The 57,671-nt window shown below is 42.3% G+C and carries 54 protein-coding genes and 1 tRNA gene (2 of these 55 only partly in view); 24 read left to right on the top strand and 31 right to left on the bottom strand.

Annotation, left to right across the window (positions count from 1 at the left end; genetic code table 11):
* Nucleotides 1-614, top strand: the final stretch of a protein-coding gene (locus CIT02_RS05790) for a PAS domain S-box protein (RefSeq protein WP_363124160.1). It extends 829 nt beyond the left edge of the window; the window shows 614 of its 1,443 coding nt (coding positions 830-1,443); its start codon lies off the left edge, out of view; the stop codon is at nt 612-614.
* Between the two features lie 30 nt (nt 615-644).
* Here CIT02_RS05790 and CIT02_RS05785 read toward each other — a convergent pair whose 3' ends face one another.
* A complete protein-coding gene (locus CIT02_RS05785; protein WP_292614875.1) occupies nt 645-1,853 on the bottom strand; it encodes a histidine kinase dimerization/phosphoacceptor domain -containing protein in 1,209 nt (402 codons plus the stop codon).
* A gap of 69 nt (nt 1,854-1,922) precedes the next feature.
* On the bottom strand, nt 1,923-3,275 hold the full coding sequence (locus CIT02_RS05780) for a DASS family sodium-coupled anion symporter (protein ID WP_292614873.1): 1,353 nt from the start codon (nt 3,273-3,275) through the stop codon (nt 1,923-1,925).
* A gap of 298 nt (nt 3,276-3,573) precedes the next feature.
* Between CIT02_RS05780 and CIT02_RS05775 the strand changes: the two genes are divergently transcribed.
* A complete protein-coding gene (locus CIT02_RS05775; protein ID WP_292614871.1) occupies nt 3,574-3,738 on the top strand; it encodes a hypothetical protein in 165 nt (54 codons plus the stop codon).
* A gap of 85 nt (nt 3,739-3,823) precedes the next feature.
* Here the strand turns inward: CIT02_RS05775 and CIT02_RS05770 are convergent, their stop codons facing one another.
* Nucleotides 3,824-4,150, bottom strand: coding sequence for a hypothetical protein (locus CIT02_RS05770; protein WP_292614869.1), 327 nt, complete (start codon nt 4,148-4,150; stop codon nt 3,824-3,826).
* Between the two features lie 433 nt (nt 4,151-4,583).
* On the opposite strand from CIT02_RS05770, the gene CIT02_RS05765 reads away from it, so the two are divergent.
* The 8 genes from CIT02_RS05765 (at nt 4,584) to CIT02_RS05730 (ending at nt 12,868) form a co-directional block, all read left to right on the top strand.
* A complete protein-coding gene (locus CIT02_RS05765) occupies nt 4,584-4,916 on the top strand; it encodes a hypothetical protein (protein ID WP_292614868.1) in 333 nt (110 codons plus the stop codon).
* The gene (locus tag CIT02_RS05760; protein ID WP_292614866.1) at nt 4,913-5,797 is read left to right on the top strand and encodes a hypothetical protein; all 885 of its coding nucleotides are present in this window, start codon (nt 4,913-4,915) and stop codon (nt 5,795-5,797) included. The genes CIT02_RS05765 and CIT02_RS05760 overlap by 4 nt, the downstream gene beginning before the upstream one ends.
* Before the next feature lie 393 nt (nt 5,798-6,190).
* Nucleotides 6,191-8,632 carry an anti-sigma factor antagonist gene (locus CIT02_RS05755; protein ID WP_292614864.1) on the top strand — a complete coding sequence of 814 codons (2,442 nt, stop codon included), beginning with the start codon at nt 6,191-6,193 and terminating at the stop codon, nt 8,630-8,632.
* Nucleotides 8,633-8,739: 107 nt separating this feature from the next.
* Complete coding sequence (locus tag CIT02_RS05750) at nt 8,740-9,438, top strand: MBL fold metallo-hydrolase (protein ID WP_292614862.1); 699 nt, start codon at nt 8,740-8,742, stop codon at nt 9,436-9,438.
* Between the two features lie 124 nt (nt 9,439-9,562).
* Complete coding sequence (gene arsM, locus CIT02_RS05745; protein ID WP_292614860.1) at nt 9,563-11,305, top strand: arsenite methyltransferase; 1,743 nt, start codon at nt 9,563-9,565, stop codon at nt 11,303-11,305.
* Between the two features lie 34 nt (nt 11,306-11,339).
* Nucleotides 11,340-11,738, top strand: a complete 399-nt coding sequence (locus CIT02_RS05740) for a putative zinc-binding protein (protein WP_292614857.1) — start codon at nt 11,340-11,342, stop codon at nt 11,736-11,738.
* A gap of 100 nt (nt 11,739-11,838) precedes the next feature.
* Nucleotides 11,839-12,375 (top strand): DUF2115 family protein, encoded by a 537-nt coding sequence (locus CIT02_RS05735; protein WP_292614855.1) that lies wholly within the window; start codon nt 11,839-11,841, stop codon nt 12,373-12,375.
* A gap of 127 nt (nt 12,376-12,502) precedes the next feature.
* A complete protein-coding gene (locus tag CIT02_RS05730) occupies nt 12,503-12,868 on the top strand; it encodes a metalloregulator ArsR/SmtB family transcription factor (protein WP_292614854.1) in 366 nt (121 codons plus the stop codon).
* Nucleotides 12,869-12,918: 50 nt separating this feature from the next.
* Here the strand turns inward: CIT02_RS05730 and CIT02_RS05725 are convergent, their stop codons facing one another.
* The 3 genes from CIT02_RS05725 to CIT02_RS05715 all read right to left on the bottom strand — a co-directional run bounded on the left by CIT02_RS05725 (nt 12,919) and on the right by CIT02_RS05715 (nt 15,429).
* On the bottom strand, nt 12,919-13,569 hold the full coding sequence (locus tag CIT02_RS05725; RefSeq protein WP_048085669.1) for a TrkA family potassium uptake protein: 651 nt from the start codon (nt 13,567-13,569) through the stop codon (nt 12,919-12,921).
* Between the two features lie 527 nt (nt 13,570-14,096).
* Nucleotides 14,097-14,585 carry a TIGR00288 family NYN domain-containing protein gene (locus tag CIT02_RS05720; protein ID WP_048071910.1) on the bottom strand — a complete coding sequence of 163 codons (489 nt, stop codon included), beginning with the start codon at nt 14,583-14,585 and terminating at the stop codon, nt 14,097-14,099.
* A 382-nt stretch (nt 14,586-14,967) separates the two neighbouring features.
* Nucleotides 14,968-15,429, bottom strand: a complete 462-nt coding sequence (locus CIT02_RS05715; protein ID WP_292614849.1) for a GyrI-like domain-containing protein — start codon at nt 15,427-15,429, stop codon at nt 14,968-14,970.
* A gap of 180 nt (nt 15,430-15,609) precedes the next feature.
* Between CIT02_RS05715 and CIT02_RS05710 the strand changes: the two genes are divergently transcribed.
* Nucleotides 15,610-16,218 (top strand): TMEM175 family protein, encoded by a 609-nt coding sequence (locus CIT02_RS05710; protein ID WP_292614847.1) that lies wholly within the window; start codon nt 15,610-15,612, stop codon nt 16,216-16,218.
* An 82-nt stretch (nt 16,219-16,300) separates the two neighbouring features.
* Here the strand turns inward: CIT02_RS05710 and CIT02_RS05705 are convergent, their stop codons facing one another.
* The 6 genes from CIT02_RS05705 to CIT02_RS05680 all read right to left on the bottom strand — a co-directional run bounded on the left by CIT02_RS05705 (nt 16,301) and on the right by CIT02_RS05680 (nt 19,373).
* Nucleotides 16,301-16,765 (bottom strand): GyrI-like domain-containing protein, encoded by a 465-nt coding sequence (locus CIT02_RS05705; protein ID WP_292614845.1) that lies wholly within the window; start codon nt 16,763-16,765, stop codon nt 16,301-16,303.
* A gap of 187 nt (nt 16,766-16,952) precedes the next feature.
* Nucleotides 16,953-17,657, bottom strand: coding sequence for a class I SAM-dependent methyltransferase (locus CIT02_RS05700; protein ID WP_292614843.1), 705 nt, complete (start codon nt 17,655-17,657; stop codon nt 16,953-16,955).
* Between the two features lie 87 nt (nt 17,658-17,744).
* Nucleotides 17,745-18,245: a CDP-alcohol phosphatidyltransferase family protein gene (locus tag CIT02_RS05695; RefSeq protein ID WP_292614841.1), complete on the bottom strand. Its 501-nt coding sequence runs from the start codon at nt 18,243-18,245 to the stop codon at nt 17,745-17,747.
* A 72-nt stretch (nt 18,246-18,317) separates the two neighbouring features.
* Nucleotides 18,318-18,500, bottom strand: a complete 183-nt coding sequence (locus tag CIT02_RS05690) for a hypothetical protein (protein ID WP_292614839.1) — start codon at nt 18,498-18,500, stop codon at nt 18,318-18,320.
* Nucleotides 18,478-18,852, bottom strand: a complete 375-nt coding sequence (locus CIT02_RS05685) for a flavodoxin domain-containing protein (RefSeq protein WP_292614837.1) — start codon at nt 18,850-18,852, stop codon at nt 18,478-18,480. Before CIT02_RS05685 ends, CIT02_RS05690 begins: the two co-directional genes overlap by 23 nt.
* 26 nt (nt 18,853-18,878) lie before the next feature.
* Entirely contained in the window at nt 18,879-19,373 is a 495-nt protein-coding gene (locus tag CIT02_RS05680) for a MarR family winged helix-turn-helix transcriptional regulator (RefSeq protein ID WP_292614835.1), read from the bottom strand.
* 231 nt (nt 19,374-19,604) lie between these two features.
* Here CIT02_RS05680 and CIT02_RS05675 point away from each other — a divergent pair, with 231 nt between their 5' ends.
* Nucleotides 19,605-21,614 (top strand): copper-translocating P-type ATPase, encoded by a 2,010-nt coding sequence (locus CIT02_RS05675; protein ID WP_292614833.1) that lies wholly within the window; start codon nt 19,605-19,607, stop codon nt 21,612-21,614.
* 69 nt (nt 21,615-21,683) lie between these two features.
* On the opposite strand, the gene CIT02_RS05670 is transcribed toward CIT02_RS05675, so the two are convergent.
* Both CIT02_RS05670 and CIT02_RS05665 read right to left on the bottom strand, forming a co-directional pair.
* Nucleotides 21,684-23,114: an RDD family protein gene (locus tag CIT02_RS05670; protein ID WP_292614832.1), complete on the bottom strand. Its 1,431-nt coding sequence runs from the start codon at nt 23,112-23,114 to the stop codon at nt 21,684-21,686.
* A 275-nt stretch (nt 23,115-23,389) separates the two neighbouring features.
* Nucleotides 23,390-23,473, bottom strand: a tRNA-Ser gene (locus CIT02_RS05665).
* A 214-nt stretch (nt 23,474-23,687) separates the two neighbouring features.
* Here CIT02_RS05665 and CIT02_RS05660 point away from each other — a divergent pair.
* Nucleotides 23,688-25,673: a cation-translocating P-type ATPase gene (locus tag CIT02_RS05660; RefSeq protein ID WP_292614830.1), complete on the top strand. Its 1,986-nt coding sequence runs from the start codon at nt 23,688-23,690 to the stop codon at nt 25,671-25,673.
* A gap of 46 nt (nt 25,674-25,719) precedes the next feature.
* On the opposite strand, the gene trpD is transcribed toward CIT02_RS05660, so the two are convergent.
* Genes trpD through trpE form a run of 7 tightly spaced genes read right to left on the bottom strand, consistent with a single transcriptional unit; the run spans nt 25,720 to nt 32,271 of the window.
* Complete coding sequence (trpD, locus tag CIT02_RS05655) at nt 25,720-26,769, bottom strand: anthranilate phosphoribosyltransferase (protein WP_292614828.1); 1,050 nt, start codon at nt 26,767-26,769, stop codon at nt 25,720-25,722.
* A gap of 4 nt (nt 26,770-26,773) precedes the next feature.
* Nucleotides 26,774-27,604, bottom strand: coding sequence for a tryptophan synthase subunit alpha (trpA, locus tag CIT02_RS05650; RefSeq protein WP_292614826.1), 831 nt, complete (start codon nt 27,602-27,604; stop codon nt 26,774-26,776).
* On the bottom strand, nt 27,601-28,782 hold the full coding sequence (trpB, locus tag CIT02_RS05645) for a tryptophan synthase subunit beta (RefSeq protein ID WP_292614825.1): 1,182 nt from the start codon (nt 28,780-28,782) through the stop codon (nt 27,601-27,603). Before trpB ends, trpA begins: the two co-directional genes overlap by 4 nt.
* On the bottom strand, nt 28,782-29,492 hold the full coding sequence (locus CIT02_RS05640; RefSeq protein WP_292614823.1) for a phosphoribosylanthranilate isomerase: 711 nt from the start codon (nt 29,490-29,492) through the stop codon (nt 28,782-28,784). Before CIT02_RS05640 ends, trpB begins: the two co-directional genes overlap by 1 nt.
* Before the next feature lie 15 nt (nt 29,493-29,507).
* A complete protein-coding gene (gene trpC / locus CIT02_RS05635; protein ID WP_292614821.1) occupies nt 29,508-30,329 on the bottom strand; it encodes an indole-3-glycerol phosphate synthase TrpC in 822 nt (273 codons plus the stop codon).
* The gene (locus tag CIT02_RS05630) at nt 30,326-30,904 is read right to left on the bottom strand and encodes an aminodeoxychorismate/anthranilate synthase component II (RefSeq protein WP_292614819.1); all 579 of its coding nucleotides are present in this window, start codon (nt 30,902-30,904) and stop codon (nt 30,326-30,328) included. The genes trpC and CIT02_RS05630 overlap by 4 nt, the downstream gene beginning before the upstream one ends.
* Nucleotides 30,901-32,271 (bottom strand): anthranilate synthase component I family protein, encoded by a 1,371-nt coding sequence (gene trpE / locus CIT02_RS05625; protein WP_394340422.1) that lies wholly within the window; start codon nt 32,269-32,271, stop codon nt 30,901-30,903. The genes CIT02_RS05630 and trpE overlap by 4 nt, the downstream gene beginning before the upstream one ends.
* Before the next feature lie 225 nt (nt 32,272-32,496).
* On the opposite strand from trpE, the gene CIT02_RS05620 reads away from it, so the two are divergent.
* The gene (locus tag CIT02_RS05620; protein ID WP_292614815.1) at nt 32,497-33,000 is read left to right on the top strand and encodes an amino acid-binding protein; all 504 of its coding nucleotides are present in this window, start codon (nt 32,497-32,499) and stop codon (nt 32,998-33,000) included.
* A 127-nt stretch (nt 33,001-33,127) separates the two neighbouring features.
* Here the strand turns inward: CIT02_RS05620 and CIT02_RS05615 are convergent, their stop codons facing one another.
* On the bottom strand, nt 33,128-33,379 hold the full coding sequence (locus CIT02_RS05615; RefSeq protein WP_292614813.1) for a HypC/HybG/HupF family hydrogenase formation chaperone: 252 nt from the start codon (nt 33,377-33,379) through the stop codon (nt 33,128-33,130).
* A gap of 205 nt (nt 33,380-33,584) precedes the next feature.
* Here CIT02_RS05615 and CIT02_RS05610 point away from each other — a divergent pair, with 205 nt between their 5' ends.
* Nucleotides 33,585-34,883: an NAD(P)/FAD-dependent oxidoreductase gene (locus CIT02_RS05610; RefSeq protein WP_292614811.1), complete on the top strand. Its 1,299-nt coding sequence runs from the start codon at nt 33,585-33,587 to the stop codon at nt 34,881-34,883.
* A gap of 21 nt (nt 34,884-34,904) precedes the next feature.
* On the opposite strand, the gene CIT02_RS05605 is transcribed toward CIT02_RS05610, so the two are convergent.
* Both CIT02_RS05605 and CIT02_RS05600 read right to left on the bottom strand, forming a co-directional pair.
* The gene (locus tag CIT02_RS05605; RefSeq protein WP_292614809.1) at nt 34,905-35,954 is read right to left on the bottom strand and encodes a glycosyltransferase; all 1,050 of its coding nucleotides are present in this window, start codon (nt 35,952-35,954) and stop codon (nt 34,905-34,907) included.
* Between the two features lie 153 nt (nt 35,955-36,107).
* The gene (locus CIT02_RS05600) at nt 36,108-36,920 is read right to left on the bottom strand and encodes a TrmB family transcriptional regulator (RefSeq protein ID WP_292614807.1); all 813 of its coding nucleotides are present in this window, start codon (nt 36,918-36,920) and stop codon (nt 36,108-36,110) included.
* A 171-nt stretch (nt 36,921-37,091) separates the two neighbouring features.
* Here CIT02_RS05600 and CIT02_RS05595 point away from each other — a divergent pair, with 171 nt between their 5' ends.
* Nucleotides 37,092-37,850, top strand: coding sequence for an ABC transporter ATP-binding protein (locus CIT02_RS05595; RefSeq protein WP_292614805.1), 759 nt, complete (start codon nt 37,092-37,094; stop codon nt 37,848-37,850).
* Nucleotides 37,847-38,986, top strand: a complete 1,140-nt coding sequence (locus CIT02_RS05590) for an ABC transporter permease (RefSeq protein WP_292614803.1) — start codon at nt 37,847-37,849, stop codon at nt 38,984-38,986. The genes CIT02_RS05595 and CIT02_RS05590 overlap by 4 nt, the downstream gene beginning before the upstream one ends.
* A gap of 188 nt (nt 38,987-39,174) precedes the next feature.
* Here CIT02_RS05590 and CIT02_RS05585 read toward each other — a convergent pair whose 3' ends face one another.
* The 3 genes from CIT02_RS05585 to CIT02_RS05575 form a co-directional block, all read right to left on the bottom strand.
* The gene (locus CIT02_RS05585) at nt 39,175-42,501 is read right to left on the bottom strand and encodes a DUF11 domain-containing protein (protein ID WP_292614801.1); all 3,327 of its coding nucleotides are present in this window, start codon (nt 42,499-42,501) and stop codon (nt 39,175-39,177) included.
* A 410-nt stretch (nt 42,502-42,911) separates the two neighbouring features.
* Nucleotides 42,912-43,832 carry a cell wall biosynthesis protein gene (locus CIT02_RS05580; RefSeq protein ID WP_292614799.1) on the bottom strand — a complete coding sequence of 307 codons (921 nt, stop codon included), beginning with the start codon at nt 43,830-43,832 and terminating at the stop codon, nt 42,912-42,914.
* A gap of 28 nt (nt 43,833-43,860) precedes the next feature.
* Nucleotides 43,861-44,922: an mRNA surveillance protein pelota gene (locus CIT02_RS05575; RefSeq protein WP_292614797.1), complete on the bottom strand. Its 1,062-nt coding sequence runs from the start codon at nt 44,920-44,922 to the stop codon at nt 43,861-43,863.
* Between the two features lie 211 nt (nt 44,923-45,133).
* Between CIT02_RS05575 and CIT02_RS05570 the strand changes: the two genes are divergently transcribed.
* From CIT02_RS05570 to CIT02_RS05540, 7 genes are all read left to right on the top strand, one after another.
* A complete protein-coding gene (locus CIT02_RS05570; RefSeq protein WP_048085656.1) occupies nt 45,134-45,454 on the top strand; it encodes a hypothetical protein in 321 nt (106 codons plus the stop codon).
* An 82-nt stretch (nt 45,455-45,536) separates the two neighbouring features.
* Nucleotides 45,537-46,841 carry a prephenate dehydrogenase gene (locus CIT02_RS05565; protein ID WP_292614793.1) on the top strand — a complete coding sequence of 435 codons (1,305 nt, stop codon included), beginning with the start codon at nt 45,537-45,539 and terminating at the stop codon, nt 46,839-46,841.
* Nucleotides 46,842-46,985: 144 nt separating this feature from the next.
* Nucleotides 46,986-48,089, top strand: coding sequence for a hypothetical protein (locus CIT02_RS05560; RefSeq protein WP_292614791.1), 1,104 nt, complete (start codon nt 46,986-46,988; stop codon nt 48,087-48,089).
* Nucleotides 48,090-48,292: 203 nt separating this feature from the next.
* Complete coding sequence (locus CIT02_RS05555; RefSeq protein ID WP_292614915.1) at nt 48,293-50,488, top strand: CDC48 family AAA ATPase; 2,196 nt, start codon at nt 48,293-48,295, stop codon at nt 50,486-50,488.
* A gap of 311 nt (nt 50,489-50,799) precedes the next feature.
* Entirely contained in the window at nt 50,800-52,053 is a 1,254-nt protein-coding gene (gene ahcY, locus CIT02_RS05550) for an adenosylhomocysteinase (RefSeq protein WP_292614789.1), read from the top strand.
* A gap of 86 nt (nt 52,054-52,139) precedes the next feature.
* Nucleotides 52,140-52,943, top strand: a complete 804-nt coding sequence (locus CIT02_RS05545; protein ID WP_292614787.1) for a DUF2119 domain-containing protein — start codon at nt 52,140-52,142, stop codon at nt 52,941-52,943.
* A gap of 44 nt (nt 52,944-52,987) precedes the next feature.
* Entirely contained in the window at nt 52,988-53,596 is a 609-nt protein-coding gene (locus tag CIT02_RS05540) for a DUF2119 domain-containing protein (protein ID WP_292614785.1), read from the top strand.
* A 132-nt stretch (nt 53,597-53,728) separates the two neighbouring features.
* Here CIT02_RS05540 and fen read toward each other — a convergent pair whose 3' ends face one another.
* The 4 genes from fen to CIT02_RS05520 form a co-directional block, all read right to left on the bottom strand.
* Nucleotides 53,729-54,715 (bottom strand): flap endonuclease-1, encoded by a 987-nt coding sequence (gene fen, locus CIT02_RS05535; protein ID WP_292614783.1) that lies wholly within the window; start codon nt 54,713-54,715, stop codon nt 53,729-53,731.
* 169 nt (nt 54,716-54,884) lie between these two features.
* Nucleotides 54,885-55,418 (bottom strand): chorismate lyase, encoded by a 534-nt coding sequence (locus CIT02_RS05530; RefSeq protein WP_292614781.1) that lies wholly within the window; start codon nt 55,416-55,418, stop codon nt 54,885-54,887.
* A 2-nt stretch (nt 55,419-55,420) separates the two neighbouring features.
* Nucleotides 55,421-56,665 (bottom strand): homoaconitase large subunit, encoded by a 1,245-nt coding sequence (hacA, locus tag CIT02_RS05525; RefSeq protein ID WP_292614779.1) that lies wholly within the window; start codon nt 56,663-56,665, stop codon nt 55,421-55,423.
* A 77-nt stretch (nt 56,666-56,742) separates the two neighbouring features.
* Nucleotides 56,743-57,671, bottom strand: partial view of a homocitrate synthase family protein gene (locus CIT02_RS05520; RefSeq protein WP_292614777.1) — the 3' portion only. The gene runs 247 nt beyond the window's last position; only the last 929 of its 1,176 coding nucleotides appear in the window; its start codon lies beyond the right edge, outside the window; the stop codon is at nt 56,743-56,745.

Below are 57,671 nucleotides of genomic sequence, written 5' to 3'. Positions count from 1 at the left end.
GTAACCCTGCTTTTGCCGAGATTTACGGGTTTAGCACAGTTGAAGATGCACTGAAATGGAATATATCTCATTCAAACCCATTTGATTGGCCTTACATGGTCACTCGCCTTAAAAACGAAGGTAAAATTTTGGGATTTCAAAGCTGGCAGCGAAGATCCGATGTTATGAGGATCCATGTGGTGGCTAACATGGTGGGTATATTCAATGACTCTGGAGATCTCATCCAGGTCAAGGGTTACATATTCAATGATACTGAACGTAAACAGGCTGAAGATAGACTGGAAAGTGGTAAAAAGCAGATTACTCATATTTTAGATAGTATTCAGGATGGGTTCATGGCTCTGGATAATCTGTGGAATTTCATATACGTGAATCGTTGTGCTGCAGATTACCTGGGAATTGATGCCGATGATCTTTTGGGCAGAAACATATGGGACCGATTGCCTGATTTTGTGGGAACCATCTATGAGACTTCATTCCGTGAGGCCATGAATCAACAAAAAGTTCTTCATTTTAAAGCCCCCGGAATTCACAAAATGAGTAGTTGCTTTGATTTTAGTGTTTATCCTTCATCAGAGGGAATTTCTATTTATTGGAGAGATATTAATAGGTAAAACCGGTTCTTACAGCCGGGTCCGTGTATTTTAAAATTCTTCTTCAAATTTCATTTCCCTAAAGGTAATGTTAAATAATGTTCCATTGTCCTGTTTTAAATCAACTAAACCCCCTAGTTGGGCGGCTAATTTATTAACGAACCACATACTCAGGGTCTTGTCCTGAAGGTTAAAACTTTCTAGGAGAACTGGTGCGTTATCATGAACTGTCAGTAAAAAAGATTCACCTTGGGGGATGATTTTAACGGTGATCTTATCCATTTCCCTAAAACTTTCCCCATCAATGTCTTCAGAGGAAGTTGATTGCAGGTTGCGCTTTATGGAACTGCTTACCAGTTCATTGATCATCAGTCCACAGGGAATGGCGGTGTTGATATTAAGCATAACCTTGGCGTTTACTTCCACATTAACCCGGTTGTTATCCACTCCATGTATTCTAAACAGATCTATTACTAAACTTTTAATGAAATTTTCCATGTTAATGTTGGTTAAATCCTTTGATCGGTACAATTTTTCATGTATTCGTGTCATGGAATTGACATGATTCTGGATCTCCTTAAATAACTCCAGTGAGGGGTCGTGATCAATGTAATATGATTGGAAGTGTATCATGGCACGTATTATCTGCAAATCATTCTTGATTCGGTGTTGAATTTCCCTGAGGAGTACTTCCTTTTCTTCCAGGGTTTCCAACAATTGTTTCTGTAATTTCATCTCTTTGGTGACATCTTCAAAGGACTGCACTGCACCGATTACATCACCTTTAAAATCTTTAATGGCCATGGCTGTGAAATGCAACCATTTTCCCTTCTTTCCCATCCTGGGGAAAAAGGCCACTGCTTCACAGGAATTACCCAAACCCTTGGATTCACTCTTTCCATGATATTTCAGCATGAATTTGGAACCATCTTCAGTTCCGTACCATTTGGGGATATCCTCTAAGCGTCCATTAACTATAAAATCAGCCATACATGGTCTTTGAGTATTGTAAAATACTTTCCATTGCTTATTTGTGCCTAAAATATGGTCAGCCATGATATTACTCAGTTCTTCCAGTGCCCGGTTCCAGTAAACGATTTTATGGTCCTGGTTTATAATGAACTGGGGAGCAGACGAAGTACTGATTATATCGTTTAAATTTACCCTACTTTTTGCCAGTAATGCCTTCAATCCGGCTTTATCTATGTTTTCACCTAACTCTGTATTTGAGTTTGTGGGCGCTGACTTCTTTTTTAACATATTGAACATCCCTTTATCCGCTGATTAAAAAAATAAAATAGGTAGAACTTTATTCTACCTTAAATGGGGTTATCCGATCACTGGACTTGCCAGGGGAGTCAATAGTAGTATAATGGTTATTATTATTCCAATCACAACTAATGGCACTCCTGCTTTTAATATCTCCTTAATTTTCACGTATCCTGTTCCGTAAGCCATGGCCACTGTTGGATCAGCCATTGGGAGCATGAATGATAGTGAACAGGCTATTGCTACGGGTACGGCGTATTGTCCTACAGGTAGTCCTTGGGTTTGTGCCAGGGTGACTGACAGTGGAACCAGTATTGCGGCCAGGGCGATATTGGACATTACCTGGGTTATACAGACGGCAATTATCATCAGAACCACCATGATCAGGATGGTGGATGGATTGCTTCCTAAAACACTTACAATATCCGTTATGAGCCATTCTGCTGCTCCAGTATTCAGTAATGCTGCTCCAAGGCTTAATGCTCCTCCGAAGAAGACAATTAATCCCCAGTCAACACCGTTCTGTGCATCTCTCCAGTCAAGCACTTTGAAAACAAAGAAAAGTACAGCACCGATTAAAGCAACTGAATAACTGTTAAGTCCAGTCCAACTGGCAGTGACCCATAGGGCGATGGTAAATAGGAGTATACCTAAGGAAATTTTTTCCACACGTTTCATGGGTCCTAATGATTCCAATTTATTGGAGATGGTCTTATTTCCACCTACTATTCCGCTTACTTCTGGTTTGAATACTCTGCTTAAGAGTTTCCAGATAATAAGCATCATAATAATGGCCAGTGGGAATCCAAATACCATCCAGTTGGCAAAGGGGATGTGGGTGTAGGCTGCGGCCATCAGGTTGGGGGCCGTACCTATTTCCGTTCCAAATCCGCCGGCCAGTGAACCGTAGGATGCACCAAGTACCATGGCCTTTGCAAAGTTACTTTTACCATTTTCCGGGTCGTCAACACCCATTAAGGGGATGATTTCCTTGATAATAGGGAGTAACATGGCAAAAGCCACCACATTTTCGATCCAGGCAGATAAAATACCAGTGGAGAATACCGCCACAAAGATACTTCTATCTGGGCTGGTACCGAACTTGTTTAACATGCTATAGGTTAAACGTGTGGCTAAACCGCTTTTACGGATAGCCTCGGCAATGATAAAACCACCAATCATTAAGAAAATGATGGGATTGGCAAAACCAATTACAGCACTATCAAAACTTTCAACACCGATTATGGGCTGTATAAAGAGTATTATTAAGGAAGTAACAGCGAGATGCACTGTTTCAGTGGCCCACATTATCACGGCAAAAACAAGTAAGGCAATTGCGGCATGTCCAGGATAGCTTAAACCTTGCATGGGAATTAACATTATCACTATAAAAGCAATGATGGCCAGGGGCATTCCCATAACTTTTAAGTTTATATTCGTTTTTAAGCCTCCCTTTATTTTATTTTAACAGGTAACCTAAAATCTTAACCTAATATATACTTATTTTATAATGTTTAATCATTATTAATACTTTTTGGCTGGCTAACATTAATATTAAGGATATAGTAATACTTATTTTAAACAAGCAGGCTAAAGATATTCAGTAATTCTCATAGGAAAATAGTGGATATTGGATCGAGATAAACTGGTTTATGGGTAGTGATGAATAAAGTAAAGATACATTTTCATGATAGAATGGAAGGTGATAAGAATGAACTGGAATTTATGGGCAGTTATTTTATCAATACTAGTAGTGCTTATTGGTTTGTACGAGATTTTCGCTTTGGGAGAATACACTTGGACTAACTATCTCAGCACATTTCTGTTTGCCGTGGTAGTGGTGTTAATTTTAAATAGCATGAATAAAACACCGTAATTTTTGATTTAAATTGAAATATTTTATTTTTATGCTAAAATAAGTGTTATTACTAAAATAAGATGAAGGTAGTTTAACCCTCATCTTAGGTATTTGGACAGTTGGTACCGTCGCAGTTTCCAGTGCCGGCGTTACCATTTCCCTGACCATGCTGGTACTGGTGGCTTTGATCACAGTTTCCAGTTCCTGCTTGACAGTTCTTCTGACCATACTGGTATTGATGCTGATTTCCATCACCAGCAGAGTCACAGGATCCCTGGCACTGATTCTGGTTGCCATTACAGTTCTGGCCCTGACTCTGGTCGGTGGTCGTGGTGCTGTTGTCAGTATCATTCAATGCAAAGGCAGGGACCATACTGACCATCATCACCAGTGCACAGATCAGTGCTGCTTTTTTTGGAATTTTCACCATATTTTTCACCTCCATTGGTGTTGTGCATTAGATTATCTCGCGGTAAGATAAATGATTATTCCAAGTTAATGCCCAGATCTTACCCATTTTACACTATATAAATGCCCATATTTTAATATCAAACATTGATGATCCTTTTATTTTATAAATAAATAATTGGGCATCATTATGGAAAGATTTGGGTATAATCTTGGAATAATTACTTTTATATAGTTGATCTATTTAGTAGTGTAATGGATAATTAGGGCTTTAAACTAATATTCATTAATTATTTTGAGATACTGGTGATTTTAAATGGTAACCACTATCTTAAATAATTTTAAAACGTTGAATAATATTCAATCCATTCAAAAAGCCTTTAAAATCTATTAAAATAAAAATTTAATCGAAAAATCAGATTTTGGAAATGGAAATAATTAAGGGGGCACAATTCATGGTTTACGATATGATATTACCAGCCTTACCTTTTATAGGTGGCTATTTATTTACTTACAGCATTTACCGGATGAATATAATCAAAAAAGCAATACACATCAATGTATGGAATTTTATAATTGGAATAGCCTTTTTGATATCTGCAGGAGCTGGTTTCCTGTTGCTTTTATTAATGGAGTTGGGGATCAAGTTATCAATAAATCCTCAGTTACTGTACTGGCACGTAGAACTGGGTGTAACTCTGGCTCTGGTAACGGTATTCCACTTTCATACCTACTGGAAATCAGCTAAGACCATGTTTGCCCCAGCAAAGAGGAGGGTGAAAACATGAAGAAAGAATCTCCCTGCCAAATGAAAAAGGGCTCAAAATCTAGTTTAGGCAGTAAACTAAATCTATCCAACCATAAAATCCAATCAAAATTATCAGGGAGCAGGATAAAATCAGCATTGGAAAGCACCTCCTTAAAAGAAAGACTCCTGATGGTGGCTTCTACCATTCCTTTCATAGCAGCCAGTACCATGTCTTCTTCATGTGCCACCTCCTGTCCCTACGGAATACTGAATGATCCCTACCCGGGTCAGTGTCCTAGATATGTGGACCTGGATGGGAATGGAATATGCGATCTATCCCAAACCACCACTACCACTGTCGATGACACTTCTACCACCAGTACTACGAGTGATGATCCTTCCACCACCGATGGCGCCACTAGTACCGACACTGGGCATGGAAACGGGGCAAATGTTGATGATGGTAACCTTTCTAACCAGGCCGATGCAAACTCTACCGTCCCCCAAGATTCCCCAAGTTTAGATAGTGGAAACCTTGACGGAGATGCAACCAATTACCATGTGGTACCGGTAACCATGATCATTATAGGAAGTTACCTGATAACCTATTTCCTATTTAAAAAAGGCATATTAAACCGCACCAAGCATCGAAGGATTTGGAATTTACTGGTAACTATGGGATACATCGGAAGTGGTGGTACGGGGATCATATTGGCGGTTTTAATAAATCTTGGTATAAGAACTGCTTTAAATCCCTCTTTAACTTTCTGGCACGTGGAATTATCCATTCTCATGGTGGTGGGGACCTTAATCCATCTCCACATCTATAAAAAACCCTTCAAAAACATGTTCAGAGTCCTTTTTGGTTTTAAAACAGGTTCTGGAAAGAATTTTGATGCGTTGAGAGGGAAATCCAAATAATTTCCCTTTTACGGTTTTTAAGAAAACTAAATTAATTCTACAGAAGAACATTTTTTTTATCTTAAGCCTTCTTTTATTTTTATCAACTTCTAATCTTATCTTGAGTTTGGTAGTAGAATATTCATGGTCTAAAATGGCTGAAAATTTGCGGGGGGAATGGAATTCCACATTTAAATCTACAGTAGAAATAATTGAGGGGGAAAATCCTCGAATTTTCTGTTAACTTCTTTTTTTGGTGAATTTATTCACAAAAAACTATAAATGCCGGTGATGTTTTGTTATAGTAAACTTCACAAGCCCTCAGGAAATGTTTTAGTAATTATCTTAAATTTATATGGCCGGTGAACAAAGTTTTAGGTAAACAAATGAAGTTCATAACGGGGGAGTGAATTCATGAATATATCCTCACACAGGGATGGCGGCGTGCTGATAATATCAATTCAAGGTAGACTGGATGCTTATGGTGCATTGGAATTAAATGAATCCCTGGAAAGCCTGATTACCCCTAATGATACGGTAGTTATTTTTAACATGGGCCCGGTCAGTTATCTCAGCAGTGGAGGTATCCGCAGTTTACTGGGAGCTGAAAGAACCCTCAAGGAAAAGGGAGGATGCATACATCTTTGCAATTTGAAGTCTTACCCGCTGGATGTACTAAAAATGGCTGGCTTTGACCAGATATTCTCCATAAAGCCCACGGTAGAAGATGCCCTGCAATCAGGATCAACAGTCTCCGACTTGGAAAGGGTGAACTGGATAAAAGTCCCTCCTTATGTTAATGAAACGATTTCATTAACCATTTTAGAATCATCTGCCAGTGATTCTAAATTAAATGTTGTGGGTGATATCTCCAAAGTACTCAAGGCCACCCTGGGAGAAGAGGATATTTATTCCCGGAAATTCTCCAATACAGAATACTCCATTGGATTGGGAGGATTAGGGGAGAAGATGAAAGACTTCTTGGAGATAATGGGGGAAATGATCACCATTGGGGGGACCATGGTCTGGCTCCCTACTGACGGCCATGACACTCCGGATTTCCTTATACCAGCAACAGACACTGGGATGGTAACCATACACACTGGATTTAACGTTGCTCTTGGTGGAAATTTTAATAATGTTCTATTTGCCGAATCCCAACATGATGAAGGGTTTACCATGGATGAACTCTACGCATCACTTTTTGCCCTGGCCCGGGAAAGGGAACCTAACTTCAAAGGTATCATTAGCGTGGCTATGCAGGCAGACGTTGAAGAATTTTACAGATCAGGAATTAAAATAGCTCCCATTAAGAAATTCACTCCTAAAAATCATGAGATGATTATGCATCCGGATAATATTAAGTTATGGATGAATATAGGTACTGATCCTATGTTCAAAGGTGAAACAATGATTAGTTTTGGGGTGGGTGTTGATTTAACCACAGATCTATCTGGTTTTGATGAAGAAGTACTGGGGGCCCTGTTTTACATGCATCCCGCCAACACCGTAAATAAACAGATGTTGCTCCACAACCATGCCGTGGTTTTCAAACATGTTCCCCTGGAGAAAAAGGGTGACCTAGATGGTGGCATAAAGAGCATTGTTCAAAATGGAGAATTCCTGGATATGAGTCATATCTTGGATAACTCCAAAATGAAACGTGCTCTTTTAGGTGTTTCTTATATATCAAGTATTGTTTTTGAGAAAAATCAGGAAATAACACTGCGTGGGGATTGTGAAGGATGGAACGACACCTACCATGAAATAACCAGTAAAATGTTTCCGGATTCAACTGAAATTCAACTGACCCCCATAACCGGAGGGTACAGTGGTTCAGCGGTGTTTAAGGTAGATGCCTGGGATCGCTCGGGTAGAAAAGAAATGCCCTTTGTGATGAAATTGGGGCCCTGGTTCGAGTTAGGAAGTGAACTTAAGGGATATGAAGAGCACGTAAAACGTTACATACAGAACAATGCCACCCACGTCATCGATCACTGTAAAATTGACGCATGTGGGGGGTTGTTGTACAATTTTGCAGGTATAAATGGAAGAGAAAGCACCATAAAAACCATGGAAGATTACTATGCTTCCCATGACACCGGAGAAGTTTTAAATGCCCTGGACAAACTCTTTAGAAATGTGCTCCGTAGCTGGTACGGGCAACCCAAACTTAAGGAACTATACCTATATGAGGAATATGATTCTTTCTTCCAGTACGATATGATAAAAAATTTCACTTTAGATAAGTTCGACCTCACATCCAGTGAAAAATACGTTAAACTCCCCTATAATTTGGGAACATCCGTAAACCCACTTTACTTTGTGGAAAATGTAATGCCTGAACGCCGGTCCCAGGCGGTCAGTAGCTACGAAGCCTCCACCCACGGGGATCTGAACTTGAGGAATGTACTCCTGGATGATGATCTAAATATCTGGCTCATAGACTTCGCTGCTACCCACTATTCTCATATCTTGCGGGATGTGGCCAAACTGGAAACTGCCTTTAAACTAGAATGTGTGGATATCAATTCCCCTGAAAAACTAAGGTACATGTTGAAACTGGAAGAAAGGTTCCTTAATGCTAGAAATCTTAGTGACATACCTCATTTACCACTTGATTCTCCCGATACTCAACTAAATTTTGATAATAGGGACATAATCAAGGCATTTCAGTGTATAAGGAGGGTAAGAAAATATGGTAACATGATTACCCTTTTGGATGAAGATATATCCCAATATCTCCTGGGATTGTTGTCCTACCACTTATCATCTATTTCATTTAGGAGTCTCAACGATTATGAGCGGGAATATGCCTGGATTTCTGCTTCTCTAATTTGTAACCGGTTGATGTAGGACATAAATTTTTTAAATCCTTAATTAAATTGTATAATTAATCCCCGGCATGTTCGAGTGTACTGAAATATCAAATAATTCATGATTCTAATATAGGGGTTTTTTTAATGGAAAGATGGTTAACTCCGGGTGGATGTAAAGTTTACCCCATCACAAAGGGCAGAAGTAATACTTACCTGGTTTTTGACGGTGATGATTCAATTTTAGTGGATACCAGTCACCGGGGGGCACTGAAAGGTCTCACCGATAAGTTGGATGATTTACTGGATGGAAAGAAGTTGTCCTGGCTGGTTTTAACCCATAGCCATTATGATCACGCAGAAAACGCCGCAGTAGTAAAGGAACGGTACAATACCAGGGTGATTGTCCATAAATCAGAATTATATGACTTAAAACAAGGTTTTTCTTCGTTACCCACAGGCACTAATCTCATTACCTGCATTGTGTCTAATTTGGGTGGGAAAATTAGTAGTTTCAGTCATTATGAGTCAGTAGAACCGGATATTACAGTGGACGATGCCTACCAGGTAACCCCACGAACCTATCTTATCCACACTCCGGGCCACACAGAAGGGTCAATGAGCTTGATTGTGGATAATGAAATTGCTTTGGTGGGCGATGCCATGTTCGGAGTGTTCAACTGGTCAGTATTCCCTCCCTTTGCGGATGATGTTCCTGCTCTCGAAAAAAGCTGGGGAAAACTTGCAAAAACTGGTTGTAAAATGTATTTGCCTGGCCATGGAACTGGAAACAGTAGAGAATTACTTTTGAAACAGTGCAACAAGTATGGTGTTGAATTAGATTAAAAAAATTCCTCACAACTTTCAGCTCATGCTAAGGGGGCATTTATTAGTTAACTTTATAAGGGGGATAGGCAATTTATTTATATATCGATATATTTGAATATATGAAACTAACAGGTGGTTGGAGTTGACGGAAAAAGAAATCAAAGACTTTGTAAAGGAAAGATATTCAAAAATTGCAGCTAAAGAAAACTCTTCGTCATGTTCCTGTTGTTCCGAAACAGGAGTGGACAGAATAATCCAACAAGCCAAAGCCGTCGGCTATTCTGAGGAAGAAATAAAAAGCATCCCTGCCGAGGCCATATTTGGATTGGGATGTGGCAACCCTACTGCCCTGGCTGAGATAAAAAAGGGTGAAACAGTTCTGGATCTGGGGTCTGGTGGGGGAATAGATGTATTTCTGGCAGCCAACAAGGTGGGTGAAAGTGGAAAGGTCATAGGGGTAGATATGACGGAAAAAATGGTAGAAACTGCCCTTGAAAATGCTAAAGCCGGAGGATACCATAATGTGGAGTTTAAACTGGGGGAAATAGAGAATTTGCCCCTTGAAGATAATTCCGTTGATCTGGTAATTAGTAACTGTGTCATAAATCTCACCCCAGACAAATCTGTAGCCTATAGGGAGGTTTACAGGGTTTTAAAAGAAGGAGGCAGAATATTAATTTCGGATATAGTCACTGAAGGCCATCTCCCTGATGAAATCCGGAAAAGCTTCCAAGCATGGTCAGAATGCACAGCAGGAGCCATGGAAAAAGAAGAATACATGGAAACCATAAAGAATGCAGGATTTGGTAAAGTAGAAGTCATTGGTGCCCACTTCTTTACAGAGACTGACCTGGATGAACGCCTGAAAGGAAAATTAATCAGTATACAAATAAAGGCAATTAAAACTCCCCTGGAAGTGGGGTCCCTAATTAAACCAGAGAACAAGCGGTGCGGATGTGAGGGGCCCGCTTTGAAATCATCTAAGACTAGTGAAACAAGTGAAAGTTGTGGATGTTCTGGTGAAACAGTTCCCGAAACATCTAAAATTGGAGAAAGTGAAGTTTGCGGATGTGAGGGGATGTCACCGGAAACAACCTCACAAATCGAGGAGAATAATGAATGCTCCTGTGGATGTGGGGGAGAATTCCCTGATGAATCTCTGGTGGAAAATCCAAAGGAACCTGTAAATACCGTAAACAATAGCTTTTTAGAGGATTTTGAGAAATTTGCCCAGGCAATGGGCATTGTAGATATTGGATACACCCGGATAAATCCGGAATTAGTCAACACTGAGGAACCCACCTACACCAATGCCATTGTTTTGACCTTAGAAATGGGTGAAGATATCATAGAAACACCCCCTGGTTCAAAAGCCCAGGAATTAAATGATGCAACCTATAAAAAAATGGGGAACATAACTTACGCCCTCTCTGATTTTATCCGGTCACAGGGTTTTGCTACCCAGGTAGCCCATCCCTACGGGAGCATGTTAAATTTCTCACCCCTGGGTCAAGAGGCCGGTTTAGGATGGATAGGGCAAAGTGGTCTGTTAATAACACCGGAACTGGGGCCTCGACAGAAAATTTCAGCAATACTGACCAATATAGAAAATTTACCGGTTAAGAATCATAATGAGCACTCCTGGATACTGGAATACTGTGCAAAATGTGGTAAATGCATTAGAGCCTGTCCAGAAAAAGCATTGATAGAACAAAAAACATGCTGCGGTAACAAGGAAATAGAATTTATTCAAGCTCGTTGTATAGGTTGCACACAAGGCTGTACTTACTGTATAGAATCATGTCCCTTCGATGAAAAGGGATATGCTCATGTTAAAGATATATTTGACCGAATAAATGCCAAGTTGAAGGATAAAAAAAATTAATATACTTAGGCTGAATATTCCCGGAGATGGAAAAATGAATTCTGAGAAAATAGCATTAGCTGCCTGCAGTGGAATGAGTCCCTATGGTCTGGTGGCCCGTGTAACCTCTGCAGACACGGTAAATGAGACTGAAAACACGATTTCTATTTGTATGGGTGCCACTGCTGCCGATAGGGAAGGTTTTAGAAATTTAATTAAAAAATATCCCATTATTGCCATAAATGGCTGTGATGGTAACTGCACTACCAAAATACTTAATCAAAAGGGAGTTACTCCTGCTAAAACTCTTAATGTACTGGAAGAACTCAAAGAGGAAAATTTTAAACCTTCTGATGTTTCCAGATTGGATGAAGAAGGAGAAATTTGTGTTGAATTCATGAAAAAGAAGGTAAAAAAGGACATGGATGATTTAAGAGAGGAAGATAAAGGATAGGATCAATTAGTCCATACCATCAGGGTTTAACCTTCCACAGAAATTTTATATGAGTAATTGAAATGAGTAGGTGAATTATTAACCCGGATTAGTGAAATAAATGGAAACTATAGATGATATTCCCTCTTATCAAAAAATCGGCACGAAGAAGTTTTTCACTATTTTAAGGAGTGAAACCAATTTAATTGGCCTTCAGGACATAATACGGGCCAGTTTATTCCTTGTAGATGATGCTAAATATGTGCAGGGCAACTACCGAAAGGAATACCTGGAGTCTTACACTAAGGCTTTTATAATGCGAATCCAGGAGGTTAAAGTCCATCACGTAGAGAGTGATGAGCTTCTGGATATAGCAGAAGTTCAAGATGCAGTCCAGTTATTACAGGAACAGGAAAAACTGGCAGCAGAGGGGGGAGGATTTGATCCGGCCTTTTTTAAGATCTACAAGATCATCTCTCTTTACACTACCTTTATCCTGGCAGAATCGGTTCATCCGGTGGGTACACCATTCCCTGGGGGCCTGCAGGTGAAATATGATGGGGAAAAATTTCTCTGCCCGGTGAAAGAAAGACAAAAAGATAATCCTGGTGCAGTTTGTGGATTCTGCATTGCAGAACAGGATCCAGAGACTATGTAAATGCAAAATCTCCTGCTAGGGGGATATTGTCCGGTGGTTACAAAACATAGACATTTTCGGTATTCCATTTTCACCTTCCCACTAAATATCCATATATTTAAATATATCACAGGTTATAACCAAGTCCATGAAAGCATGTGAAATTGGTGGGGATAAGCCCGGTGAAGACCAGATTAAGAGGTTGAAAAAGATCATGGCCACCCTCCCTGATGATGAAGTCCTGTACGAAAATGCCGATACACTAAAGGCCCTTGCGGATCCCACCCGCTTAAAGATCCTCCACCTGTTGAAACACGGTGAGTTATGTGTTTGTGAAATTATCACCGCTATGGAAAAACCTCAACCTACTATTTCACACCATTTAAACATTTTAAAAAAAGCAGGCTACTTAAAATGGCGTAAAGAAGGGGTATGGGTTCATTATAGTTTGTCTAATCCAAAAATTATAGATATCATTAACCAAATTTGGGATAATCAGGGAGAATTGGTTTAAGCACGAATTATTCCTTAAAAATCATTGAGACCGAAAAAATAACCTTAACCTTATTTAGTGAATCTTTTCATAACTGCACGTGCGGCTTTGGTTTTAACCAGTATAGAAACTTTCATACCTTTTTTTAACACTATCTCTGGTTTAGGAATGGTTATATCCCCATTCTCGTAGACCGCGACAATTATAAAATCATCGGTGGGGCTGATATCCCCTATTTTTTTACCTACTACCTTTTCATTTTCCAGGTTAAAATCAAGTAATTCTGCATCCCCCTTTCCCATAACCACTAAATCAGCAATTTTGGGCCGTATGATTAATTTTTCCACGTAACTGGCTGCAGTGATTTCCGGACTGATAACCGAGTCAATACCCACCTTGCGGAAGGCTTCACCGTGGCTGGGCTCGCTTACCCTGGCAATGATCTTGGGAATATTAAATTCTCGTACCAGTATACAGGCCAGCAGGTTAGCTTCGTCATTTCCAGTTGCCGCCACAAAAACATCGGCACTGGACACGTTGGCCTCTTCCAGGGTTTTGGTGTCAGTACCATTGCCACAGATCACCAGTGCATCCAGCTCTGCTGCAGCATTGGTGCATAGATTTTCATCATTTTCAATTAAGGTCACATCATGACCATCTGCAATTAAAAAAGAAGCCAGGTTCAGCCCGACTCTTCCACCACCCATTACAACCACGTACATATTGACACCTTAAGTACAGAAATGATAATTTTGATTTTAATGTATTTTCATACCCAATCTATTTCATACCTTATTTTCGTACAAACATAATGCTTAGTACACTATGAATGTTTCCATCACACTTGCAGGACTATGATTATTTTGGGGATACAACAAGGGTTATGTTGACAGCCCTAGATCAGTAGGATTTAAAGATAAAATCCACCTCCCATATAAATTTTTCCTGAATAGAGTGTGAATGTAGTTTAGAAGGCTGTAAAATGCATCAATAATAATTAGAGTTGTTTAAAATTAGAAATTATTCATTTAACCTATTAATTAGCTAAATGGTTTAATGACAGTTCTTAAAAATTTATAAAAAAAATGAGGTAAAGGGAATAATACTAAATTATTAGAAAATACTTCAGAGGAATAAATTTATGAAGAAGGGAATAAAATAGCAAGAATTGCACTAATTGATTTAATTTTAAAAATAAGGATAATAGGGAGTAAAAATAAAAAATAGGGCAATTTAATAGTTAATCTATTTAAACTGCTCCATGGGGTTGGCGCTGTTTTTTCAGAACTATGGTGCTATCTGCCGAGTTCTTGAGGGCAATACTGAAACCAGGTTCAGCACCAATTACCAGAGTTTCCTTCCCATTTTCTTTGGCAATGTTGATCAGTGGTAAAAAATCGGTGTTACGGGTCATTAATGCCACAACATCAATGTTGGGGTTGTGTATGGCTTCAAAGGCTTCAACTGCCATTTGAACATCTATATCTCCAGCAACAATAATGGGGGATAATCCCTGGTTAACTATGGCTTCAATAAGTTTATCCGAAGCGTACTGGTTCAAAAATACTTTTCCTACCCTTATTTTCCCGTAATCAGTAAGTAATTCTTGTACTACTTCAAGATCGAAGTCGAATTCTTTCCGTAGCATGTTAGGTCCATCAATTAATAAAGCAACACTTTTTACGTTAGGTTCTCCCATTCGGGGGATGTATTCTTTAAATTTTTCGAGGTTACGCATTTTTCCTCCTGGTTCTATTCAAGATAAACACGAGCCAGGTGCTTTAAATGTATCATCTTTATATTTTTAAATAATTTATACTTTGTTATTATTACTATCATTAATAGTTTGTGGTTTTTTCACTTTTCCTAAGCAGTATAACCCATGTGATTCTGGATATGGTTCTTTTAATTCTTTTAGAATTAATTAAGAACTAGTCTATTTTATTGATTCCAAATAATAAATAGCTATGCCCAAATTACACCCAATTATTCCGCACATCTAAAGAAGTTTAGGTGGCCCTAAATATCTTTAGTGGGGACAAATTCATCTATTTTTTTTTAAAAATCTGGAATAGGGTTCTTAATTTAAAAAAAAGAGTTAAAGAAAGATTGAAAAATGATCATTTAATTTTTATCACGGGAAGCTGTACCTCAGTCAAGAGTTCCCCTTCGGGAACTTGGGCGGGATCATTGAGGTATACTTCAGTTATTGGTCCCACAACATCATAACCATTTTCAACTGCATATTCGGCTAAACCGTGTATAATTGGCCCTACTTTGGTATAAGGTCCTTGGTGTAGGGCAGTTAGAACAGTATGTTCGGGCATTTCTTTAATACCTATTTTGCCTTCGGGCATAGCATTACCTTCAAAGGAGAATCCAATTTCATATTGCAGATCTTCTTCAGCCACATCTTCTGGGCTGTTAAGGTAGGTTCCATAGGCCTGGCCATTAGTTTTAAGGCCTTTTTCATTTATCCATTGTTTGATTTCTTCAATATACTCTGGAATCTTATCATAACTTCCGTGGTGTGGGATGTAGGCCACGTAGGTTTCTTTAATCCTTTTCTCTTTTACTTCCATGGTTACACCATAACTACCTTGGTGTTCTATTTTAAACTAGTTTTGCCCTTTACTTCATCACATTATTTTAGCTTGATTGGTTGGAATAACCCGATACTGCTGCATTAAAAAGGCAAAACATATTTTTTCATCTATCTCATCCCATAATTATATCCGGAAGTGTAAATAAACCATATTGTAATGAGAACTCATTCGGATTCAATAAATAACTGGGTTACCACCAGTCGTATTGAAACACTGGTGGATGGTATATTTGCCATTGCCATGACCTTACTGGTTTTAAGCATAGGAGTACCCGACATGTCTTCTGCATTGACTGAAGGGGCATTCCTACACCAATTATGGCTGTTATGGCCTAAGTTGTTAAGTTATGCACTCAGTTTCTGGATACTGGCGGGGTTCTGGCGAGTTAACCACCAGCAGTTTTTCTTTATTAAACGTTCCGACACCAATTTGATCACTATAAACGTTTTTTGGTTACTTTTTATAGCCATGGTGCCCTTTTCCACCGAGATAATAGGAACATTCGGCCAATATTTCAGTGCCAGTGTGATATTCCAGTTGAACCTGTTTTTTGCCGGAGTTCTGTATTGTGTAAACTGGATTTATGCCGTCCGTAAAGGATTGGTGGATGAAAACATGGATGAATCATCCAAAAAGCAGATTACCCGGATCAGCATGATTTTACCGGTTTTATCAATAATAGCTCTTCTTTTATCTTACTATTTCTTTGCCTGGGCTAACCTGGTCTATTTAGCCAGTCCCCTGGCCAAGAAATTGATCCAGTAAAAAAAAAAACTCTCACTAAGAAATTGTAACGGGGAGATTGTATATAGTGAGATTTTTGGTTATTTTTTTTGAAAACCCTTGCTTATTGTATTTTCACCACTGGAAACTGGATTTCAGTTAACAGTTCACTTTCTGCTACCTCATCTGGGCTGTTTAAATAACTTTCCAGGGGAGCACCCGCAATCTGGTATCCTTCTTTCTGGGTGTATTCGATTAAATCCATGTAAACTGATGATGCCTCACCATAAGGGCCCTGGAAAACAGTGGAAACAGCTTGGTGTTCGGGGATGGTTTTAATATGAATATTCTCTGTTCCTTCTTTTAATTTACCGGTAAATGCAGCTCCAACCTCCCAGTCCAGTTCTTCTTCGCTAACTTCGTGGGGACTGTTGTAGTAGGTACCGTAAATGGGCATCTGTATTTCCACGTCCTGGGTCATGAGCCAGCCCACCACCTTCCCCAGAACCTCGGGGATCTGGGTATAGCTACCTTTCTGGTGTATGAATGCTACTTGGTACTGGGGTATTGTTTTTATTTCAATTGCCATAGTTAAACAACTCCATTTTTTTTCATTGTGAATTAATATAAATTATGAAATAGAGATTAATATGTAATTTTGCCAAGGGCAGTTGAAAAGTATTTTTGGGCACCTACCTCTTTTTGCTATTATTATTCTAAAAAAATTAGCGAACTCCTATGGAGTAATCAAATGTTTTCACCTAATTTAACTCCCATCAGAGTTTAGAGCACACATATCCCACGAAATTACCTGAATCCACATTTTTTTGGTCAATTGAAAATCCTGATCCTTCCAGTAAACCTTCCATAATCCAATCATAGGTGCTGAATTCGTCTTTGATATGTATCTCTGTTTCACGGGCCATGGAATCCCCGGCAACACTTCCCATATCAGTTATAAATTTATCCAAAGCCTTTTCATGCTCATGAACAGGGAAGGTAAACACCACATCAAAAAGATAGAGCTTACCACCAGGTTTTAAGATGTCCGCCATTTGAAGTAGTGCCACTGACTTCCAGAAGTCAGGGAGGTGGTGGAGAGCAGCCATGGTTATGATCTTATCTACAGCATCATCCTCATGTTCATAACTTAAGAATCCGGCACAATGAGTTTCAACATTATTAATACCCTGTTTCCTGGCATTTTCCTCCAGAACATCCATCATTTTCTGGGATATATCAACACCAATGACTTTCCGACAATATTTAGCTAGATTCAGGGCAATTCCTCCAGTACCACAGCCAAAATCTAGTACAGTGTCTTGGGGTGTAATCCCCAACATCCGAACAATCTCCTGAGCTTCTTCCGGGAAGTTTCTGAACTTCTGATGCTCTTCATTGTATCCCTGGGCTATTTTCGGATCTAAATAATCCACTCCTGCCTGTTTTTCAGCGTAGTACCATTTTGGATTGCTTTTCATGTTACACTCTCTTTTATCTGAATAATGGTTAATTAGTCCTATTATTTTTCTTACCTAAATTATTTATTTATCCAAAAGCTTTTAACCTTAATTTTTCGCTATGAACACAGAAAAACGGCTGATTACAGAAACCAGGCAGAGGATAAGTAACAGGATAAGTAGAATTTGTCTTACCAGTATTTCCGGGGATAGAATTGATAAAAAAATCATCACCATTAAATATGCTCCTAAGTACTTTCCCACCGGGTCGTAAACAGGTTTTTTAAGCCCGGAGGTCCCAATGAACATACAGAACATGATAATGATCAGCAGGAGAACCAGGGGATCGTACCAGTCATTGATGGTGTATGCCAGGAAACAGGCCAGAATAAAGATGAAATCTGATATCACATCAAGGTAGGCACCAATATCTGAGGTTGCACCGATTTTACGGGCAATATAGCCATCCATAGCATCTGTTACGCCGGTGAAGATAATTATCATCAGGGAAACCAGGTACAAACCGCTGGTGAATGTGTAAATAAAGATTGGGGCAACTATAATCCGGATTGCACTTAAAAAATTGGGAATATGGGATTTTAAAGTCATTTTAATCCCTTCTTATGGATTTAATCTAAACTAATAAGTGTATGATCTTTTTGTGGAGTACACTCAATCTATTTAATCCCGGGATAACCCTCGTGCCCAATCCCTTATCTCATCCCAATCGCGGTAATCGTGGCGTTTGCTACTATCTATTCCCTTTTTTTCCAGATCCTTTTTAATAAAACTCGTGGTAAGTTTGTACATTAATCCGTGTTTGGCTTCAGGGTCGTAAACACTACCAAAGAGTCCAGTGGCCACTGGGGGGGTTCACCAGGTTATTTGCTGCCACGGCATCCAGGTACTTTTCCTGACCCTCGGGTCTGCTTTTTTCTTCATTTGCCGCACCACAACTGACAAAGAGGGCAACTTTCTGGGTGGCCAGGGTTTCTTTGTTATTTTGTAGGAATTTAAGTGCCTTATTGGTCCATTTGCCCATTTTTATACCACTTCCCACCACTACCAGATCGTAGGTGGAGACATCAATGTCTTTAATACTCCGGGCATTTACCAGATCAGTTTCATTCCCCTCTTCTTTTATAACACGAGCTATTTCCTCAGCTATTTCCTCAGCTGTCCCATATCTTGTTCCGTATACAACCAATGCCTTCATTTTTATCCTTCCTTTAACTTATTTAATCATTTTTTAGTATTTTCATACAGATTTGCCGATATTTTTTCCAGTTTACTCACAATTTCAAACAGATCTTTGATTTCATCATCATCCACACCGGCAAATAGTGAAGTAATATCTTTCACATCTTGGGGCCCTCTTTTCTCCCAGAAATCATGGCATTCTTCTGTAGCATTCAAACGCAGTATACGTCGGTTATGGGGGTCACGTTCGATTTTTAAGAATCCTCTATCTTCAAGACGTGTGGCCAGCTGTTTGACATTCTGGTGGGTGGTGCTCAGGGCATTGGCTACTTCCTGCATGGAAGGAGGACTCTCGAAGGCCGTTACCATGATGATCATCATCAGCCACTGCTTGGTAGTTATCTGGTCCGGGGCCAGTAATCTGCCAATAACATAGCTCCACCTCTGCTGTACCAGGAATAAAACCAACAGGATATATTTTTCCATTTCCAGTCTTTCTGCATTATATTCTGCCTTAATAAGTTCTGAATCTCTCATTATTCTCAGCTCAAGGGGATAGGGTGACCTATACTTGCAAGACTATGCCATTGAATTATAACTATTATTTTTTTTACTTATTTTTTTACTACCTACTGGTAATATATTACATATTTAGGTAATATATTACCTAATATGGGATGTACTTTATCAAGTTTGCGGTTTACAAACAAAAAAACCATAAGATCTGCTGATCATAAAATTTACCTAAGACATATAGGGGGTGCGTCAATGGAACATTCTCATTCAGACCATGAAATGGAACATGAAATGAAGAGTAAACACGACGGTCATGATCATCACCATATGATCGCTGATTTTAAACGGCGTTTTTGGGTATGTCTGGTTTTAACTATTCCTATTATATTTTTAACACCGCACATACAGCATATTCTGGGTATCAAAGGCTTCCTTGCCTTTTATGGAGATAATTATGTTTTGTTCTTTTTATCCTCAGTGGTGTACTTTTACGGTGGTTATCCCTTCTTTAAAGGCATGTACCGCGAATTAAAGTCACGAATGCCGGGGATGATGACCCTGGTGGCGGTGGCCATTACCACGGCTTATATCTACAGTAGTGCTGTGGTCTTGGGACTTAAAGGTGAAATCTTTTTCCTGGAACTGGTTACCCTGATTGATATCATGCTCCTGGGCCACTGGCTGGAAATGCGTTCGGTTAGGGGTGCATCCCGGGCACTGGAGGAACTGGTAAAACTCTTACCTTCCTCCGCCCATAAAATAATGCCTGATGGGGAGACCATGGACATTCCCCGGGACCAGCTGGAGGTGGGTGATCAGATTCTGGTTAAACCCGGGGAGAAAATCCCGGCAGATGGTCAGATCATCCAGGGTGAGACCAGTATCAATGAATCCATGCTCACCGGTGAATCACAGCCAGTCTATAAACAGGTGGGGGATGAGGTTATTGGGGGTTCCATAAACGGGGATGGCTCTCTTGAATTGGAGATAATGAAAACCGGGAAGGATTCATTTTTATCCCAGGTTATAAACCTGGTGGAAGAGGCCCAGTCCAGTCAATCCAGAACACAGAATCTGGCGGACCGCTTTGCCATGTACCTGACACTGATAGCACTTACCGGAGGTTTCATAACCCTGGTCACCTGGATGGTACTAACTGGGCAGGATCTGGCCTTTTCCCTGGAAAGAGCAGTGACGGTGATGGTAACCACCTGTCCCCATGCACTGGGGCTGGCCATACCTCTGGTAGTGGCTGTTTCCACGGCATTATCTGCCAGTAACGGATTGTTAATTAGAAACAGGACCGCTTTTGAAAAAGCCCGTAACATAGATGCCATAATCTTCGATAAAACCGGTACCCTGACCCAGGGAGAGTTTGGAGTTACCCGGATCATAGCCCTGGATGATGATTTTAATCAGGAGGAAATTATGAAGTACGCTGCATCCTTGGAGTCCCATTCAGAACATCCCATTGCCCGGGGAGTGGCTGCAGAGTTAACTGACCACTTACCGGTAAAAAACTTCAGATCAATCCCTGGAAAAGGTGTAGAAGGGATGATCCAGGGGAAAATAGTGAAAATTGTAAGTTCTGGATATTTAACTGAGTTAGGTTTTAGACTGGATGATACTCAGGTTGATGAATTATTATCTCAGGGTAAAACCACAGTTTTTGTAATTATCAATGGACAGCTCAAGGGGGTAATTGCTCTGGCTGACATCATCCGTCCGGAATCCAAGGAAACTGTTTCCAGGTTCAAAAAAATGGGTGTTAAGTGCCTCATGATAACCGGGGATAAACAGGAAGTAGCAGAATGGGTTTCCACAGAACTGGGCCTTGATCAATACTTTGCCGAGGTTTTACCGGAAGATAAAGCCAGGAAAGTTAAAGAAATACAGAAAGAAGGTTTTACCGTGGCCATGACTGGTGATGGTATCAACGATGCCCCTGCCCTGGCCCAAGCTGACGTGGGAATAGCTATTGGAGCAGGGACGGATGTGGCGGTGGAAACTGCAGACATAGTACTGGTGCGCAGCGACCCCCTGGATGCCCTCTACATAATTCAACTGGCCCGTTCCACCTACCGGAAGATGGTGGAAAACCTGGTTTGGGGTGCCGGTTACAACATATTCGCCATTCCCCTGGCTGCAGGAGTCCTATCCGCCTATGGTATTATTCTAACTCCAGCCATGGGGGCAGTGTTAATGTCGGCCAGTACCATCATTGTGGCGGTCAACTCCCGGTTTTTGAAGGTGGAAAAATGATCATTCTAATTTAGGTTATTAAAACTTTTTCAAGATATTCTTTTCAAGATTTAATACCTATTCTCAAAGTTAACCCCATATTACTATGGTTTCGGCGGCCATATCTCCCATTCTCTGTTTTTCATCTGATTTTGCACTTACTATTAAACCCATTAAACCCGGTAAAATAAAGGGAAACAGGTCAGCAATCAACATAACATTCCTTAAAATACTCTGACGGTAACTAATTGGTTTTAGAGTGTATTCATCAACAACCCTCAACCCGGTTATCATTTTTCCCACGGTTTTCCCGGTTTTTTCCATTAAAACCAGGTAAACAAAAAATATTAGTGTAGAAAGGATGATCCAGACACCGGAGGCTAATCCTGGGCTGAAAGAATAGGGGTTTAGGTAAACCATTAGGAAAATCACCGCCATTAACACCAGGGACACTATGGTTAGGAGAGTAAGATCAATTAGAAAAGCCAAAACCTTGCGGGGAGTGGAAGCATACTCTATAAGTAAGGGTTCTCCGCATTCCCGGCAGTAGTTGGCTATTTCTGGGTTGATGGTTTTACAGTTAACACATTGGATTTCCATTGCCACTGGATAAGGATCACTCAACCGCCAGTGGGTTTTAAATATTAACGACAGTTTGTCTTTTTTTCTCCAGAATACTAAGGCTAAGAGGATGAAGGGTAGGATGAAGTAGGGTACACCCAGTGATGTTCCAGTTCCAGAGGTTAACAGGGAGGGATAGTCACCTAAAAAGCTCAGACCGTTTCCTAAAGAAGTAATAAGTATGTTGTTAGCTATGTGGGCGCCAATGGCAGTTTCCAGTCCGTTTTCTCCCAGGGTGATGATGCCCAGCACCATTCCCAATATGAACATGTTAAATACTGATGATAATCCACTGGCAAAAGTCTGTCCATTCCCTAAATGGCCTATTGCAAACAGAACTGAAGTTGCAAAAATTGCTATTAATGGTTTGCGTGTTAAAAGTCCAATTCCCTGTAGGAGATATCCTCTGAAGAATATCTCTTCAAAGGAGGCCTGTATGGGGAATATAATCAGGCTCAATAGAAGTAATATAAAAAATGACCAGTTAAATGTCAGATTAACGGGTGTGGGACTTAACAGAACATCCACCATCAGGGAAAATCCTAAAATAATCGACCATAAGCTGGCACCCTTTAACATCCTCTTCCAGTTGAACTGGGAATTCGTGGTAATCATGTCCAGAAGCTTTTTTCCCTGGATTAGGCGGGAACAAGCGTAAAAAAGTGCAAAGGCCAGGGCATAATAAATCCCTAAAAATACCAGAATAACCAGTGGATTATCTCTTATCCAGGTTTCGGCATTAATTTTTGTATCAAATGGATAACTGAAGATAAGCACGGGGATTAGCATTATTAAAAGGAGCAGTATAGGGCCTATCCAGGTAATGATAAGATTCAGAAGATATCTCCACCACTGGTTTTTACCCAGATAGGCGTTGTCTAAAAAGGTTATTCTTTCCATGATACCATAAACCAATTCATCTTTACGGGATATAACTGTTTAATAAGGGATTTAAGGACTTATTAATATGTTATTAAATTGAATCCAGCACAGCGTGTCCTAAGTATATGTCTCATAATATAGAACACATTGTAATATTCATTTAATATATATTAATATTTTGATAGTGTGGATCAGTATTTTTAGGGGATACTCTTGGGGAGAAATGTGAAAAAATAGGCATATATCCTTAAATTCATTTTTAAAAATTAGAACTGGACTTAATTAAATTGTAGCGCCGGGACTGGGATTTGAACCCAGGGTGAGCACTGCTCATAGGATTTCGAATCCTACGCCTTACCTGACTAGACTATCCCGGCAATTGCACTACTTAAGTTGAACCCGCTCCCCATTAATATTTTTGGTTCTGGCAAACTTTTGGTTCTGGTAAATCCCAAAATTATATATACTCAATTGAACAGCTATTCATATGAACATATATTGTAGAATCTTCGTGTTCCCTCAACTTGATTCCAACACAAAAATGGATTCAAAAAAAATCACCAAGTTAACCAGTATATAGGGGAATTTTCTATGTCCAAAGATCAAGATAATCAACAGTGTAAAGCGGATCAAAACTCGTCTGAAATGTGTACCTGCTGCGGGGGAGATGTTTTCCAAGAAAAAGAACCATTATGGAAACAAAAATCCCTAAAAATCATCGTAACCTCGGCCATAATTTTTGCCCTGGGGATAGTGCTGGAGAATCTACTGGGCCAGGGGATACTGGCCGAGGTTGCCTTCCTGGCTGTGGTGGCCATTGCTGGATTTGAAATAATTCAAAGCGCGTTTAAAGGATTGTTAAAGCTCAGATTCAACATGAGTTTCTTAATAACCATTGCTGCTGCCGGGGCATTCCTCATTGGTCATGGTGAAGAGGGTGCGGCAGTTATGTTTCTGTTCTATGTGGCCGAGTTTTTAGAGGACTATGCCAGTGAAAGAGCACGTAGCTCAATAGCAGCCCTGCTTAAATTGGCACCTGAAACCGCCCATGTTGTTAGAAATGGCCGAGAAATTGAAATACATACTCATGCCGTGGACCTGGAGGAGAAAGTGGTAGTTCGTGCTGGTGACAAGATACCTCTAGATGGATTGGTGGTCAAAGGACAATCCGCAGTGGATCAGTCTCCCCTAACTGGGGAGAGCATGCCCGTCACCAAAAAAGATGGTGACGAAGTTTTTGCCGGCACCATCAACCGTGAGGGCTACCTGGAAATTAAGGTGTCCCGTAAATCAGATGAAACTGTTATATCCCGAATAATAGAACTGGTTCGCCAGTCCAAAGATAAAAAATCCAAAACAGAAGCCTTTATTGATAGATTCGCCACTTACTACACTCCCAGCGTTATTCTGGTTGCGGTAACCGTGGCGGTGGTACCACCGTTTTTCCTGGGAATGTCCTTTGAGGAATGGTTCTACCGTGCCCTGGTTTTACTGGTGGTGTCCTGTCCCTGTGCTCTGGCCATTTCTACCCCCGTTTCCATGGTTTCCGGGATAACTGCAGCTACAAGAAAGGGTGTTCTCATAAAAGGTGGAGAATATGTGGAGGAAATGAAAAATGTGAAGGCCATGGTCTTTGACAAAACCGGGACATTAACGGAGGGACTCCTGGAAGTAGCAGAGATAGTTCCCTTCAATGGTAATTCCCAACATGATATCTTGCAACTGGCGGCTTCCCTGGAACTACATTCCAAGCATCCCCTGGCCAAAGCCATAGTCAAAAAGGCAGAAGATGAAAATATCCAACTGAAAGACGTTACCAACTTTAAATCCACGGCTGGTGCTGGATTAAAGGGCGAAATTCATGGAGAAATATTTTATTTAGGGAATATGACATTTATTAAGCAGTTAAATCCTTTAAAGGGCGAAGATATTCTGGGTAAAGAGGTCCGGGAAAAATTAAAAGAATATGATTCAGAGGGTAAAACCACGGTTCTCCTGGGAAAAGGACAGGAAATTATGGGATTAATAGTTCTCATGGATCGCATCAGGGATAGTGCCCTGGAGACAGTTACCTTCCTTAAAAAGAATGGAATTAAGACCATCATGCTCACTGGAGATAACGAGGGTACTGCCTGCCGGGTGGCCACCCAGTTAGGTCTGGATGAATACCACCATAGCTTACTACCGGAAGATAAGGTGAATAAGATTAATGAACTGGCACAACAACATGGAAATGTGGCCATGGTGGGAGACGGAGTTAATGATGCTCCTGCACTGGCAAAAGCCAATATAGGAATTGCTATGGGTGCAGTTGGTTCAGATGTGGCCATTGAAACCGCAGATGTGGCACTGATGCACGATGATCTATCCCAACTGGAATATCTGGTGAAACTGAGCAGAAAAACCATGGGGGTGGTCCAGCAGAATGTGGCCCTCTCCATTATGGTTAAAAGTTCCTTTGCCCTTTTTGCAGTTCTGGGGGTGATTACCCTGTGGATGGCAGTGGGTATTGGGGATATGGGCCTCAGCCTGGCAGTTATACTGAATGCTCTTAGAATTGGTGTGGCTAAGGTATAGTAATCTTATTTAGCACTTCAAATCATAAAAAAAATGAAATTTCAGTTTAACTGCTGTTGCTGGCCTGGATAAATTCCTGAAGTTTTGCTTTAGCCCTTCCATTCATCACCATTTCCCGGGCAATTTTCATTCCCTCTTTAAAATCACCTGTTTTTCCTGCCAGGAAAAGAATTGCACTGGCATTGGCCAGACATATGTTCATTCTGGCCTTTTCACCAGGAGTGTTATCTTTTCCATCCAGAACATCCCCAGCAATCTGCAGGTTTTCTTCCAGGGTATCCCGAGCCATAATCAGTTGTTTGTCAACGGGTTCCAGACCGAAATCTTCTGGATAAAGATCAAAAACATTAATCTGCCCTTCCTCCAGGATAGCCACATGGGTTCGGCCAATAATAGATATTTCATCCAGTGCCGGTTGGTTATCTTCATCAAAGCCATGCACTACCATGGCTCGTTTAACCCCTAAATTTTTAAGAACATTGGCCACGGTTTCCACGTATTCTGGGTCGAAAACACCCATAAGGTGAATTTCTGGATTTGCAGGAGAAGTTAATGGTCCCAAAAGGTTGAAAACAGTTCTTATCCCCAGTTTTCTGCGTACGCTCATCACGTGTTTGGTTGCTGGGTGGAAGTTGGGGGCGAACATGAAGCCCATACCTGATTTTTCCAGGCAGCTTTCCACGCTGGAGGCATCACCATTGATATTAACTCCCATTGCTTCCAGAATATCCGCACCACCACATTTGCTACTTATAGCACGGTTTCCATGTTTGGCAATGGGTACTCCAGCAGCAGCGGCAATTAGTGTGGCTATGGTACTCACATTAAAGGTCTTGAACCGGTCTCCTCCTGTACCACAGGTATCCACCATGGCATCATCTAAATTAGGGTGGACTTTGATGGAAACTTCACGCATGGCCTTGACAAAACCGGTTATTTCGACAGGATCCTCACCTTTGGTGGTTAGTGCCGCCAGAAATGCTGCCATATCCACATCACTGGCATCGCCACTCACCATTTCCATCATACAATTGTAGGCCTCATCTTCACTCAGATTATGCCCGGAAACTACTTTATTCAAACACTCGGCAATCATTTAACTAAAACCTCAATCTATTTTTTTTAGTTGCTTCCTTGAGTTTTTGGCAGAATTCTGCGATTTTCCTCTTCATAGTCTCCTTATCCTGGAGATTTTCAGTTATTATGTCCAGTATGGCGCTGGCCACAATAGCTCCATCTGCCCCGGCACTGATCACGTTAGTAACATGTTCTGGTTTGGAAATACCAAAACCAACACTTAACGGCAGGTCAGTGTGGCTTCTCACTCGCTTTATGAGGTCCACGGTACTGGTCTGTAGATCTCCCCGGGCGCCGGTGACACCCATAACGGCCACCACATACAAAAATCCCTCACAAAGATTGGAAATTTTTTCTAAGCGTTCATTACTGGTGGTTTGGGCAGCCATGAACACCTGTTGAACTCCATACTTTTTAGAGGCAGTAATTGCGTCTTTAGATTCTTCAAGGGGTAAATCTGCTGCTAAAATAGCGTTAACTCCACTTTCGTAGGCAGTTTTATAGAACTGGTCAACACCCATCTGGTAAATCAGGTTGTAGTACACCAGCAGGCCAATGGGTATGGAAGTGAATTCTCTGATCTTTCGGATGAATTCAAATCCCTTCTGGGTGGTCATGCCTGCCTGAAGTGCCCTTAAATCTGCTTCCTGGACGGTGGGACCGTCAGCAACCGGGTCACTGAAGGCAAATCCTATCTCCAGGGCATCGGCACCATTTTCCACAAAGGTTCTCACGATCTCCAGGGAGGTATCAAAGTCCGGGTCTCCAGCCACGATAAAAGGAATGAATCCTCCCTCATTTTTGGATTTAACCCGTATGAACATCTCCTGATAACTTTCAGGTTTAAAACTCATACTTCCACCCCCATTTCACTGGCAACCAGGAACATATCCTTGTCCCCTCGTCCGGAAAGGTTAACCACAATGGTTTTACCCTTATTTTCAGGCATTTTAGCATATTTCTCAGCATAAGCCACGGCGTGGGAGCTTTCAAGAGCGGGAATAATGCCTTCATATCGGGATAATAGTTCAAAACCACGAAGTGCCTCTTTATCAGTCACCGCTACATAGTTTGCCCTTCCACTGCTGTGGAGGTAGGCGTGTTCTGGACCCACTCCAGGGTAATCCAGGCCAGCCGATACTGAATGGGCTTCGGATATCTGTCCATCGTTATTTTGAAGAACGAAGGAAAATGATCCGTGGAGTATTCCCTCGGTACCTTTACATAAGGTTGCACCGGTCCGGGGGGTTTTGATTCCATCTCCTCCTCCTTCCACTCCAATGAGTTCAACTGCCTCATCATTCACGAATCCGGAAAAGATTCCTATGGAGTTACTACCTCCACCAACACAGGCGATAACTGCATCAGGAAGTTCACCCTCTTTTTCCAGTATTTCAGCCCTGGTCTCTCTACCGATGATGCTCTGGAAGTGTTTAACCATGGTGGGGTAAGGATGGGGGCCCATGGTAGTACCAATCAGGTAGTGGGTGTTTTCCACACTGGAAGTCCAGTCCCGGAAAGCATCATTTATGGCATCTTTGAGGGTTCTTGAACCAGCATCAACTGGTAATACCTTAGCTCCAGAAAGTTCCATCCTCAGAACATTCAATTTCTGTCTTTCCACATCGTTTGATCCCATGTAAACTTCTACCGGAATTCCCAGCAGGGATCCCACTACTGCCGTGGCAATACCATGTTGACCAGCACCAGTTTCAGCGATCAGCCTGGTTTTACCCATATACTTAGCTAAGAGTCCCTGTCCAATTGTATTATTTATTTTATGCGCCCCAGTATGCAACATATCCTCCCTTTTAAGGTAGATTTTGCATCCTAATTTTTCTGAAAGGTTACGGGCATAGTACAGGGCAGTGGGCCGTCCTGCAAATTCTTTCAGGTAATAATCCAGTTCTTGGTTGAATTCTTTATCATCTTTGTATTTCAGGAAAGCCTTTTCTAACTCCTCCAGGGCAGGTATAAGGAGTTCTGGAACGAATATCCCCCCATATTTGCCAAATTTTCCATTATTTATCATTAAATCACCTTAATCTCCATTAAATCATTAATTTTGGCCATGTTTTTAACTCCAGGTTCATCTTCGACTCCGGAGTTTACATCTACAAAGTCAAAAAAGTTATCCAGAGTTTTTAGTTCATTTTCGATCCTGTTTTTATTCATTCCTCCGGCAAGGAAGAGTTTCAAATCAGGATTACATTTTTTTGCTATTTTTGCAGCTTCTGTAGCAGTTTCAAGTGGGATCTGCCTTCCAGTTCCACCGGTTTTCCCTTCAATTTCCGAGTCAAAAAGAAGACCATCACAGACCCGGGTAAAATCCTGAATTTCCCTAATTTTTTGGAAATTTATTTTTTTGGGTAATCCTATGACTCTAATAACTGTTAAATCACTTTTATATTTTTTAACCGGATCAATGCATTTGTTCGGTTCGTTTTTAGTTTGATAATGCATTTTTAACTTAATTATATCCTCAGCTAAAAGTGAATGAAGTTGCACTTTCATTAAACCTGTTTTTTCTATTTTTTCCTGAGCATCCTCCATATTTTCCGGTTCAATTACAAGCACCGCCTTTTCCTGGTCCTTCATGGATGATGTTAAATCCTTTATCTTCTGGGTTTTAACCAGTCGTTTGGATCTTTCAATATTTATAAACCCAATTAAATCTGCACCTGCGTTTTCACAGGTTAAAAGGTCTTTATTTCGGCGTATTCCGCAGATTTTAATGTTCATATTCCTAACCTTTACCTAAACCTGGAAATTTCCAGTAGTTACAGGGTTATCTCCAGATATTATGGGATTACCTGCATTTACCAGTTCTTTAACCTTTTTGTGGATGTTGGGGGAGGTCATGATGCTGCTTCCCACTAAAATAGCGTTTACTCCAAATTGAGATAGGAATTTGACATCCTCCGGGGTTTTCACTCCACTTTCTGACACCAGGGTAATGTTGGAGGGGATGAAACTGGTTAATTTTCCTGTTCTTCTCAGATCAATGGTGAAATCATTGAAATCACGATTATTTACTCCAATTATTTCAGCCCCTGCTTTGATGGCTATTTCTATTTCCTCACGGGTTTTGCATTCCACCAGGGCGTCCAGATCCAGGTAGTTACAAAGTGCGATCCCTTCATGAAGATCAGGATATACACCAGCCATTAAAAGAACAGCACTGGCACCATAGGCCCGGGCCTCGTAGATCTGATAGGGATCCAGGATGAAATCTTTACGAAGCAGGGGGAGTCTGGTTATTTTACAGGCCAGCTTCAAGTTATCAATGTTACTATTGAAGAATGATTCTTCAGTCAGTACACTAACTGCACTGGCTCCTCCCTCTTCAAACTGTGGAATCACATCTCCCACTGTTAGCTGACTGATTTCACCAAGGGATGGAGATGCCGGTTTGTATTCACAGATAATAGAAACCTCGTCTTCTTTATTTAATGATTTTTTAAAGTCAGTTCGAAGTTTAACCCGTTTTATGTTTTCTTTCAACTCAGAAAGGGGTTGATATTTTTTCCTTATCTCCAGTACCCTTTGCCTTTCCGTGATTATGTCCGTAAATTTCATGAGAACTCCATCTCCAAAAAGTTTTTCATGATCCTCCGGCCTTCGGTGGTCCCCACGGACTCTGGATGAAATTGGAGGCCAAATATGGGATAATCCTGATGTTTAATGGCCATTATCATTCCATCATCAGTTTCAGCCAGTATATCCATGGAGGGAGGGGTACTATCCCTTTTACAAACCAGAGAATGGTATCTAGCTGCCTGCAGGGGACTTTCAACCCCCTTAAACATGCCTGTATTCTGGTGATATATCATGGTCTGTTTCCCGTGGACGGGTTCAGTCCGGGTGATTTCACCACCAAATGCACTAAAAATTCCCTGATGCCCTAGACAGACACCTAATACTGGAACTTCCTGTCCCATCTCCAGTATGGTTTCTCTGCTAACTCCGAAATCCCTCTCGTTTTCCGGGTTCCCGGGACCGGGAGATATTATGATACGTTCAGGTTGCAGGGTTTTGATTTCTTCTATGGTTATTTCATCGTTTCTAAAAACACGAATATCCTCTTCAAATTCTCCCACCAGTTGATAAAGGTTGTAGGTGAAAGAATCGTAGTTATCAATTATGAGAATCATTTAGCCTCACCTGCCATGTTCAATGCACTCAGAAGTGCCTGGGCTTTATTTTCACATTCATGGTACTCGGTGGTGGGAACTGAGTCATGGACTATACCGGCCCCGGCTTGAATCTTTCCATGGTCTCCGTCACAGACCAGGGTCCTTATGGTAATGGCAAAATCAGCATTCCCATTTAAGGAAAAATAACCCACTGCCCCGGCGTATGGTCCACGGGGTATTCCTTCTAACTGGTTTATTATTTCCATAGCTCGTATTTTGGGGGCTCCGCTTAGTGTGCCTGCCGGGAAGATGGAGGCAAATGCATCCACGGCATTTTTGTCCTTCTGCAGTTTTCCCATCACCTGGGAGACGATGTGCTGTACATGGGAAAATTTTTTAACCGTCATGTACTGGGGCACGTGTACTGAACCGAATTCACTCACCCGGCCGATGTCGTTACGGGCCAGGTCAACCAGCATCAAATGTTCGGCTTTTTCCTTTTCATCCGCCAGAAGTTCCCTCTCCAGTTCCTGATCCTGCTGGGGGTTGGTGCCCCGTTTTCGGGTTCCGGCTATGGGATAGGTTTCAATATCCCTTCCTTCCACCCTCATCAGCATTTCCGGACTGGAGCCAATGATTTCCCTTTCACCCAACTTCAGATGGTACATGTAAGGGGAGGGGTTGATGTTGCGGAGAGTTTCATAGAAAGAAAGTCTATTCCCCTTAATAACATATTCACGAGCGTTTGAAATAACGCATTGGAATATTTCACCAGCTTTTATCAATTCTTTAGTATCTAAAACCATTTTTTGGTACTTATCCTGTGAAAAGTGGTGGTTTTCTTCCTGGAAAGTGAGACATTTCTCTTCCAGGTCTCCAGTATCAATTTCTCTGATCTCTTCCAACCGGTTTTCACCCAGTGTCACGTATTCACACTTGTTCTGGAGCCGGTCGAAGATCACCGCGTCCAGGAAGAGTCCAAATTCATAGTCAGGGAATCTTCCCTCCTGTACCTGCACCGGTTCAAAGTACTTCACGGCCTCGTAGGAGACGTATCCCACCAGTCCTCCTTGGAATCCCTTTTTATTGCTTCCAGTTCCAATGAGATCCTTTATCTGGTTGAAGGGGTTGGGTGTTTCAATTTCTTCGGTCCCATCTTCCTTTATGATTTCAAGAATTCCATGGTGAGCCTTGAGGGTTGCTACCGGGTTGAATCCCAGAACTGAGTACCGGGCCAGTCCACTGTCACTTTCCATGGACTCCAGTAGGAAACTGCTGGGATATTTGCTGTATATTTTTTTAAACAGTTCAAAAGGAGCATCGAAGTCAATTGTAGTTCTTTTTGCTTCTTTATTTTTCAAATTATATTCGCCAAAAACATTCACTGCCTTGCATTGTTTTCACCTTTCTTCTGTCATTGTTATACTTTATTGTACTATTTAAACCTTTAGAGTACAGATATGTACATAAAACTAATTATATGGGCAATGCCAAATCATGAATAGTTGCTGTCATGGATTAGAGGTATCTATCCAGAAATTGAAAAGGGATGTAAGTAGTTTAATCTGTAATAATAATGTAAGGGCGCAAAATGGCAAGGTGATTAGTTAATGTGGGACCGTATTAAACATAAATTCGAGAAATTCCCCGCTAGAATGGGAGTTGCCCGAAAAATCGTGGAGTTAGGGCTTAGAGTAGGTCCGAATGGGAAGATCTACTGTGGTGATGTAGAGATAAGTGATGTGGCCCTTGCCCGGGGAACTGGTGTTGACCGCAGGTCCATCCGCTCCACAGTGGAGGTTATAATGGAAGACCCTGAACTGTCATCCGTATTTGCCAATATATTCCCGGCCGGAGCACTCCTGAAAAACGTGGCCAGTGATTTAGGGTTTGGAGTGGTGGAAGTGGAAGCACAGGCGGGCACACCGGGGATACTGGCCAAAGCCACCCAGTTAATATCACAAGAGAATATAAGCATTAGACAGGCCCATGCTGGAGACCCTGAACTAGAAGAAAACCCTAAATTAACCATAATCACCGAAAAACCAGTTAAGGGGGAAATGATCCAGAAGTTTCTGGACATACCGGGGGTTAAAAGGGTGTCAATTTATTAAAAAATCCCTTAAAGATCCCATTTTTTACCGAGATCCTTTTAATAGTAGGTATTCCTTTAAAAATCAGATATAAAGAGTTAATAAAAAACTAAAATTAAAAATAGAAGATGATTTAGGGGTGAATCATCTACTGGTTGTTTTCTTTTTCGGTGCCTTCTTCATCCATAATTTTTAAAAGCTCACCCCAAGCTTCCAGGGATTCCTGAGCCTCCTGATCGGATAAAACTTCTATTGCATATCCGGAATGAACCAGAACGTAACGGCCAACGTCGACATCACTGACTAAGTCCAGCTTAGCCTGTTGCCTTACTCCACCAAAATCTACAGTAGCCACATTATCTTTAATTTCCACTATCTGGGCTGGTGCTGCTATACACACAATTTTCACCTTTTAAATTTATTTAAATAGTTAATACAGTTATTTTTAATTGGATTGAATCTTTAGGGAAATAGTATTAAACCCAGTACTCTTTACAATACCGGGAATAATTTCAGTTATTTATAGATAATCATCACCATATAAATATCTTGGGAATGTTCAAGTCAAAAAAATAATTAAAACAGTATCTCTAGGGGTTTAGAAAATGAAAATGGTAATTATTGGAGGAGGACCAGCCGGTCGCAGCGCAGCAATGGAAGCAGCACAACTGGATGCAGAAGTCACCCTGATTGAAAAGGAACATGTGGGTGGGACCTGTCTCCACGAGGGATGTATGGTGGTTTGCGGCTTCAACGATGTGGTAAGGTTTCACGAGGACTCGAAAAATTACCAGAAACTGGGTATAATCTCCCAGGAACACTCCATTGATTACTCGGAAGTGACCCGGGGGATAAAACAGATCACCGGGAAAATAGCAAATATTTTAAAACACGAAACCCAGCAAACCGGGGCAGAATTGGTAATGGGCGAAGCAACCATCAGGGAGGGGATGGTGGAAGTTAATGGAGATGAGTACCCCTACGACAAACTCTTAATCGCCACTGGCTCCCGGCCGTTTATACCTCCAGTTCCGGGTGTGGCACACGCTTCAACCTATAAAAATGTTCTGGATTGGAAAGAAATTCCTCCAAACCTTAACATAGTGGGGAGTGGAGTGATTGCCACCGAATTTGCAGGTATATTCTCCTCACTGGGCAGTAAAGTTAAAATACTATGCCGCAACCAGTTTTTAAGCAACATTGATCCAGAATTTAGGGATTACATTGTAAAACACCTTCTCCCGGGTGTCCAAATCCAGGAAAATGTGCAGGTACAGGAAATAACACCCGAAGGAGCATCAACATCTCAGGGTCCTGTGGAAGGGAAGGTATTTTTGGCCACAGGCATGATTCCTAATTCGGAAATAGTGGATGGTATGGTAGAAATCGGTTCTAAAAAAGAAATTGTAGTCAATGAACAGATGAAAACCACTAATCCTTCAATTTACGCAGCAGGAGATGTGGTGGGCACCGTGGGTAACACTCCGGTGGCCCGTAGGGAAGGGGTGATCGCAGCCAGGAACGCCTGTGACGTATCAGCTACCATGGACTACCGTCTGATACCCCAATCCATAACCCTGTACTATCCAGTCAGTTTCATTGATTCAGGTGTAGAAAACTCAGAAGATGAATTCGATGTCCGTATCCGTGGTTCTGCCGGCCCGGGATCATTTTGGCATGCCCTGGATGGGGAAACCGGGTTCACCAAAATATCATCAGACCTTGAAACCAGTGAAATAACCCGGGTATCGTCAATTTCTCCGGCATCTCGCACCAGCATTCCTTATCTGGCCAAGATGGTGAAAGATGGTTATAAAACCGCAGATTTTGATGATTTTATTGAAACTCATCCTTCAACTGATGCTATTTACAAATTACTCCATTTTCTGTCGAAATATGGATAGAATCAAAATTATATTAAATGTTCATTCATTTTTCATTTTATCATATATAATGCGAGCTATGTTATCGGAAGCATTCAAAACATCTGCACTGTATTTAAGGGCGTTTTCCTTCAGTTCATCCAGTCTATTAAACGACTCCCTGGTAACCGGGACTATGTCTTCCAGCTGGCTTTCCAGCACTGCTCCCTTAAAAATCTCGGCCAGATTATGATAACGTCCGTATTTAACTCCTAAAAGAGCGATGATAGGTAACTGGCAGGCGATAGCTTCCTGGATCATCATACCATCATCGGTGAGCACCGCCAGATCCACCACTTTATAGAGGTCCCGGATCCAGTCAATGTACTCCAGGTACATGATGTTATCCTCTTTAAGGAGGTCCCGGTATTCTTCTTCCAGGGGTGCTCCAACCACCAGGATATTGGCATCAATACCACTTTTACCCAGTGCTGCTGCTCCTCGAGCCATTTTTTCAAACAATGTGGAGCCGGAGGATAAGAGAATGGTGGGGCGGGTTTCATCAAATTCTGGGGGTAGTAATTCCAGTGCCTTTTCCTTATCTCCCACTACTATGGTGGGATCCACTGGAGAATAAGCTTTATGAATGTTTTCATCATTTAAGTCCATCTGGAAAAGGTTGGATTCGGGAAGAGCCACTGTGGTGGTTATTTTAGTACACACCTTGGCATCGGTAGGGGTTATTAGAATACCTACCGAAGGAACTCCGGCCATCTTGGCCCCTAAACATCCTACCACGGCTCCCCCTCCAATTACACCTACTACTACGTGGGGATGCACTTTTCTTATGAGGCGAGCTGCTTCTACTGCTGCTTTGGATGTTTTAACCGCAGCCTTGGCCAGTGTTTTTTTGGTGGCAGCGTGGCCTCCGGCCTGGGGAATACTGATCCGGTGCCAGGGCAGGTTATGTTTTTTCAACAGTAAACCCGGTGCACTGTGATCCAGTGCAAATTCACAATCAACATCGTACTTTTCAAGAGCACGGGCTATATTAAGGGCGGTAACTGCATCCCCGCCAATTCCTCTTCCGGTAACTACAAACAGTGCTTTCATTTAAAAAACCATTTACTATTATTTTAAACTTATGAGAAGATTTATGCATTTTTAGATTTTAGTCAGGTTGGGATTCCTAAGGATATAATTCTCAGTAAATTTGTCCCCTGATTTATAAATTTTTATTTTTTTTCATCCTAGATAATACTACCCCTATTTATCATTTAAAGACCTTTGGTGATGGAAAGCCTGACTGAAAAAGTCCATGTTCCATATGAAATCATAGATCCCGGTTATGGTATCTACAAACTCGGCATACTGGTTCCATATACCTATGGCAGTACTAGAAAGAGCCACCTCTCCCGATAATTTGCAGAAAGCTATCAACATCTCCTGTCTATCTCTAACTACCAGTTTTATGTAAGGAACTGGGAAAAACTTGATATCCACCGGCAACTCTTCCAGGATCTTCATGGTGGGAACTTCCACATCATCGGTCTTACAGGCCGGTGAAGTCAGTATCCTGGTGTTAACCCCCCTCTTAAAGCTTTTTTGAAGAGGTTCTTTAAGTTTCAGAGGTTCATCCGGAAACATGAGCCCACCCATTATGAATAAGGATTCTTTAGCTCGGGAAATGATTTCCAGTTCCTTTTTCACTATCTTATCTGGCCCGTGGAGAATCCAGATGGGAGCCGGAACCTGGGGGATCTGATTTTCGTAGATCACGTTCAACTCGGCCTCAGCACGTTCCATTTTCATTTTCATTTCCTTTCTATTCCTTTCAAAAATTTCGTGGGGAGGAACCACCGTGAAGCACAGGGGTTTTCCCTTCCCTATTTCCAGAAAACCCTTACTGGCCAGGCTTTTAAGGATACTGTAGATTCTGGATCGGGGGACCTGTGATGCCTGGCTGATCTCAGTTGCAGTTCCAGATATTAAAGAATTTAAAGCCACATAAGTCCTGGTTTCATAGTCAGTGAGTCCTAAATTCTGCAATGCTTCCAGTGTTTCTCTACTTACCACCATGGATTTCACCTGAGATTGATTATTAAACTATTGTTTCATTTTATACTACTTTAGTGACAAAACATATAAAAGTTGGCTAAGTAAGATCACTAACCGCAGGATGACACTCTAAATAGTTTTACAACCAGCATAACATTCTAACACTCTAAAATTTGGGTAAAGGAGGAAAATATGAATCAACAAAGTGAACTGGCCATAGAAACAAGGGGGCTCAGCAAACAGTATGGAAACTTCACCGCAGTTAATCATCTGGATCTGAAAGTGAAAAAAGGAGAAATCTATGGTCTTTTAGGCCCCAATGGTGCGGGAAAAACCACTCTTATTAAAATGCTGTGCAGCATTCTACATTCTACCAGTGGAGATGCCCGGATTCTGGGAGAAGAGATACCCGATGGAAATGTAGTCCCCCGTATTGGGTACATGCCCCAGGAAACTGGTGTTTACATGGGACTTACCGTGGATCAGAACCTCAAATTCTACGGGAGGGTATTCAACCTGGATAAGGAGGAAATGGAAAAAAGAGAGGATGAACTTTTAAAATTCGTGGCCCTGGAGGACTGGAAACATGAAATGGTGGAGAACCTCAGTGGAGGGATGAAACACCGGGTTTCCTTAGCCTGCACCCTCATACACCAGCCGGAGTTACTGTTTCTGGATGAACCCACCGTAGGGGTTGATCCCGAGCTGAGGGTATCCTTCTGGAACTACTTCTACCAGTTACGCCAAAGAGGGGTAACCATCCTCCTCACCACTCATTACATGGACGAAGCCCGTAACTGTGACCGCATAGGCTTCATGCAGCACGGTCACCTCATAGCCGAGGATACCCCCTCAAAACTCCTGGAAGAAAGTAGAACTGATTCCCTGGAGGATGCCTTCCTGATGTTCTCCCGGAGTGATAAAAAATCAGGGGATGGGGTGTTAAAATGAAATTTTATCGTATAATGGCGGTTAGCCGCCGTGTATTCCGTGACGTGGTCAATGACAAGCGTAGTCTGGCCATGCTGTTTCTGGCCCCCATCTTTGCCATGTGTGTCTTTGGACTGGCTTTCAGTGGTGATGTGGAAGATGTGAATGTGGTAATTGTCAACCAGGACCAGGGATACACCCCACCTCTGGGAAACACCACCTACCTCTCCCAGACCATAATCTCTCACCTGGACACCAAGGTCTTGAATATCCAGACCATGGATAATGTGGAACAGGCCCGCCAGCAGGTTATGGATGGTAAAACATCAGCGGTGATCATATTCCCGGAGAATTTCACCCGGAACGCCCTAGTGGCCACCAAAAATGCATCCTCGGGAAGCAGTGCCGAGATCATAATTCAGGGTGATGACACCATTCCCAACATTAAAAATGCCATACTTAAATCAGTCAGTGATGCCATTACCGAAACCATGTCTGAGGAAGGGGTGAATTCACCACTTAAAGTTACCTCTGAACCCATTTATGGTCAGGATGCCGAGTTCATTGATTTCTTTGTACCGGGGATTCTGGCCTTCGTGGTTTACCTCCTCACCACCATCCTAACCCTCATCACCTTTGTGGGGGAGAGGACCAGCGGCACCCTGGAACGTGTACTGGCCAGCCCGGTTACTGAGGGAGAAGTGGTGACTGGTTATGCTATTACCTTCGGTACCCTGGGTGTTATACAGGTAACAATACTCCTGGTGATTGCCCTGGTGGTATTTAATATAATAGTGGTGGGAAACGTGCTCCTGGCCTTCCTGGCAGTTGCTATACTGGCCATCACCTGCCAGGCACTGGGAATACTCCTATCCAGTCTGGCTAAACGGCCAGAACAGGCCATACAATTTTTCCCCTTTGTGGTGCTGCCAGCATTCCTCCTTTCAGGAGTATTCTGGCCAATACAGGCAATACCTGAATGGTTAAGGCCCTTTTCTTACTTGGTACCTCCCACCTATGCCGTGGATGCCTGCCGGGCAGTGATGCTCAAGGGTTGGGGTCTGGAAAAGATTTGGCCTGATCTAGCTGCCCTGGTAATATTTGCCATACTGTTCCTGGGCCTGGCTGTATGGTCCCTGAAACGAGGGAAGAAATAATTCAGAATCCTTTATTTCATTTATTTTTAATTTTCTTTATTTTTAATTTCCTTTGAAAAGGCAAATCTGGTTAAGATAAGTCTGGAAGTGGTAATTACGGGAATATTAACTCATTAAATCAAAAACAGGCTAATTAAATCCAAAAAAATAAGGTAAGGGGATATTTTCATATCCCAATTTTGTTTTTTTTATTGGCGTTTTGACACGAACAATCCACCTAAAACCATTAACACGGCTAATATTAACTGTGCTATTGGAGCTCCGGTGTTTTGCATACCAATGGTGTTAGTTGCACCATTTACCACTACTGGGTCTTCCTGGGCATTTACAGTTATGCTCTGGATGTGAGTGTTGAGGTCGTAGGTATCAGTGGTAAGCCTTGGTGTGAAAACAAAGTTTCCTGCACTGAGTACTTTAACCCTAATCTGTAAGGTAGGATCTCCTACCACCACATCTCCCAGTGTCCAGGTTATGGTTCTGCTTACCGGGTCGTAGGTAACTGTTCCCTGGTCCACAAAGAGCACATCCACGTACTCCATTCCTACTGGTATGGGTAAGGTAAATACCACATTCCGGGCAGTGTCTGGTCCATTGTTACCCACCTTGAAGGTGAGGGTTATGTTTTCACCCACAACGGGGTTGTTTTTACTGGCCCAGCTGTTTATGTAAAGACTAGCCAGGGGCACGTGAATAGCGGTGTTGGTACCGTTGGCAGTGGATGGGTATTCGGTGTAAGTTGCGTTGGCAGTGTTAACTATGCCTGCAGGGACACCAGCCATTTCTGCGTTTACTTTAGCCACAAAGGTTCGGATAACATCCGGTGCTCCGTAGTTAAGGTTGAATGCAGCCCAGGTTATGGTCCGGGTCAGTGGGTCGTAGATTCCACCATCGCTGGCTGATACAAAGTCTAGGCCGGCTGGTAACACGCTGGTTAAAACCACGTTGGTGGCGTTATCTGGACCAGCATTGTGTACGGTTATGGTGTAGGTTACATTATCACCCACATCAGCCTGATGGTTCACGGTGTTGTCAGTTATGTCCACAGAGACCAGTGATGCTGGATCCACATTCAGGGTGGCGCTCCGGTTAACCTCATCCTGGGGATAAACTGACTGGGTCAGTGTAGCCGTGTTGTTAAAGAATCCGGTGGCGTTGACCAGGGCTAAGATGTCCAGATAAACTCCACCAGTGGAACTTGATAAACCAGTTATAATCCACAATCCAGTGGTGGGATCATATTCTCCAGCATTGAGTGTGTGGGACTGGTAAACCAGGCCTTCTGGTAAGAGGTCATGGATACTTACATCAGTTACATCCGGGCCACTGTTCTGCACCGTTATTATGAAGTGAATCAGATCGCCGTAGTTCGGAGTGCTGTCAGACACTGATTTGGTGAAATCTAAAACTGCCCGTGGTTCTACATTCTGATTAACGGTTACAGTTTGATCATCCACGGTTACAGTGAATGTAGCCATTCCGGAAGACGTTGGCGAGTAATTCGTTGGTGCTTCACCATTTAGGGTATACTGTGGAGTGTTAACAGTTCCTCTGGTTGCCGTAAAAATAGCTTCAACACCATTAGGGATGTATCCACCCACGGGGTTACCATCACTGTTCTGGGTAAGGTCACCTATGATCTGTACAGGTATACCATTGTAGATGGGGTTAGGTACAATTAGGCGTAGTATTACCCAGGGATTAGCGTCCACTCCAGCGGATACTCTTCCTGCAGCAGATGGACTGCTGTTTTCAAAGTTAGTACCCCACCAGTTGTTTTCAGCGCTTACACTTATTCCATTGTAACTGGCAATATCGGGTAAGGTGTTGTTCAGGATTCGGTTGTAATTTATCTGGGGTGATGCTATGTTGGTTCTCAGGAAAACTGCACCACCGGCACCACTGGACCCAGCATTACCTGGATTTCCATTAGTCCCGCCGGTTCCGGTTCCTTTTAAACCTCCAAATCCTCCGTTACCAGGATTTCCAATGATGTTGTTGGTTAGGTTGTTACTGGTAACGATTAAGTAGGTTCCATTGTGGTAGATTCCAGCTCCAGAGCCAGATACTCCACCGTTTCCGCCGTTTCCACCGTTACCTGAAGGGACGTATACCCAATTCCATATTTGAGTTGAATAATATCTCCACCGGTCACTACCCTGGCCACCGTTTCCACCAGTACCTCCGTTTCCACTTCGGTTGGAAGTTACTGCGGATTCATTGAGGAGTAGATAGTTGGAGTTGAAGACTCCACCACCGTTTCCACCGGCACCGCCCTGGCCACCGTTTCCACCAGTGTATGGATGGAATCCGTTTTCACCGGAATTTCCACCGTTTCCACCTTCTCCACCGTTACCAGCTTCATTGTCGGAGATTTCAGTGCCGTAGATTTCCAGGTGGTTAGAGTTGTAGATTGCTCCACCAGAACCACCCACACCTCCATTGTGTCCGGTGTAACCATTACTTAATAATCCATCACTTCCATCAGCTCCACTCCCACCGTCTCCAGCGGTGTTGGAATTGATTTGAGAGTCGGTTATGGTTGCAGTTCCGGTGTTGTAGATTGCTCCACCGTTTCCACCAGTTCCACCGGTACCTCCAATGATCACTTGGTAACCCCCGGCACCAGCATCACCAGCAAAGTTGTTATGAATTTCACTATCAGTTATGGTCATGGTTGCGGTGTTGTAGATTGCTCCACCGTTACCACCATTACCTCCATCACCTAATATCACACCGTCTCCACCGTTACCGGCACGGTTATTGTACATTTCGCTGTTGAATATGTTGAGGGTTCCGGTACTGTAGATTGCTCCACCGTTACCTCCGTTATATCCATTGGAATGAGTAAGTGCATTTCCATCAGTACCATCTCCGGCCCGGTTATCGTAGATCTCACAGTTGGTTAGGGTTGCACTTCCGGTGTTGTAGATTGCTCCACCGTTTCCACCAATACCTCCGTAATCCCAGGCACCACCATCTCCAGCCTGGTTATTTCTCAGGACACAGTCAGTAAGGTACAGTGTACCTTCATTGTAGATTGCACCACCATTGTATCCGTCAGGATGGAATGTGGTTCCATCAGAAGCATGACCATTTTGGAAAGTGATGTTGTAGAAGTACACGGTGTAACCTGGTGCAATGTAGACCAGTCTATTGTTAGAACCCTGGATAGTTGCGGTTCCACCGTTGGCCACGGTAAATATGAGGTTTTTGGCGATTGTAAAGTCAGTTAGCGTGAATACTCCATTTTCTTCCAGTTCAATGGTATACATCTGTGTACTGGTACCAGTTGCAGCGTTACTGTAGGCTTGTTGGATCGTGGTATAGGAACCTACCAGATTTCCATTTTCATCGTACAATCTGGGATCGGGTAAAGCTGAAGAGTCATTGTTGGAATCATTCAAAGCAGTTGTGAGTGATGATCCATCAGTTGATCCATCTACCGCAGAAACAGTTCCGGCAGCTGCTAGTGAAAATACCACTACTAAAAGAAGTAAACTAATTTTTTTTTCCAATTTTTCACCTCCTTTCTTTTATCACGTTAAACCTAACGCGTAGATTACTTCATTATTCAGACATTGGAGAAGTTTAGTTATTGATTACTATTGCTCTCCAATTGTAATTTTGTTCACATATAATTAAACCTTTCTAAATTGATTTATTGTGACGATTATCACATATTAACCAGAGGATTTTTATAAGACGTATGATTTATTCTGAATATTACCTTTTACAGATAAAGAACATGGGATAAATCATCATAAGATAATTCAACCGGACTTAGGATTCACCTAAATTGGATAAAAATTATTAATGGTTCAAAATATTAAAAAAAAGGGAATTTTATGAACTATTTCTGGATGTACAGAAATTAAATTAAATAAAATAAATAAAGGGGAGATGAATCTAAAAATTTCATTAAGGCTCAAGTGGTGTGGGGATTATAGAAAAACCTTCTTAAACCTAAAATAATTAAAAATTTGTGTTTTATTGTTATCTGCCTTTGTTTAAGTATAATTCCACGCAAAAGATCCCCTAAACCCCCTCCAGTCAGAACATCCATAAGTAAATCCCCGAATCCGGGATTTTGGATTTGGAGATTATTTTCCAGGAAGTTTTTAAGATTTTCACGTCTTAAGAATGCTATAAGGAATGAAGTAACTAATAAGAGAACCAGTACCACTAAAAATACTCCTAAATTTCCCAATCCATAGAAATGGGCTACATTGATTCCCAGTAGGGTGTAAATTATTCCTAAACCCACGGCAAAGGAATGATTACCCACTTCGCCCATCATTATCTTTCCCTGATAATCCAGTGGGGCATATCCCAGAACTACGGCCAGTATAATCAGTGCCAGGGAATAAGGATTTCCAGTGGTAAGGTAGAGGAGAATGGCCATTAGAGTACTCATTACTATCACGGTGGAGGTCGCAGTACCTGGTTGCATGTCGGCAATGTTCAGGGGCTGGACCATCAGGGCAATGAGGATAGAAACCGGGCCAAAGAAGAAATATCCAATTACCATGACCAGGAGCATCCCTATGCCTCTTGAGAGTTGACCCAGCTCGAATGGAAGCCCTTCAATCCTTTTTCTACCAATTATGTCATCTATAAAGGCAAAAAAACCAATCAACCCTATTAAATAGTTCCCTGGGGGTGGGAAAAATAATAAAAGAACTATCAGGGGGGCTATTCCCACAGCACGAGGAGTTCCACCTCGTATAGGTGTGTAAAGGTTGCCACCTATTCCAGTGAACAGCTTCTGGAATAAGGGGGTTAAAATAAGTGAGAGAAAGAAGGCTATTATCAAAAGGGTTAGGCTTGAATTTACTCCAATGTTCATTTAACTACCTTTTTGCTGTTTATTATTTTTATTTCAATGCATACCTTAATAAGGCTGCTAATCCGCCTAAAGCACTTAACTGCTTCCCACCATCATGTTCGCTGCTTAAAACCATGACCTTTCCCCCCAGGTTTTCAGCCAGGTCCATGATCTTCTCCACATCTTCTTCTCGCAGTAATTCATCGATAACCAGCAATTCCTCTATGGCACCAGCTTCGGCAGCGGTTTTAACTTCCTTTTTCCCGTAGGTCACCAGGTGGGAACCTTTCCCAATCTCCTCCAAAACCCGGGCCATCATCCGTATTTCCTGTGCTATACGGCCCTCGGTGGCCATCTCTTCCAGAATACCCTTCTGCAACACTTCATGGATCCCGGACCTTCCCCCAGCCCCAGTGCTTTCCAGCCGGGAAATACAGGCAATATCCGGATATTTCTGGCTTATAAACTGATAAAAATCATTTTTACCGAACCCAGGCCCGGCAATGACCATTCCTTCAATTCCCTCAAACTTCTTAATGGTGCTCACGATTTCCTCGTAAAAATTGTTAATAACCTGTTGCCGGTTTTTCTGCACCATTCTCTTCCCGGAGATCCCTCCAATTATCGGCCCGTAATATTCCACCCCGTACTGGCGGAGGATACCCATATCGGCATTATCATCCTCAATTACCACCACCAGTGCCTTTGGAATTTTAGAGGCTTCTATGGCTTCTTTGATCCTTTTCCGGTGCCATCGTGACCATCTTTCCTTCTGTATCTTCACCGAGTTATTGAGCTTCAAATCCAGGGTGTGATGTGAGCCCAGAGAAACCAGGTCTTCCGGCCCCTTCTCAATAACTCCTTTAGCCCGTAGTTTCCCAGTATACTTGTGGAAGTTAATACTCTCCACCCGTATGCCCATGAAAAATGTTTTTTTAATACCACGGTCACTGCGCAAGCGTTCTCCAGTGGTATCCTGTATACGACGGGTGGTTCGAGATGAAACCATATCTCCTGGTTCTATAATGTGAGAAAGGTGCCAGAGATCATCCAGAGTTTCTGGAAATAGTTCGATAATTCCTCTTTTGGCATCTTGATGAACTATGCGCATTTTTTAATATCCTCTATAACTTCTGGTGATGAATTTCCTAAATTTTTACGTAAAATAATTTTTTATGATGTGGATTACCCTATATTTTCTTATTTTAGGTTTAAATCTTTTCTTTACATCCTCTAATTTTCTGGTACTTAACTCATAAGTTTTTTACCTTTAATCATAACTTATATATAAAAGGTATTACATATTCAGGGGTGGTGATTAAATGGACAACCAGCTAAAAAACAAGATAAAAGAAACCCTGGAAAACGTAAAACCGTGGCAAAGGGTCCCCACGTCCATCGAAGGCGTTTTTCTGATAAAGGCACCCACCAGGGGGGATCAGGAAAGCATAATGGTCGAAATAAACCCATTGGATGAGTTTGGTCGCCCTATAAAACGTAGAGGCATATTCATACAACAAAAAATCCAGTTAGAAAGGTTTTTAGAGGTCATGCAGGAATCCCGGCTCATGGAATTCATGGAGACTTTGGATTCCATGGCGGGAAGTGCAGAAAAGGAGAAGGTTGGAACACTGGAAATATAACATCTCTAAGAGTAGGGGAAGATCCCCTAATTCTTAGGAAATATGAAAAATTTAATATCCATCCTATCTAATAGATAACCCTATGCAAGTAGCGGTTATAGGCGGAACCCGTGGACTGGGAAACTGGATTGCTAACTTTCTTAAAAACAAAGGATGCCAGGTTACCATTACTGGAAGAAACACTCTCCTGGGAGAAGCCATAGCCACTAAAATGGGAGTATACTACACCTCCAGCAATACCCAAGCAGCATCCAGTGCACAAGTGGTGATAGTGGCTGTCCCCATTGAATTCACACCCCAAACCATAAAAGAAGTGGCCCCTCATCTCCAGGAGGGGGCATTGCTGGTGGATGTGACCTCAGTTAAGGAATTACCCGCCCAGATCATGCAGGAAACAGTTCCGGCCGGAGTGGAAGTACTTCCCACCCACCCCATGTTTGGCCCCCGGATAAGGTCACTGGAGGGACAGGTGATAGTTCTCACCCCTCAAACCAGGGGGAACTGGTATCCCCAAGTGGTGGAATTTTTAAGATTAGAACAGGCGCGTATACTGGAAACCACACCTGAATTTCACGACCGGATGATGAGTATTGTACAGGGTTTAACTCATTTTGCTTACATTGCCATAGCCAGCACCATCGAAAAGATGGAAGTGGATATTAAAGAGTCACGTAAGTTCTCCAGCCCAGTTTACAGTCTCATGCTGGATATGATAGCCCGGATCGTGGCTCAAAACCCCTACCTTTACTATTCAATCCAAACTCAGAATCGATACATTCCGGAAGTCCACGAAACCTTCCTGGAAACATTCACTCATCTTAAATCAATGATCGATGAGGAGAATCAGGAGGGTTTTGTAAAAGCAATGAGTTCAGCAGCCAAACATCTGGATGATCTGGAAGCAGCCCTCGGAAGATCTGATAAGGCAATATCAGCCCTCAATGCAGAGGTAACCTACTTAAAAGAATCCATGGGGCAAGAAGTTGGTCTGAGGCATATGTACTCCCAGAAAATACACATTGGAGTCCTGGAAGAATTAAACCCTGATTTTGTAATGTTGAAGGAGAATAATAAAATTACCCGGCTTAAACTTTCTAATGTGGAGGTTTTAAGTGCAGAGGAAATTAGGCAGTGGAAAATAGATAACATTCCTTTAAAAACCTTTGATGTTTCGGTTATATTTCCAGAAAACTCTAAACCGGATTTGATTGCCTGGAATATTGAAAAAATTGAGGGTGTGGTTCAGGCTAAAGTGGTCGATGTTTATCAGGGCCAACAAATACCCGAAGGATGGATAAGCATTACCATCACCTACCAGGTTGTTGATTCTGGACTTAGAACGGAAGTGGAAAGTATATTGACCACATTCGGTGGCAAAATCAGGTAAATTCAGGCAAGGGCTGAATTTTTAAGTTCATAGACTCTTTTTGGAATTCTTTTTGAAATAAATCTTTTTTAAGTTAATAAAATTTGCCGATAAAAAAATATTATAACCTATTAATTCTATACTAGAAGTACCGAGTGTGTGTGGGTGATTACTATTAAGGATAATCGCAAACCTTCTAATCTTAAAGACTCCTTAAATGATATTGGTCTGGTACGTGGATGGGCTATAATACTGATTGTTATCCTGGCTACTGTAGGGGGAGCACTGATCTGGGTTACCTATCAGAACACCGCACAGGACTTTGTGAATATTGGGGAAGCCATCAATCCGGATGTGGTGGAAAGTGGATTAACTCCTGAGGATTATCAGGATCCAGCAGCAGCGGAAAAGGTTACAGTGGGCCTTTATGTGAATAGAATTAAATCCCTTAATATAAAGGACAATCTGTGGACAGTTGATTTTTATATATGGTTTAAATGGAAGGGGGATTTAAATCCGGGTGATAGTTTCCAAGTGATTGACGGGACGGTGTCCGACAAAGATGTCCAACTCATCAAGAATGGAACGGTGGGTGATGAAAATTATGCCTTATACAAGGTTGCCGCTACCATCACCAAAAAATTCGACATGAACCGCTTCCCAGTAGATGATCAGTTTTTAACCATTGTTATCCAGGACACGGCTGATCAAAGGGACAAGTTGATCTTTGTACCTGATAAAGAAGGGTCATCAGTGGGGGATGATGTCAATGTTCCCGGTTACGGGGTTAATTCATTTAACATGACTGAAAAGCCATTCAGTTATAACTCAACCATGGGAGATCCCTCGGTTTCCAGTGGAGTGTTCTCCCAGTTAAGAACTGGTATACTGTTATCCCGGGAAGACAACACAGTCTTATTCGTATCACTCATTGGTATGTTCATCGCTGTATTGGCAGCCTTATCCTCCCTTTTTATCATGTCATTCCAGGGGCGTTTTTCCATGGAGGGAGCTTCCATGTTCGTGCTAATAACCAACATGGTTTTAATTACCAATATGGTCCCCACGGGAGTTATAACCGTGGGACATTACGTGGCTTCTCTGGCCTTTTTCGTAGTGGCCATGTGTTTAGTGGAGTCCGCCATATCCATACACTATCATAACCAGGGAGAAAAAGACCTGGCCCGAAGATTGGACATGGTTACCGTACCTATATTAGCAATAGGCTTTATAGTGATAGTCACCGCCATGATACTGGCAGCATGGTAATGGATATCTGATTTTATAGTGGAATATTTTTTTTCTTCTTTTCCTTCCATTCATAAGTTCGGATCCACCGCAACCTTTATATAGTATAACCTACAATGTTAAAGTAACATAAGTTAACTAAATACAAATAGAATTTATATTGAATTATAAAGATTTTTTTTACTTTCATTATAGATATAAAAGAATTTATAGGGGGATTTATCATTAAAAACGAAGAAATGAAATTAAAAGTAGCAGAAGCCTTTTCACAGGCAGATGTTGGTAGATCAATTGCTCGTATAGACCCGGCATGCATGGGGAAGCTTGATCTTCTCGACGGAGACATGATTGAAATTGAAGGTCGAAAGCTCACGGCCACTACTGTGGCCTCCTCCCAATCTGACATTGGGTTGGGTATCATAAGGATCGATGGGTACATCCGGAAAAATGCCGGAACCTCCCTGGGAGAAGAAGTTACGGTACGAAAGGCCGAAGTTAAAGAAGCACAGAAAGTGGTGCTGGCCCCGGTGGATCAGAAAGTCATGATCCGGGGTGATGTAAGGGGAGCCTTCCGTGGCCGAGTATTATCTAAAGGGGATATCATTGTAACTGGAATCCGACAACAACAGAGTACTATGAGGGGAAGCCTGTTTGACGAGTTCTTCCGCGATGCCATGTCTGATGTCAGCCCCATGGGAGAACTGAAACTGGCAGTAGTGGCCACCAAACCAGCCGGAGCCGTTAAAATCACAGAAATGACTGATGTTGAAGTTCAAACCGAACCAGTGGACGTGTCCAAACTGGAAGGAGTGAAAACCCTGGTAGATGTCACCTATGAAGACATAGGTGGCCTCAAGGAAGAAGTGAAGAAAGTCAGGGAAATGATTGAAATACCCCTGAAACGACCGGAACTCTTCGAAAGACTGGGGATATCACCACCAAAAGGAGTGTTAATGCACGGACCTCCTGGTACTGGTAAAACCTTGCTGGCCAAGGCTGTGGCTAATGAAAGTGATGCCCACTTCATTGCCATACAGGGTCCGGAGATCATGAGCAAATACGTGGGTGGATCCGAAGAAAAACTACGTGAATTCTTCGAAGAAGCAGAAGAAAACGCCCCATCCATTGTATTCATTGATGAAATAGATGCCATAGCTCCCAAAAGGGAAGAAGTCTCCGGAGAAACAGAACGACGCGTGGTTGCCCAGCTACTAACTTTAATGGATGGACTTAAAAGTAGAGGCCAAGTGGTGGTAATAGGTGCCACTAACCGACCGGATGCTCTGGATCCTGCCCTGCGCCGTGGTGGAAGATTTGACCGGGAAATAGAAATAGGAGTGCCAGACAAGGACGGACGCCAGGAAGTCCTCCAGATACACACCAGGGGAATGCCCCTGGATGACAAGGTGGATCTTGATGAAATAGCTGACACCACCCATGGTTTCGTGGGAGCAGACCTGGAAATGCTCTGTAAAGAAGCAGCAATGAGGGTTCTACGTAGAGTACTGCCGGATATCAAAGCCGATGAGGAAATACCCCAAGAAACCCTTAAAAAGATGATCATCAAGAAATCCGACTTCAAAGAAGCTTTGAAAGAAATCCAGCCATCTGCACTCCGCGAAGTCCTGGTACAGGTGCCGGATATTAAATGGGAGGATATTGGTGGCTTGGAAAACGCCAAACAGGAACTAAGAGAAGCCGTGGAATGGCCTTTAAAGTATCCAGAAAGCTTTGACAAATTCGGAGTCACACCACCCAAAGGTGTACTTATATACGGACCTCCGGGTACTGGTAAAACCTTGCTGGCCAAGGCTGTGGCCAACGAAAGTCAGGCCAACTTCATAGCAGTCAAAGGACCAGAATTACTCTCCAAATGGGTGGGAGAATCTGAAAAAGGTGTAAGGGAAGTATTCCGCAAGGCCAGGCAAACTGCACCCACCGTCATATTCTTCGACGAAATAGACAGCATAGCCTCAGCCCGGTCCGGCTCCAGCACTGACAGCGGAGTCACCCAGAGGGTGGTAAACCAGTTACTCACAGAAATTGATGGATTAGAGGAGTTACAGGACGTAGCAGTCATCGCCGCCACCAACCGGGTGGATATCATGGACCCGGCACTTTTGAGACCGGGCAGGTTTGACCGGCACGTAAAGGTAGATGACCCTGATGAAAAGGCCCGACTGGAAATATTCAAAGTACACACCAAGGACATGCCCCTGGCTGATGATGTGGACTTGGAGTACCTGGCTAAAAACACCACAAAATACGTCGGTGCAGATATTGAAGCAGTGTGCCGGGAAGCAGTCATGTTAACCCTCAGGGAAGACCTTAAGGCCGAAGAAGTCAACATGAAATCCTTCAAAAAAGCCATGAAAAAGGTCAAAACCGAGGAAAAAGTGGACATGGTGCAGTACCACTAAGAGATAGCAGAGTCCTAAAAAACCTCTAAAAAGAGAAGATCTTCATCCACCGGATCTTCTCTATTCTTTTTATTTTACCCTGTATTTAACTTAAATATCCTTATTTTCATATCTATTCTTTTTTCAGTCCGGAATTCTTTTAGTTTTAATTAATATCATTATTGGCTTTTTTTAGAATTCTTTTGTTCTTTATTTAGAGATGAAAATTATCATTTAACCGGGAGACTTATTATATAAGAATGGAGAATTAACATCTATAATTGGTAATATATTTTATGAATATTCATTGAATATGATTTAACGGTGATACAATGCCTTATAAAGTAAAAAGTATGGATTTAGCCCCTCAGGGTAAAAAGAAGATTGAATGGGTCCAGAGACACATGCCAGTGTTGGAGACCATTAAAAAACGTTTCGAAGAAGAAAAACCCTTTGAGGGAATCACCATAGGTTCCTGCCTGCACCTGGAACCCAAAACCATCAACCTGGGTTTAACACTTCAAGCCGGAGGTGCAGAAGTGGCCATGACTGGCTGCAACCCACTCTCAACCCAGGATGATGCCACGGCCGCTGGTGCCAGTTTGGGTCTTAACATGTATGGCTGGAGAGAACAGACCAATGAGGAGTACTACCAGACCATCAACATGGTACTGGATCATGAGCCCGACATCATCATCGATGACGGAGCAGACATGATATTCATGATCCACAAAAAAAGAAGGGATGTTCTGGACAAGATCAAGGGAGCCTGTGAGGAAACCACCACTGGAATTCATCGGTTAAAGTCCATGCACGCCGATGGTGCCCTGGAATTCCCGGTGATAGCAGTAAACGATGCCTACACCAAGTACCTCTTTGACAACCGCTACGGGACTGGACAATCAACCTTTGACTCCATAATGGGATCCACCAACATTCTCATAGCTGGAAAAAATGTGGTGGTATGTGGATATGGATGGTGCGGTCGAGGAATAGCCATGCGTGCCCAGGGACTGGGAGCCAATGTAATTGTAACTGAAGTTGACCCTATAAGGGCATTGGAAGCACGAATGGATGGTTACCGGGTCATGACCGTGCATGAAGCAGTTAAACACGCGGACATCTTGGTTACGGCCACAGGAAACGTGGATATAGTCTCTGGTGATGACTTTAAGGTAATGAAGGATGGATGTATAATGGCCAACTCCGGCCACTTCAACGTGGAGATAAACCGGGAAGACCTGGACCAGATGGCAATAGAGCAGAAAAAGATGAAGCCCGACATCGATGAATTTGTAATGGAAGATGGTCGCCGAGTATATCTCCTGGCCGATGGTAGGCTGGTTAACCTGGCTGGTGAAAGAGGACAGGGGCACCCTGCTGAGATCATGGACCTGAGCTTTGCCATGCAGGCCTTATCTGCTGAACAGCTGGTAAACACCCCTATGGAAATTGGAGTTCACAAAACTCCTGATGAAGCAGACATGAGGGTGGCCAGACTTAAATTAAAAGCAATGGGCATCGAAATTGATGATTTAACCGAAAAACAGGTTGAATATCTGGAAGGATGGGAACACGGAACCTAACCGGTTTTCACCTAATATCCTCCTTTTAAATAATGACGGAAATCGAATCAGAAATTAAAAAAGATAAGCAGGGGCAAGGGAACGTAATGGAAACGACCTATTCGTGGGAAAATAGCGTTAAAGGTGGAACTTCCCGCCTGTTAGTGGGTGGAATACACGGCAAAGAGGGTTCGAGTACTATCCAGGTCATTGAGGTTGCTAAAGATATCAATGTCCCGGAAGGACGCTGGGCACTCTACAATTTCCCTCCCAGTCCCTACCTGAGCACCTTGGATCCCCTTTATTATCTTTCTCTTGCAGGTAGCAAACTGGTGAGCATCATTCAGGAGAATAAACCAGAAATATTCCTGGAACTGCACTGTTACCATCAAGATAGTTATTTTAAACTCACCAGAGGAGACAGAAAGGATTTTTTCGGAGTTCCCGGCCTGGTGGAACTTGAAAATGGAGTGTTGATGGGTTCTGTTTCTCCCCTGATTCGTTCAGTATTTTTTGCTCTTAATGATTTCCCTTTTGTCCTTGAAATGCCCTGCAACCCATCTAAAGAAGCATTAAAAAGCTGTCAGAGGATCATGGAGATAATTGCCAGCTCCAGCAACCGCGGAGAGATACTGCAAAAACTGGGCCAAATTTACCCCCGGCAGGTCCAGCAACTGGATGATTATTTTAAAGAATATACTGATAATTTCCATCCTGCTTTCGTGGAAATTAAAAAGAGGGCCATGGAAACTGATTTAAAGAGTTATCAGGACCTGGATAAATTAATAACTGAAATGGTAAAGCAGGAGGGTTATGATTTAAATCCTCGACAGGTAAAACAGTTAGAAGGGGCATTTCTGATTTTTAAGGAATACAACTCATTCCGGTGTGGTAAAACACCTAAAATTTGAACTAATCACAGATATAATGGTTTAACTCAATTAAGTGATGTTAGATGGCATACTTTAAGATCATAGACAAAGGGGAAGGAATCAACCGGCTTTTTATTGGAGGAGTGCACGGTAAGGAAGGTTTAAGCACCATAAATGCCCTTCAAAAGATCCGGGATAAGGATGTGGATGAAGGTAAACTGGTGATCCATAACTGTGATACCAGTCCCTACCGGAGCACCCTCGATCCCCAGTACTATGAATCCAAGGTAGGTAAGGAAGTCCTGTACCTGATTAACCACTACAACCCCCAGATATACGTGGAAGCACATTGTTATAGGAAAGAAAACTACCCTAAACTGACTTCTCCGGAAAGATGGGATGAAAAAGGAGTTCCACCCCTTATAGATCTGGGTGAAGGTGTACTGATAGGTTCGGCCTCTCCCAACATCAGAACTACTCTTTTTACCAGAAACGATGTTTGTATCACCCTGGAAATGCCATGTAATCCATCAAAAGATTCTTTAAATGTTTACACAGATGTTTTAAGGATCATGGCTGGCTCCAGTAGCCGGGATGAGGTGGAAAAAAACATGAGAAAGAATTACCCCACCCAAGTGGAAAGGGCCAGCAGGTATGCTCAGGAGTTTTTCGGGAATTATCCTCCCTTTTAGGGGGACTAATTTCCTGTAATGGATTTAATCTGTCCTTTTTTGTAGGGGATTTGATCATTACCCTTAAAAATAAATAATAATCCTTAACTCTTAAAATAAACAATAATCCTCAACCTTTAAAAATAAAATTTTCTAGAACCACTGTTCCAGGCTGCTTTGGGTGGTTTCCAGTTTTTTCAGTTTGTCCACGGCAGTTAAAACCCGGTCCTCGGAAAAATCATGTTCTCGGCACAAGAAATCCACAATTTCTTCCGGATTGGCCTTCTGCCATTTCAACTGGTAATGGGATTCAACTTCATGTTTGAGGAACATATCCCGCAAAATATCAGGATCAACATCCAGCTCCACATCCAGATGTTCCAGGGCATGGTATATGTCGCCGTGTTTTTTAATGAGTTTCAAACCCTTCTTTGCCCCAATACCCTTGATTCCCTGGTTGAAATCCGTACCCACCATTATGGCCAGATCCACCAGTTGCTGACGGGTTACATCCAGTTTTTTCAGGATATTATCCAGCTGGATGATTTCCGGAGAGGCCTGCCCCCCACTGATGGTCAGGTTCTTAACCATACGGGGAGCTCCGAATAGAATACAATCGTAATCCTGGGAGGCCACACACCAGGCATCACCACGTTCCACCATATAAGAGGCCTGGGCTTCTCCTTCCCCTTTAGCCTGGATATAAGGGATTCCCATGAGTTTAAGAAGTTTTTTGGACCCTTCCACGATTTCGGGAGACATGCGTGAAGATCTCACCGCAAATTTTCGGGCATCATCCAAACGCCCTTCTTCCAGAGCTTCCTTCCATCTGCGTTCTGATTCCTCTTTGATTTCTTTTCTTTTCTGTTGAGTCTCCTTTTTAAGAGCACTGGACTGCCCGTCAAAAACATAAACAGGTTTCATCCCTTTTTCTACCAGGGAAGATGTACGATACAGTATTCCACTAAAATGCGAGGTCACTCTCCCGTTCTGGTCTTTGAGGGGGGTGCCGTCTAGCTGGCGGATACTGGAAAGAAACTGGTAAATAACATTCGCTGCATCCAGAGCCACCACTTTACCATCAAGATCCTCAAACCTGATTTCTTCGGAGGACACAATATCCTTGAATTTCACTCCCATAGTATACGCTCTCCAATAAAGTCTAAAATTCAATTGAGGGGGAAGTAAACAACATTATAATATTTATGTAATTTATTCTTGAATGAAGAATATTTAAATCCACATGGTATTTTAATGGTTGTCCTTGATTATTAGGGGGATGTTTATTTCGGGATTAAAAAAGGGGAATTTAATCTTCAAACAGGGTATGGGGGAAGGTTTCCATTAACCACACCAGTATCTGGTTTTTGTGGATTATGTTGTAGGTCCTCCTTAACATCCGGGTGTTGGTGTGGAAGATATCCACCATTTCTGGCTCTGGTTCTTCCAGTGAAACTGATTTTATCTCCCTACGGGATTCAATGTCGTGTTTACGGAGAATACGGCCAATTGGGATATCCGCCCGGATTAAATCCTCTTTAAAATCATTATCTAATCTTTCCAGGGGTATCATGGAAATGGCATATATCAGGGGTTCCTGGCCCTCAATAACCACCACTCGGTAGTTGATGGTGTCTCCCACCTTAATATTTAGGAGAGAGGCAGCTTCCTCATCTGCTTCCCGGAATTCCTGAACCAGGGTCCTTATACTAACATGTCCCTTGAGCACGTCCAGGATGGTGGTTACCGATCCATCCGTGGCCAGAAGTATCTTCTGTGCACTGGAAAGTTTTCCTAACTCGTCTTCAATCTGTTTTATTCCTTTAAAGATTTTAGGGTCCATTTTTATTCACTAGGGTTTCTTATTTCACCGTGAATAGCAGAGTAAGCCACCACTGCCGGGTTGGCCAGGTACACCTCAGATAGGGGATCTCCCATACGTCCCACGAAGTTACGGTTGGTGGTGGAGATGCACACCTCTCCGGCAGTTAAAACACCCATATGGGCCCCTAAGCAGGGCCCACATCCGGGATTAATGATAATGGCTCCAGCATCCAGGAATGTTTCAATGATCCCTTCAGCTATTGCTGTCTGATAGATTCGGCGAGAAGCCGGTGACACGATGAGTCTAACATCTGGATGAACTTTCTCATTTTCCAGTACCTGGGCAGCCATGCGCAGGTCTTCCAGCCGACCATTGGTACAGGAACCAATGAAGGCCTGGTCAATTGATTCTCCAGAAACATGGGAAACAGGGTGGACATTATCCACATTATGGGGGCAGGCGACCTGGGGTTCCAGGTCATCCACCGAGAAGTGTAGTGTTTTTTCGTAGATAGAATCAGGATCCGAAGTGAATATCTGGAAATTTTCCACATTTCGCTCCTTTAAATATTTTAAAACAGACTGGTTGGGTTCCATTATCCCATTTTTCGCCCCGGATTCCACCGCCATATTACACATGGTCATTCTGCCCGCCACATCCATGTCCTGAACTGTGCTGCCACAGAATTCAAGGGTCTTGTAGGTGGCACCGTAGGAACCTATACTCCCTATTATATGGAGAATCAGGTCTTTGGCAGTAACATGTTCCCTTAAAATTCCATCCACTTCAATCTGGAATGCTCCGGGAACCATAAACCAGGTTTTACCGGTTGCGTAGACCACAGCCACATCAGTGGCACCCATACCTGTGGCAAAGGCTCCAAAGGCTCCGTAAGTACAGGTGTGAGAATCAGCACCCACCACTACCATACCGGGCTTGATGAAACCCTCTTCCGGGAGTACCTGGTGGCATATTCCTTCTCCATGAGTGTAAAGATTTTTAATTCCCTGTGCCCGGGCAAAATCCCTGGTCACTCTCTGGAATTCAGCCGAACCCATGGTATTAGCCGGTAGGTTGTGGTCGTAGACCATGACGATTTTATCTGGATCCCAGACCTGGTCGGCGATCTTGTTGAAGGTGTTTATGGTAGGTGGGGAGGTTCCATCGTGGCTCATGGCCAGATCAACCTCTACTTCAATGATCTCTCCGGGTTGAACTTCTTTTGCTCCAGAAGCTCTGGCAAGTATTTTTTCAGTGATATTCATAACTAAAACACCGTTAATCTGGTAAAAATATTTACTTCATTCCTCTTTAATTTAAGAGTCATCGTAGTTTCCGTGATTTAGAACTCAAATGGCCCTCGGACTGAGCGTACAATTTCATTGAAAACTTTATCATTGATGTATTTCCCTTCTTCCCTTTTTTCCTTTACCTTTCCCACGATCTTGCACAGTTCATCTTTACTAACCGCGATCCCGCATTCATCCAGTTTGGCTTTTACTGCCCGGCATCCGGAATGTTTACCCAGCACGATCTGTCTCTGGTGACCAATGAGTTCGGGTAGGAAAGGTTCATAGGTTAGGGGTTCTTCAATAACTGCGTCTACATGTATGCCTGATTCGTGTCGGAACACATTTTTACCCACAATGGGTTTGTTGTTGGGAACTTTCATGTTGGTTAGTTCTTCCACCATCTGGGATAGCTCGTAGAACACCTCTATGTTGAAATCCAGATCCACTCCGTATATGAGTAAAAGGGTCATTACCATTTCTTCCAGGGATGTATTACCTGCTCTTTCCCCTATTCCGTTAACAGTAGTGGACACTGCACTGGCACCAGCCAGTAAACCTGCAATACTGTTAGTTAAGGCCATTCCAAAATCATTGTGGCAATGTAAAGCTATTTCTATGTTTATATCCTTTTTCAACTCACGAACCAGGTAATCCATACCCTGGGGACTTATGGCCCCTACGGTGTCGGCTATGTGTACACGGTCTGCACCATAATCTTCTGCTCTTTTGTAAACACTCTTCAGGAAGTTCAGATCAGTTCGGGTGGCATCTTCTGCCGAGAAGGCCACAAAGAGTCCGTGGTCTTTGGCATATTCAATGGCATTCATACAGATGTTAAGGGCGTCTTCCTGGTTCACTTTAAGTTTATGCTTAAGGTGGAGGGCGGAAGTGCCGAGGAAGGTGATTATTCCATCTACATTACAGTCCAGTGCCGTGTCGATATCTTCTTTTTTGGTACGGCAGAGGGCCAGTATATTGG

The sequence above is a fragment of the Methanobacterium sp. BAmetb5 genome, assembly GCF_003491305.1.
Lineage (GTDB): Archaea > Methanobacteriota > Methanobacteria > Methanobacteriales > Methanobacteriaceae > Methanobacterium.
Note: the sequence above shows the minus strand (reverse complement) of the source record. Positions and strands in the feature narration are given on the sequence as shown.

Bases quoted from the DNA above. Each gene is read 5' to 3' on its own strand.
- trpA (WP_292614826.1), bottom strand. From the start codon at position 27,604: ATGAGTTTTAAACCTGAAAGTTATCAGGAGATGTTCATACGGGTTAAA.
- fen (WP_292614783.1), bottom strand. From the start codon at position 54,715: ATGGGAGTGAAATTCAAGGATATTGTGTCCTCCGAAGAAATCAGGTTT.
- CIT02_RS05530 (WP_292614781.1), bottom strand. From the start codon at position 55,418: ATGGACCCTAAAATCTTTAAAGGAATAAAACAGATTGAAGACGAGTTA.
- CIT02_RS05780 (WP_292614873.1), bottom strand. From the start codon at position 3,275: ATGCCCCTGGCCATCATTGCTTTTATAGTGATAATGTTAATTCCCATG.
- CIT02_RS05565 (WP_292614793.1), top strand. From the start codon at position 45,537: ATGCAAGTAGCGGTTATAGGCGGAACCCGTGGACTGGGAAACTGGATT.
- CIT02_RS05675 (WP_292614833.1), top strand. From the start codon at position 19,605: ATGGAACATTCTCATTCAGACCATGAAATGGAACATGAAATGAAGAGT.
- CIT02_RS05705 (WP_292614845.1), bottom strand. From the start codon at position 16,765: ATGGCAATTGAAATAAAAACAATACCCCAGTACCAAGTAGCATTCATA.
- CIT02_RS05720 (WP_048071910.1), bottom strand. From the start codon at position 14,585: ATGCGTAACCTCGAAAAATTTAAAGAATACATCCCCCGAATGGGAGAA.
- CIT02_RS05610 (WP_292614811.1), top strand. From the start codon at position 33,585: ATGAAAATGGTAATTATTGGAGGAGGACCAGCCGGTCGCAGCGCAGCA.
- CIT02_RS05670 (WP_292614832.1), bottom strand. From the start codon at position 23,114: ATGGAAAGAATAACCTTTTTAGACAACGCCTATCTGGGTAAAAACCAG.
- CIT02_RS05660 (WP_292614830.1), top strand. From the start codon at position 23,688: ATGTCCAAAGATCAAGATAATCAACAGTGTAAAGCGGATCAAAACTCG.
- CIT02_RS05710 (WP_292614847.1), top strand. From the start codon at position 15,610: ATGAGAACTCATTCGGATTCAATAAATAACTGGGTTACCACCAGTCGT.
- CIT02_RS05760 (WP_292614866.1), top strand. From the start codon at position 4,913: ATGAAGAAAGAATCTCCCTGCCAAATGAAAAAGGGCTCAAAATCTAGT.
- CIT02_RS05725 (WP_048085669.1), bottom strand. From the start codon at position 13,569: ATGTACGTGGTTGTAATGGGTGGTGGAAGAGTCGGGCTGAACCTGGCT.
- CIT02_RS05715 (WP_292614849.1), bottom strand. From the start codon at position 15,429: ATGGAAGTAAAAGAGAAAAGGATTAAAGAAACCTACGTGGCCTACATC.
- CIT02_RS05685 (WP_292614837.1), bottom strand. From the start codon at position 18,852: ATGAAGGCATTGGTTGTATACGGAACAAGATATGGGACAGCTGAGGAA.
- CIT02_RS05605 (WP_292614809.1), bottom strand. From the start codon at position 35,954: ATGAAAGCACTGTTTGTAGTTACCGGAAGAGGAATTGGCGGGGATGCA.
- CIT02_RS05775 (WP_292614871.1), top strand. From the start codon at position 3,574: ATGAACTGGAATTTATGGGCAGTTATTTTATCAATACTAGTAGTGCTT.
- CIT02_RS05765 (WP_292614868.1), top strand. From the start codon at position 4,584: ATGGTTTACGATATGATATTACCAGCCTTACCTTTTATAGGTGGCTAT.
- CIT02_RS05695 (WP_292614841.1), bottom strand. From the start codon at position 18,245: ATGACTTTAAAATCCCATATTCCCAATTTTTTAAGTGCAATCCGGATT.
- trpB (WP_292614825.1), bottom strand. From the start codon at position 28,782: ATGATAAATAATGGAAAATTTGGCAAATATGGGGGGATATTCGTTCCA.
- CIT02_RS05700 (WP_292614843.1), bottom strand. From the start codon at position 17,657: ATGAAAAGCAATCCAAAATGGTACTACGCTGAAAAACAGGCAGGAGTG.
- CIT02_RS05595 (WP_292614805.1), top strand. From the start codon at position 37,092: ATGAATCAACAAAGTGAACTGGCCATAGAAACAAGGGGGCTCAGCAAA.
- ahcY (WP_292614789.1), top strand. From the start codon at position 50,800: ATGCCTTATAAAGTAAAAAGTATGGATTTAGCCCCTCAGGGTAAAAAG.
- CIT02_RS05540 (WP_292614785.1), top strand. From the start codon at position 52,988: ATGGCATACTTTAAGATCATAGACAAAGGGGAAGGAATCAACCGGCTT.
- CIT02_RS05590 (WP_292614803.1), top strand. From the start codon at position 37,847: ATGAAATTTTATCGTATAATGGCGGTTAGCCGCCGTGTATTCCGTGAC.
- CIT02_RS05770 (WP_292614869.1), bottom strand. From the start codon at position 4,150: ATGGTGAAAATTCCAAAAAAAGCAGCACTGATCTGTGCACTGGTGATG.
- trpD (WP_292614828.1), bottom strand. From the start codon at position 26,769: ATGATTGCCGAGTGTTTGAATAAAGTAGTTTCCGGGCATAATCTGAGT.
- CIT02_RS05575 (WP_292614797.1), bottom strand. From the start codon at position 44,922: ATGCGCATAGTTCATCAAGATGCCAAAAGAGGAATTATCGAACTATTT.
- CIT02_RS05785 (WP_292614875.1), bottom strand. From the start codon at position 1,853: ATGTTAAAAAAGAAGTCAGCGCCCACAAACTCAAATACAGAGTTAGGT.
- CIT02_RS05630 (WP_292614819.1), bottom strand. From the start codon at position 30,904: ATGATTCTCATAATTGATAACTACGATTCTTTCACCTACAACCTTTAT.
- CIT02_RS05750 (WP_292614862.1), top strand. From the start codon at position 8,740: ATGGAAAGATGGTTAACTCCGGGTGGATGTAAAGTTTACCCCATCACA.
- CIT02_RS05570 (WP_048085656.1), top strand. From the start codon at position 45,134: ATGGACAACCAGCTAAAAAACAAGATAAAAGAAACCCTGGAAAACGTA.
- CIT02_RS05755 (WP_292614864.1), top strand. From the start codon at position 6,191: ATGAATATATCCTCACACAGGGATGGCGGCGTGCTGATAATATCAATT.
- CIT02_RS05600 (WP_292614807.1), bottom strand. From the start codon at position 36,920: ATGGTGGTAAGTAGAGAAACACTGGAAGCATTGCAGAATTTAGGACTC.
- CIT02_RS05680 (WP_292614835.1), bottom strand. From the start codon at position 19,373: ATGAGAGATTCAGAACTTATTAAGGCAGAATATAATGCAGAAAGACTG.
- CIT02_RS05735 (WP_292614855.1), top strand. From the start codon at position 11,839: ATGGAAACTATAGATGATATTCCCTCTTATCAAAAAATCGGCACGAAG.
- CIT02_RS05580 (WP_292614799.1), bottom strand. From the start codon at position 43,832: ATGAACATTGGAGTAAATTCAAGCCTAACCCTTTTGATAATAGCCTTC.
- CIT02_RS05730 (WP_292614854.1), top strand. From the start codon at position 12,503: ATGAAAGCATGTGAAATTGGTGGGGATAAGCCCGGTGAAGACCAGATT.
- CIT02_RS05640 (WP_292614823.1), bottom strand. From the start codon at position 29,492: ATGAACATTAAAATCTGCGGAATACGCCGAAATAAAGACCTTTTAACC.
- CIT02_RS05620 (WP_292614815.1), top strand. From the start codon at position 32,497: ATGTGGGACCGTATTAAACATAAATTCGAGAAATTCCCCGCTAGAATG.
- CIT02_RS05545 (WP_292614787.1), top strand. From the start codon at position 52,140: ATGGAAACGACCTATTCGTGGGAAAATAGCGTTAAAGGTGGAACTTCC.
- hacA (WP_292614779.1), bottom strand. From the start codon at position 56,665: ATGAATATCACTGAAAAAATACTTGCCAGAGCTTCTGGAGCAAAAGAA.
- trpC (WP_292614821.1), bottom strand. From the start codon at position 30,329: ATGAAATTTACGGACATAATCACGGAAAGGCAAAGGGTACTGGAGATA.
- CIT02_RS05740 (WP_292614857.1), top strand. From the start codon at position 11,340: ATGAATTCTGAGAAAATAGCATTAGCTGCCTGCAGTGGAATGAGTCCC.